Origin of the sequence: Streptomyces sp. ATexAB-D23 (genome assembly GCF_000373645.1) — a bacterium.
Taxonomy (GTDB): domain Bacteria; phylum Actinomycetota; class Actinomycetes; order Streptomycetales; family Streptomycetaceae; genus Streptomyces; species Streptomyces castrisilvae.
The window spans coordinates 1-56609 of record NZ_KB892023.1; the positions used below are offsets into that span (position 1 = coordinate 1).

51 protein-coding genes, 1 tRNA gene, 1 pseudogene and 1 riboswitch (1 of these 54 running past the window's edge) are annotated in these 56609 nt (G+C 71.6%); of the genes and pseudogenes, 21 read left to right on the forward strand and 32 right to left on the reverse strand.

The window, feature by feature from the left end; all coding sequences use genetic code 11:
* Nucleotides 1-416 (forward strand): annotated as a pseudogene (locus B082_RS39950) (hypothetical protein); the annotation flags it as partial.
* A gap of 35 nt (nt 417-451) precedes the next feature.
* On the opposite strand, the gene B082_RS0120200 reads toward B082_RS39950, so the two are convergent.
* From B082_RS0120200 to B082_RS0120220, 5 genes are all read right to left on the reverse strand, one after another.
* Nucleotides 452-1177: a PaeR7I family type II restriction endonuclease gene (locus tag B082_RS0120200; protein ID WP_018553632.1), complete on the reverse strand. Its 726-nt coding sequence runs from the start codon at nt 1175-1177 to the stop codon at nt 452-454.
* Between the two features lie 12 nt (nt 1178-1189).
* A complete protein-coding gene (locus tag B082_RS0120205) occupies nt 1190-2866 on the reverse strand; it encodes an Eco57I restriction-modification methylase domain-containing protein (protein ID WP_018553633.1) in 1677 nt (558 codons plus the stop codon).
* Between the two features lie 153 nt (nt 2867-3019).
* On the reverse strand, nt 3020-3652 hold the full coding sequence (locus B082_RS0120210) for a maltokinase N-terminal cap-like domain-containing protein (protein ID WP_018553634.1): 633 nt from the start codon (nt 3650-3652) through the stop codon (nt 3020-3022).
* 131 nt (nt 3653-3783) lie between these two features.
* The gene (locus tag B082_RS0120215; RefSeq protein WP_420707690.1) at nt 3784-5826 is read right to left on the reverse strand and encodes a glycosyl hydrolase family 28-related protein; all 2043 of its coding nucleotides are present in this window, start codon (nt 5824-5826) and stop codon (nt 3784-3786) included.
* Between the two features lie 200 nt (nt 5827-6026).
* Entirely contained in the window at nt 6027-7691 is a 1665-nt protein-coding gene (locus tag B082_RS0120220) for a CocE/NonD family hydrolase (RefSeq protein WP_026249990.1), read from the reverse strand.
* Between the two features lie 111 nt (nt 7692-7802).
* Here B082_RS0120220 and B082_RS0120225 point away from each other — a divergent pair, with 111 nt between their 5' ends.
* The 3 genes from B082_RS0120225 (at nt 7803) to B082_RS0120235 (ending at nt 11009) form a co-directional block, all read left to right on the forward strand.
* Nucleotides 7803-8519, forward strand: coding sequence for a TetR/AcrR family transcriptional regulator (locus tag B082_RS0120225; protein ID WP_018553637.1), 717 nt, complete (start codon nt 7803-7805; stop codon nt 8517-8519).
* Nucleotides 8520-8782: 263 nt separating this feature from the next.
* The gene (locus B082_RS0120230) at nt 8783-9559 is read left to right on the forward strand and encodes a hypothetical protein (protein ID WP_018553638.1); all 777 of its coding nucleotides are present in this window, start codon (nt 8783-8785) and stop codon (nt 9557-9559) included.
* A 151-nt stretch (nt 9560-9710) separates the two neighbouring features.
* Nucleotides 9711-11009: an alpha/beta hydrolase family protein gene (locus tag B082_RS0120235; protein WP_018553639.1), complete on the forward strand. Its 1299-nt coding sequence runs from the start codon at nt 9711-9713 to the stop codon at nt 11007-11009.
* A 104-nt stretch (nt 11010-11113) separates the two neighbouring features.
* Here the strand turns inward: B082_RS0120235 and groL are convergent, their stop codons facing one another.
* From groL to thrC, 4 genes are all read right to left on the reverse strand, one after another.
* Nucleotides 11114-12739: a chaperonin GroEL gene (gene groL, locus B082_RS0120240; protein ID WP_018553640.1), complete on the reverse strand. Its 1626-nt coding sequence runs from the start codon at nt 12737-12739 to the stop codon at nt 11114-11116.
* Between the two features lie 317 nt (nt 12740-13056).
* Complete coding sequence (locus B082_RS0120245) at nt 13057-13263, reverse strand: cold-shock protein (RefSeq protein WP_003967346.1); 207 nt, start codon at nt 13261-13263, stop codon at nt 13057-13059.
* A 439-nt stretch (nt 13264-13702) separates the two neighbouring features.
* Nucleotides 13703-13981, reverse strand: a complete 279-nt coding sequence (locus B082_RS0120250; protein ID WP_018553641.1) for a MoaD/ThiS family protein — start codon at nt 13979-13981, stop codon at nt 13703-13705.
* A gap of 43 nt (nt 13982-14024) precedes the next feature.
* On the reverse strand, nt 14025-15317 hold the full coding sequence (gene thrC, locus B082_RS0120255; protein WP_026249991.1) for a threonine synthase: 1293 nt from the start codon (nt 15315-15317) through the stop codon (nt 14025-14027).
* A 17-nt stretch (nt 15318-15334) separates the two neighbouring features.
* Nucleotides 15335-15461: riboswitch (SAM riboswitch) on the reverse strand.
* A 153-nt stretch (nt 15462-15614) separates the two neighbouring features.
* Between thrC and B082_RS0120260 the strand changes: the two genes are divergently transcribed.
* On the forward strand, nt 15615-16562 hold the full coding sequence (locus tag B082_RS0120260; protein ID WP_018553643.1) for a glucosyl-3-phosphoglycerate synthase: 948 nt from the start codon (nt 15615-15617) through the stop codon (nt 16560-16562).
* A gap of 64 nt (nt 16563-16626) precedes the next feature.
* A complete protein-coding gene (locus tag B082_RS0120265; RefSeq protein WP_018553644.1) occupies nt 16627-18018 on the forward strand; it encodes an alpha,alpha-trehalose-phosphate synthase (UDP-forming) in 1392 nt (463 codons plus the stop codon).
* A gap of 1 nt (nt 18019) precedes the next feature.
* On the opposite strand, the gene otsB is transcribed toward B082_RS0120265, so the two are convergent.
* The 3 genes from otsB to B082_RS0120280 all read right to left on the reverse strand — a co-directional run bounded on the left by otsB (nt 18020) and on the right by B082_RS0120280 (nt 20572).
* A complete protein-coding gene (gene otsB, locus B082_RS0120270; protein WP_018553645.1) occupies nt 18020-18883 on the reverse strand; it encodes a trehalose-phosphatase in 864 nt (287 codons plus the stop codon).
* Nucleotides 18884-18992: 109 nt separating this feature from the next.
* Nucleotides 18993-19262 (reverse strand): DUF3263 domain-containing protein, encoded by a 270-nt coding sequence (locus B082_RS0120275; RefSeq protein WP_018553646.1) that lies wholly within the window; start codon nt 19260-19262, stop codon nt 18993-18995.
* A 92-nt stretch (nt 19263-19354) separates the two neighbouring features.
* Nucleotides 19355-20572, reverse strand: coding sequence for an extracellular solute-binding protein (locus B082_RS0120280; protein WP_051094650.1), 1218 nt, complete (start codon nt 20570-20572; stop codon nt 19355-19357).
* Nucleotides 20573-20897: 325 nt separating this feature from the next.
* Here B082_RS0120280 and B082_RS0120285 point away from each other — a divergent pair, with 325 nt between their 5' ends.
* The 5 genes from B082_RS0120285 (at nt 20898) to B082_RS0120305 (ending at nt 26094) form a co-directional block, all read left to right on the forward strand.
* Nucleotides 20898-21806 carry an SIS domain-containing protein gene (locus B082_RS0120285; RefSeq protein ID WP_018553648.1) on the forward strand — a complete coding sequence of 303 codons (909 nt, stop codon included), beginning with the start codon at nt 20898-20900 and terminating at the stop codon, nt 21804-21806.
* 143 nt (nt 21807-21949) lie between these two features.
* Nucleotides 21950-22882: an ROK family protein gene (locus B082_RS0120290; RefSeq protein WP_018553649.1), complete on the forward strand. Its 933-nt coding sequence runs from the start codon at nt 21950-21952 to the stop codon at nt 22880-22882.
* A complete protein-coding gene (gene nagA, locus B082_RS0120295; protein ID WP_018553650.1) occupies nt 22882-24042 on the forward strand; it encodes an N-acetylglucosamine-6-phosphate deacetylase in 1161 nt (386 codons plus the stop codon). The genes B082_RS0120290 and nagA overlap by 1 nt, the downstream gene beginning before the upstream one ends.
* Nucleotides 24043-24234: 192 nt before the next feature.
* Complete coding sequence (locus B082_RS0120300) at nt 24235-25179, forward strand: 1-phosphofructokinase family hexose kinase (RefSeq protein WP_018553651.1); 945 nt, start codon at nt 24235-24237, stop codon at nt 25177-25179.
* A gap of 63 nt (nt 25180-25242) precedes the next feature.
* The gene (locus B082_RS0120305; protein WP_018553652.1) at nt 25243-26094 is read left to right on the forward strand and encodes a class II fructose-bisphosphate aldolase; all 852 of its coding nucleotides are present in this window, start codon (nt 25243-25245) and stop codon (nt 26092-26094) included.
* Between the two features lie 65 nt (nt 26095-26159).
* Here the strand turns inward: B082_RS0120305 and B082_RS0120310 are convergent, their stop codons facing one another.
* Both B082_RS0120310 and cdgB read right to left on the reverse strand, forming a co-directional pair.
* A complete protein-coding gene (locus B082_RS0120310) occupies nt 26160-27152 on the reverse strand; it encodes a hypothetical protein (RefSeq protein ID WP_018553653.1) in 993 nt (330 codons plus the stop codon).
* A 142-nt stretch (nt 27153-27294) separates the two neighbouring features.
* Entirely contained in the window at nt 27295-28932 is a 1638-nt protein-coding gene (gene cdgB, locus B082_RS0120315; protein WP_018553654.1) for a diguanylate cyclase CdgB, read from the reverse strand.
* A gap of 327 nt (nt 28933-29259) precedes the next feature.
* On the opposite strand from cdgB, the gene B082_RS0120320 reads away from it, so the two are divergent.
* A complete protein-coding gene (locus B082_RS0120320) occupies nt 29260-29766 on the forward strand; it encodes a flavin reductase family protein (protein ID WP_018553655.1) in 507 nt (168 codons plus the stop codon).
* A 218-nt stretch (nt 29767-29984) separates the two neighbouring features.
* Here the strand turns inward: B082_RS0120320 and arfB are convergent, their stop codons facing one another.
* On the reverse strand, nt 29985-30410 hold the full coding sequence (gene arfB, locus B082_RS0120325) for an alternative ribosome rescue aminoacyl-tRNA hydrolase ArfB (protein WP_026249992.1): 426 nt from the start codon (nt 30408-30410) through the stop codon (nt 29985-29987).
* Between the two features lie 181 nt (nt 30411-30591).
* Between arfB and B082_RS0120330 the strand changes: the two genes are divergently transcribed.
* Nucleotides 30592-31167: a TerD family protein gene (locus tag B082_RS0120330; RefSeq protein WP_018553657.1), complete on the forward strand. Its 576-nt coding sequence runs from the start codon at nt 30592-30594 to the stop codon at nt 31165-31167.
* Between the two features lie 240 nt (nt 31168-31407).
* Nucleotides 31408-32988, forward strand: a complete 1581-nt coding sequence (locus B082_RS0120335; RefSeq protein ID WP_018553658.1) for a M4 family metallopeptidase — start codon at nt 31408-31410, stop codon at nt 32986-32988.
* Between the two features lie 25 nt (nt 32989-33013).
* On the opposite strand, the gene B082_RS0120340 is transcribed toward B082_RS0120335, so the two are convergent.
* Nucleotides 33014-34438, reverse strand: a complete 1425-nt coding sequence (locus B082_RS0120340; protein ID WP_026249993.1) for a M1 family metallopeptidase — start codon at nt 34436-34438, stop codon at nt 33014-33016.
* 167 nt (nt 34439-34605) lie between these two features.
* On the opposite strand from B082_RS0120340, the gene B082_RS0120345 reads away from it, so the two are divergent.
* Nucleotides 34606-35103 (forward strand): hypothetical protein, encoded by a 498-nt coding sequence (locus B082_RS0120345; RefSeq protein ID WP_018553660.1) that lies wholly within the window; start codon nt 34606-34608, stop codon nt 35101-35103.
* 18 nt (nt 35104-35121) lie between these two features.
* Here the strand turns inward: B082_RS0120345 and B082_RS0120350 are convergent, their stop codons facing one another.
* Entirely contained in the window at nt 35122-35802 is a 681-nt protein-coding gene (locus B082_RS0120350) for a pentapeptide repeat-containing protein (protein ID WP_202453557.1), read from the reverse strand.
* A 113-nt stretch (nt 35803-35915) separates the two neighbouring features.
* Here B082_RS0120350 and B082_RS0120355 point away from each other — a divergent pair, with 113 nt between their 5' ends.
* Nucleotides 35916-36902, forward strand: a complete 987-nt coding sequence (locus B082_RS0120355; RefSeq protein WP_018553662.1) for a zinc-binding dehydrogenase — start codon at nt 35916-35918, stop codon at nt 36900-36902.
* Nucleotides 36903-36922: 20 nt separating this feature from the next.
* On the opposite strand, the gene B082_RS0120360 is transcribed toward B082_RS0120355, so the two are convergent.
* Both B082_RS0120360 and B082_RS0120365 read right to left on the reverse strand, forming a co-directional pair.
* Nucleotides 36923-37405, reverse strand: coding sequence for a GNAT family N-acetyltransferase (locus B082_RS0120360; RefSeq protein ID WP_026249995.1), 483 nt, complete (start codon nt 37403-37405; stop codon nt 36923-36925).
* A gap of 41 nt (nt 37406-37446) precedes the next feature.
* Entirely contained in the window at nt 37447-38352 is a 906-nt protein-coding gene (locus B082_RS0120365) for an aminoglycoside phosphotransferase family protein (protein ID WP_018553664.1), read from the reverse strand.
* Nucleotides 38353-38385: 33 nt separating this feature from the next.
* Between B082_RS0120365 and B082_RS0120370 the strand changes: the two genes are divergently transcribed.
* The gene (locus tag B082_RS0120370) at nt 38386-39036 is read left to right on the forward strand and encodes a rhomboid-like protein (RefSeq protein ID WP_018553665.1); all 651 of its coding nucleotides are present in this window, start codon (nt 38386-38388) and stop codon (nt 39034-39036) included.
* A 34-nt stretch (nt 39037-39070) separates the two neighbouring features.
* Here B082_RS0120370 and B082_RS0120375 read toward each other — a convergent pair.
* Nucleotides 39071-39147, reverse strand: a tRNA-Thr gene (locus B082_RS0120375).
* 180 nt (nt 39148-39327) lie between these two features.
* Between B082_RS0120375 and B082_RS0120380 the strand changes: the two genes are divergently transcribed.
* The 3 genes from B082_RS0120380 (at nt 39328) to B082_RS0120390 (ending at nt 41856) form a co-directional block, all read left to right on the forward strand.
* Entirely contained in the window at nt 39328-40464 is a 1137-nt protein-coding gene (locus tag B082_RS0120380) for an ABC transporter ATP-binding protein (RefSeq protein ID WP_018553666.1), read from the forward strand.
* 217 nt (nt 40465-40681) lie between these two features.
* Nucleotides 40682-41110: a hypothetical protein gene (locus B082_RS0120385; RefSeq protein WP_026249996.1), complete on the forward strand. Its 429-nt coding sequence runs from the start codon at nt 40682-40684 to the stop codon at nt 41108-41110.
* A gap of 35 nt (nt 41111-41145) precedes the next feature.
* Nucleotides 41146-41856: a nucleotidyltransferase family protein gene (locus tag B082_RS0120390; RefSeq protein WP_018553668.1), complete on the forward strand. Its 711-nt coding sequence runs from the start codon at nt 41146-41148 to the stop codon at nt 41854-41856.
* Nucleotides 41857-41933: 77 nt separating this feature from the next.
* Here the strand turns inward: B082_RS0120390 and B082_RS0120395 are convergent, their stop codons facing one another.
* The 10 genes from B082_RS0120395 to B082_RS0120440 form a co-directional block, all read right to left on the reverse strand.
* Nucleotides 41934-43604, reverse strand: a complete 1671-nt coding sequence (locus B082_RS0120395; RefSeq protein WP_234018192.1) for a DoxX family membrane protein — start codon at nt 43602-43604, stop codon at nt 41934-41936.
* A 139-nt stretch (nt 43605-43743) separates the two neighbouring features.
* The gene (rlmB, locus tag B082_RS0120400; protein WP_018553670.1) at nt 43744-44700 is read right to left on the reverse strand and encodes a 23S rRNA (guanosine(2251)-2'-O)-methyltransferase RlmB; all 957 of its coding nucleotides are present in this window, start codon (nt 44698-44700) and stop codon (nt 43744-43746) included.
* An 83-nt stretch (nt 44701-44783) separates the two neighbouring features.
* Entirely contained in the window at nt 44784-46187 is a 1404-nt protein-coding gene (cysS, locus tag B082_RS0120405) for a cysteine--tRNA ligase (RefSeq protein WP_018553671.1), read from the reverse strand.
* The gene (locus B082_RS0120410) at nt 46144-47466 is read right to left on the reverse strand and encodes an MFS transporter (protein WP_018553672.1); all 1323 of its coding nucleotides are present in this window, start codon (nt 47464-47466) and stop codon (nt 46144-46146) included. Before B082_RS0120410 ends, cysS begins: the two co-directional genes overlap by 44 nt.
* Complete coding sequence (locus B082_RS0120415) at nt 47463-49259, reverse strand: ABC transporter permease subunit (RefSeq protein WP_018553673.1); 1797 nt, start codon at nt 49257-49259, stop codon at nt 47463-47465. Before B082_RS0120415 ends, B082_RS0120410 begins: the two co-directional genes overlap by 4 nt.
* Before the next feature lie 4 nt (nt 49260-49263).
* A complete protein-coding gene (locus B082_RS0120420; protein WP_018553674.1) occupies nt 49264-50778 on the reverse strand; it encodes an ABC transporter substrate-binding protein in 1515 nt (504 codons plus the stop codon).
* A gap of 31 nt (nt 50779-50809) precedes the next feature.
* Entirely contained in the window at nt 50810-51421 is a 612-nt protein-coding gene (locus B082_RS0120425; protein WP_026249997.1) for a GNAT family N-acetyltransferase, read from the reverse strand.
* Nucleotides 51422-51789: 368 nt separating this feature from the next.
* Nucleotides 51790-52308, reverse strand: coding sequence for a 2-C-methyl-D-erythritol 2,4-cyclodiphosphate synthase (ispF, locus tag B082_RS0120430; protein ID WP_018553676.1), 519 nt, complete (start codon nt 52306-52308; stop codon nt 51790-51792).
* Complete coding sequence (ispD, locus tag B082_RS0120435) at nt 52298-53044, reverse strand: 2-C-methyl-D-erythritol 4-phosphate cytidylyltransferase (protein ID WP_018553677.1); 747 nt, start codon at nt 53042-53044, stop codon at nt 52298-52300. The genes ispF and ispD overlap by 11 nt, the downstream gene beginning before the upstream one ends.
* Before the next feature lie 493 nt (nt 53045-53537).
* Complete coding sequence (locus B082_RS0120440; RefSeq protein WP_006380568.1) at nt 53538-54020, reverse strand: CarD family transcriptional regulator; 483 nt, start codon at nt 54018-54020, stop codon at nt 53538-53540.
* A 610-nt stretch (nt 54021-54630) separates the two neighbouring features.
* Here B082_RS0120440 and B082_RS0120445 point away from each other — a divergent pair.
* Nucleotides 54631-55284: a hypothetical protein gene (locus tag B082_RS0120445; RefSeq protein ID WP_018553678.1), complete on the forward strand. Its 654-nt coding sequence runs from the start codon at nt 54631-54633 to the stop codon at nt 55282-55284.
* Nucleotides 55285-55368: 84 nt separating this feature from the next.
* On the opposite strand, the gene B082_RS0120450 is transcribed toward B082_RS0120445, so the two are convergent.
* Nucleotides 55369-56049, reverse strand: a complete 681-nt coding sequence (locus B082_RS0120450) for a response regulator transcription factor (protein ID WP_018553679.1) — start codon at nt 56047-56049, stop codon at nt 55369-55371.
* Nucleotides 56046-56609 carry the 3' portion of a sensor histidine kinase gene (locus B082_RS0120455; protein ID WP_018553680.1) on the reverse strand. 711 nt of this gene lie beyond the right edge of the window, so the window shows 564 of its 1275 coding nt (coding positions 712-1275); its start codon lies beyond the right edge, outside the window; its stop codon occupies nt 56046-56048. Before B082_RS0120455 ends, B082_RS0120450 begins: the two co-directional genes overlap by 4 nt.

Consider the following 56609-nt stretch of genomic DNA (forward strand, 5'->3'; position numbering starts at 1 on the left):
TCCTGCTCGCCGCCCTCGGCCGCACCGCCCCCGCCCTCTCACTCTCCCAACGGGACTGCGTAACCCTGGAACCCCAGATGACGGAATGGCTGACCCGAGGCGCCACCGAAGCCGAGATCATCCACGCCCTCACCGCAGGCCTCCCCGACCGCATCCACCACCCGGCCGCCCTCGTCGCCACACGCCTCCAGACCAAACTNCCNCCCGCCCGCGAACCACACACCGTCCTGCGCTCCCTGGAATGCAGCGAATGCCGAGCCCCCGGCACCCCCGAAGCCCTACCGGGCGGGAAGTGCGGCCCCTGCCGGGGCAAACCCACCCACCAGGAACCCACCCTCCCCGCCCAAAAGGTCCGNGCCCAAGCCCGAGCCGTACGAGCGGGCCTCATCCCCAAATCAGACCGCCCCAAGCACTGACGCACCAGGCAGACGCAAGGAGCCTCTGCCCGCAGCTACCCGGGGAAGCCGAGGTCCTTGAGGTAAGAGAGTCGCGCGTTTATGGCCGCGGAGAAGTGGCGCCAGTCGAGCTTGTCGACAGGCTCTCGCGGCCACGGATCAAAGGCCGAAGAGGTGATGTAGCAGGCGGCGTCGTAGAGGCGCTCGGACATGAGGCGCTGGCAGAAGACACCGAAGCGCTCCTGGTAGGACATGCCATGCCAGATGTCGTCCACAGGCAATGCGCCCATGGCCGGCCTGACCGGCCTACAGGAGCCCTCCTCGTCCTGCATGATGAAGAAATAGCCGAGCCAAGGATCCTCTCCCGGGTACAGCCCAGCCAAATTCGCATGCCGTAGGTCAACGGCACTGCCAAGCGCTTCCTCAACCCGGTTGTTGTAGTTGTTGCCGAACGACGGGCCGCCGAGGGCCTTCATCTCGAAGGCCGCCACGAGGGTGTCCCTATGGACAACGACCAAGTCCCACTGCTTCTGCGGCCGGAAATAGCCGGGCAGTTCGAGCCCCTGTGACCTGGTGACACGGATGCTCTCCGGCGGGTACCCGGCATCGAGGAAGAACTTCGACAGCAGAATGGTGATGGAGTCGAAATGCTTGCCGCCACGTACAGAGCCAGCCGTACCCGCTCCCACGGCAGCCTTGATCGCCGACTGCTCACCCTGGAGTTCTTTCGCGCCCCAGTACGCTGCGACAGCGTCCTCGAAGTCTTGGCGGGTGACCGACAAGATCCGTTCCTCCTAGTCAGGCAGCTCGGTGAGTCCGTAGACGCGCAAAGCGGCCTCGGTCGCAGCATCCGTGTCTCGCTTGTCGAAGGCTTCGGCGAGAGCGACCCGGTCGTCCTCGCCGATCGCCGACGGGTCCGGGACACGGATCTTGCGAAGGTACTGCGCCTGGAAGCGGAGAGTGCCGCCTCGCATCCTGACCGCGTACGCCTCCACGAATGCCTCCGCGACCTTGGACAGCAACAAGCCACCGAGCACGCGCATGTCCCAGACGTCCGAGACGATGAAATACAGGTTGTGGTGAGGGTACAGGCCACCCTCATCGAGAACCGGATGAATCCTGAGCTTCATGTCCGGAAACAGCAGTTTCTGACGCCGGGTGAGCTGGTGGTCGACCTTGTCAATGGTCTTGTACCAGCGCTGCGGCTGCCTTTCCGCCACGTAGCGCTTGCGCAGCGCCTCACTGTGCTTCTCGAAGTAGGCAGCGAGACGCGGAAACGCATTCAGATCGACCAGATCACCGCTCGCCGCCCAAGGGTTGACCAGATAGGTCCCATCCCAATCGATCCTTCCACTGGTGGTGTCGCGGACCATAGCCATGGGGAGCAAACGCCCTTCCTCGACCAGGTCCTTGTCCTTGGTGAGGAAAATCCTGTCGGCCCCTGTGGCGACGCCGATGCCGACCCTCGTTCCAGTCGCGGTGTTCTCCAAAGGCCGGAAACGCTCCGTAAGGTCCTCAAGGACCGCGAGCCTCGCGGGCGAGCCCGTAGGCCAGGAATCCTCCTCCGGGAACCAGTGGGGCATGCGAGCGGCCTGATACGAGTCCGTGGCAACCGTCGGCGACTCAGCCCCGAGGTACCAGTCAACGAAGTCCTTTGCCTGTTCCGCACCGAAGGACCGATTCGTGTCGGCGGCAACGGCTGCGCCCTGGACGTCGTTCGAGATGAGAGTAATGGCAGGGTAGGCGGCAACCTGATCATCGAAAGCGTCGACATCATGCATCACCAGCGCGAGGTCCATGCTGAAGTCCTTGGTCACCAGTTGCCTCAACCGACGGCCGTACTGGTTTCGCATCCAGCGGTCCGCGCAGATGAACCCCAGTCGGCCGCCTCGGTTCAGGCTGCGCAGAGCCACCTCGTAGAAACCGACATAGATGTCGGCCCGGCCCCCCATCGTGAAACAAGCCCGGCGGTAAGCGGCCATCCGGTCGCCGGGAACGTCTTCGAGCCGTATATACGGAGGGTTACCGACGACATAGTCGGCACGACGCTCGTCGCCCGACTGCAGTAGGTAGTCACCCTGCCTCACCCACGCTGCGGCAACCTCCCTCGCGTCCTCCGGATCCCATCCGTCTTTCCGCAACGTTTCCACTATCAGCGCCCGGCTCTGCTCCACGTTGCGGCCCAACAGGTCGAAGGCGCGGACAGCATCGACCGCGTCGGTGACGGGGCGCTGGTGCGCGAGACATGACGTACTGATCCGGGACGCGACGACGGTCAGGAACGCACCGCCGCCGCATGCCGGCTCCACGAGCCGCAGACCGCAGAGGTCCTTGTCCGGCGTATAGCCGAGAAGGTCCAAAACGAGCCCGACAACCCAGGCGCGCGTGAACACCTCACCGTGTTCCACGGCCTTTTTCAGAGACTCGGGAATGGATAGGTCTTCCGTATCGAACAACGCGATAGTTGCCACGCAAGGACAGTACCGCCGAACCTCCTCGAAGCCCGATCCTCATCCACAGAGAGTAGTGATTCAATAACAGAATCAGAGGATCGCCGCCCGCGCCGACACGGATGAACACTCGCTGTGCCCAAAGAGGGCAGGCCTCCCGGGGCAGGCCCGCCCCTACGCCCCCCGCACCACCGCGAACACTCCCCGTACCTCCGTGTCCTCCGGCGTGCGCCAGGGCCCCGAGACGTGGCCCGTCGCGTTCTCCGGCAGGGCGTCGGCGGGGCGCAGGACCCGGTTCAGGTGGAGGGTCGCGCCCTTGGCGGCGATGTCCGTGCCCTCGTCGTCGTCGGTGGTCGCGAAGGGGCCGGACAAGGCGTTCGGGAGGGTGCGGGAGTGGGTGATCGTCGGGTCCGGAGTGTCGGTCTCGCTCTGGGCCTGGGGCTCCGCGCGGCCGGCGAGGAGGGCGAAGAGCTGCTCGGCCAGGACCGGGTCGTGGCAGCCGTCGTACACCCAGCGCTTCCCCAGTACGCCGTGCTCCGTGGTGCCGACCAACGCGTCCTCCGCGCCGTCGAGCGGTGCGCCCCGGTAGGTGAGGGGCACGAAGTACGCCACCGGCTCGGCGCCCGAGGTGTCGGTGGCGACCATGAGTTCCATGCCCACCTCGCCCTGGGGGTCGTCCAGCCGGAAGCCGCCCGACCTCGACAGGACCGGGTGCGTGTGGCCCGCGTACCAGGGGCGGGTCGGGAGCCAGGGGGTGAGCAGTTCGAGCTTGGTCGGCGACAGAGTGGTGCGGTGGATGACGGCCATACCGGAGGTCTCTCCCGTGCGTCGAGTGGGCGGCTGGTTTGCCTGGTGCGCGGGGCCGTCGCCGGACCCGCGCGCTGTGTCGAGCGTATGCAACCAGCCGCCCTCTCGGTCTCCGGGCCGTCAGGAAACGGTCACCACGCGCCCGGTGCCGGAGGCGGTACCACCTCCGGGCGGTCGTCGCAGGTGATCGTGTTGGGCAGCAGCCAGGGGGCGAGCCAGTCGCCGTCGTTGCCGCCCAGGTCCGTGAGGGTGAACTCCGAACCGGTGGCGGGGAAGTTGAACGAGCCGCAGTTGTTGACGCCCACCGCGCCGACGTTGCGCGCGTCCACGTTCTCGAAGGTCGCGCCGCCCGCCGCGCGGGCGCTCAGCACCGAGGTGCCGGTGCCGTCCACCCGGATGTCCTTGAAGTGGATGTTCTCGATGACGTACTGGTCCTTCACCGCCCAGTCCGAGACCAGCATGACCGCGTTGTAGGTGCTGTCGAGGAAGTCGTTGCCGGTGACCCGGATGTCGGCTCCGTCGATGCTGCGGTCCAGGGCGAAGACCCACAGCGCGCCGAGGCCGATGTTCCAGTTGAGTTCGTACGTACCGGCGCGGACCGTCGTGTTGCCCGTGACGTCCAGCTTCCCGGCGAAGGGTTCGGCGCCGAAGCGGGCGCCGATGTGCAGGGCGCTGCCCTCGCGGACCGGGTCGGCGACGAGGTTGTCCGAGACGGTGGTGTCGGTGCCGCCGTAGATCGCGATGCCGTTGGCCAGGACCGGGGTCTGGACGGTGTTGTGGGAGAAGGTGTTGCGGGCGTTCGTCGTCTTCTCGGCCCACATCGCGAGGCCGTCGTCGCCGGAGTTGCGTACGAAGGTGTCCGTGACGCTCGAATCGGTCACGCCCGTGTGGAAGTTGATGGCGTCGGCGATCTGGTCGACGATGATGGTGTCGGAGATCCGCAGGTTCTTCATCGGGCCGTCGAACCACATGCCGACCTTGGTGTGGCTGATGTGCAGGCCCTTGATGGTGGAGTCGCTCATCGCGCCGCCGATGGCGTTGACCTGGTCGGTGTCGACGCGTTCGCGTACGTCGCCCTCGATGGCGAAGCCGGACAGGTGGACGTTGCGGCTGCCGCCCTCGGCCGCGGACTTCCCGTAGAAGCCGACGCCCGTGTGCACCGAGCCGTCGGCGGCGGGCTTGTCGAGCGCGACCTCGCGGCCCTTGATCTTCGTGTACCAGTTGCCCGCGCCGACGATGGTGACGTCGTCCACGACGATGTGACGGTCGACCCGGTACGTCCCCGGCGGGATGTACACCTTCAGGTGCGTGCGCCGGGCGAACGCGATGGCCTTGTCGATCGCGTCCGCCGCGTCCCGCCGGCCGGTCGGATCGGCCCCGAACGCCCATACGTTGGCGGCGAGCAGCTCCACGTGCGGGAGGCCGACCTGCTCCGAGTCGAGCAGGTCGATGACCGTCGACCCGGCCCGGCTGCCGGCCGGCACGGTCAGCCGTACGGTGTCGCCCGCGCGGTAGGTCCGGCCGAGCAGGAGGCGCTGCTCGTCGTAGAAGTGGCTGGGCCGGTACGGCTTGTCGATGACCGGGGCGGGGGTCGTCTCGGCGGGCACGCAGGAGCACTCGGTGATCCACCAGCCCGGGTGGAGGAGCCCGGCGCCGGGGTCGTTGGAGAACGGGTACTGGTTGTACAGCCAGGAGTACTGCGAGGTCAGCGTCATGGTGGAGCGCTTCGTACCGTTCACCGCGACGTCCAGCGGGGCGGTGATCCCGCCGCCGCCCGGCGCGTCCGGGATGCTGTAGCGCACGGTGATCGCGTTGGCCGGGGCGGGCAGCGTGAACTCGACGTGCTGCCCCGGCGCCAGGCTCACCGCCTTACGGCCCGACGCCTCCGAGGGCAGCGTGTACGCGTCGCGGTCGGGGCCGATGACCGTGCCGTTGGTCACCGCGTTCTCGGCCTCCTGCTCGGCGAAGGCCACCTTGGCGCCCTTCCCCGCGACCAGCGCCGGATCGAGCGCGGCCCGGGTGACGACCGGGGCGGCGCTGCGCGGGCCGGCGAGCGCGGGCGTACCGGCCAGCACCCCGAGCCCCACGGCCGCCGCGGTCACCGAGGCGACGGCGGTCGCGTACAGCCCTGTCCTGCGCGGTCTTCGCGCCCTCACCGAAGCGTCGGTGGTCATCCGTGACATCGCGTGCCCGTTTCTCTCGGGGGGTCAACGGCCGTGCGCGCGTGGGGGAGTCGCCGCCGTCATGAGTGAGGTGACAGTAGGGCGCCCAGCTCCCCGTTCACAAGACTCCTGCGATTGGTTTTCAACTTCCTGGCGTAGTAGTGCGCTGGTTCGTCATTTTTTTGCGTAACCTCGCGCAAGGCAGGACGATCTCACTCCGCCGGAAGCATCAGCTCCGAGTCCACGTGGACCGTGACGCGTACCGGTACGTACTCCGTGGCGTCGGTCCGGGACGCACCCGTGCCCGGGTTGGGCGCGAAGCGCGGGTGGGCGCCGCCGCTGATCTGCCAGCGGACGCGGTGGCCGACGCCGAAGCGGTGGGCGGTGTGGCCCATCGGGACGGTCACGCGGACCGGGTCCGGGCCCGTGGTGCGCAGCTGGGCGAGGCCGTCGCAGACGTTCGTGGAGCGCCCCTCGGGGTCCACGTCGCACAGCCGGGTGAACACGTCCCCGTGGCCGGTGTCCGTGGACGCGCTGATCCGGGCGGAGACCGGGCCGAGGACGGTGAGGGGTTCGGTGAGGACCGGCCCGGTGAACGTCAGGACGTCCTCGCGGGCCTCAAGCGTGCCGTTGTCGCGCGCTCCGGCGGTACGGGAGAGGAGGGGGCCGCCCACGGAAGGCGTCGGGTCGGCCGGGTCGTGGCGGAAGGACGCCAGGGGCGCCGCGTCCGTGGGCGGCTCGGCGGTGAGGTGGCCGCCGGGGGCCGGGAACCACGAGGCGGTGGCCGCCCCGGCCGGTGGCCACGCCTCGAGGTCCCGTACGACCTGCTCCGTACCGCCCAGGTGTACGCGTACGGGGGTGGGGCGCAGGCCGGAGGGGTCGGCGCACAGGTGGGCGCGGAGCCAGGCGAGGGATTCGGCGAACACCTCGGACCAGCCCTTCTGGAGCGCCGAGGTGTGGGTCCACGGGCCGACGAGCAGCGTGGCGTCGGCGCCCGCCCGGCGCAGCCGGCCGTACTGCTCGAAGGTCTGGCCCGCGAGGACGTCGTGCCATCCGGTGATCAGCGCGGTGGGGACGGCCGCCCGGTCCGCCGCGCCGGCGAGGGACGCGCCGCCCCAGTGCGGGTCGTCGGGGTCGGGATGGTCCATCACCCCGTCCAGCCACGGCACTTCGCCGCCGAGCGCGTCCGCGTACGCCCCGCGCAACGGGCGCGCGGTGACGACGGAGCGCATCCGGCGCTGGAGGCGCAGGGTCGCCCGGAGGAACGGGCCCATGCCCCGGTGCTGGTACGTCATGCCCGAGCCCACGGCGAGCGCGGTCTCCAGGTGGAGGACGCCGTCGGTGTGGAAGAGGGCGTACGGGTCGTGCAGCCCCACCTGGACCACCATGGCCTTCAGCTCCGGCGGCGGTTCGAGGGCCAGAGCCCACTGGACGTAGCCGAGGTAGCTGGGGCCGACCGTGCCCAGGTTCCCGTCGAACCAGGGCTGTTCGCGCAGCCAGTCGACGGTGGCCCGGCCGTCGGGGGCCTCGTTGCGCCAGAGGTGGAAGTCGCCGCCCGAGCCGCCGGTGCCCCGGCAGCTCTGGAGGACGACGTGGAAGCCCTGTTCGGCGAAGAGCATCCCGTACTGCGGGGACCACGGCACGCCCCGTCCGTAGGGCGAGCGCACCAGGAGGGTGGGGAAGTCGCCCTCGGCGCGCGGGAAGTAGTGGTCCGTGACCAGCGGGCTGCCGTCGGCGGCGGGGACGGTCAGACCCCGCTCGAACCCCACCGCGTGGCGGGCGGCCGGCAGGCCGCGCCAGGTGGACCGCATCAGCCGGGAGGCGAGCGGCGGCTTCCGGACGGGCCTCGGGCGGGCTTCGGGCGTGGGTCGTGTCATCGTGCGCCTCCCTCGGGCATCATGCTCGGGCGAGCATTCTCGTACACAGTACGAGAATAGTGGATGCTTGGATGAGACGGTGGAGCAACCCAGGTGAGAGGGGATGGGACCGTGACCCGCACCGACGGGCCCGGCGCGGGCGGCGTCGACCCGCGCGAACTGTGGCCGGCGCCGGACCGGCCCCGCCGGGGGCGCAGGCCCGCCTTCAGCCGCGAGGCGATCACGGCGGCGGCGGTCGCCGTCGCGGACGCCGAGGGGCTCGACGCGGTCACCATGCGCCGGGTCGCCGCCGAGGTGGGCGCGGGCGTCATGTCGCTGTACAGCTACGCCCCCGACAAGGAGACGCTGCTCGACCTGATGATCGACCGCGTCTCCGGCGAGCTGCCCACCAGCGACCCGCTCACCGGCGACTGGCGCACCGACCTCAAGACCATCGGCCGCCTCCAGCGCGCCCACATGCTCCGCCACCCCTGGCTGCCCGCCGCCGTACAGGAACGCCGCACCCTCGGCCCCCACACCCTCGCCTTCCTCGAACACGCCCTGACCGCCCTGCGCCCCAGCGGGCTCGACGGGGCCGCCCGGCTGGAGGTCTTCGCCCAGCTCACCGCGTTCGTGGCGGGCCACACGGCGTACGAGGTGAGCCGGGCCAGAGCGGAGCAGACGCCCGGCCGCGCCGCCGCCGAGGCGCTCTACCTCGCCGAGGTCGCCGCCGACGGCCACCACCCGGAGCTGGCCCGCGCCCTCGCGTCGGCCGGACGGCCCAGCACCCCCGACGCCACGTTCGAACGCTTCCTGAGCCGCCTCGTCGACGGCCTCGACGCGGGCTGACCGGGCGCCGCAAACCGCCCCGGCCCCGGCCCGCCGGGCCGGACGAGCCCCCTTCCGGCCCGGCGGCCAGGCGGGAAACCCCCGTCCGGCCCGGCGGCCGGACAGGAAACCCCCATCCGGCCCGGCGGCCGGACAGGAAACCCCCGCCACCCGCCCTCCGGCCGCACACGGAACAGGCGGGCCGAACCACCTCGGACCCCACCCTCCGGCCGCACGGAAAACGCCCTCGCGCCCCGCCCGACGCCTGTGGAACAGTCCGGATCATGGACCCCACCGCACACGACGACGCCATCCTGATCACCCCGCTCTCCGAACGGCCCGCCCTGGTCACCCGGATCTACGAGATCGACAACACCTGGCCGCCCTTCGTCCCGCACGACCTGGTCGGCAACGCTCTGGTGGGCCGGGTGCCGGATGAGTTTCCCGCGTACTGCGTGGTGGCGACCGACGCCGGCCGGGTGGTGGCGCGCGGGCTCGCCGTGCCCTTCGACGCCACGGCCGAGGGTCGCGAGACGACGCCCGACCAGGGCTGGGACCGGGTGCTGAGCTGGGCGTTCCAGGACCGCTGGGGCGGACGGGCGGTGTCGGCGGCGAGCGCGCTGGAGATCGTCGTGGACCGGGAATACCTCGGACGCGGCCTCTCGTACCGGATGCTGGAGGCGCTGCGGAACGCCGCCGCCCAGCAGGGACATGACGCACTGTTCGCTCCGGTCCGCCCCACGGCCAAGCATCTGCACCCGCACCTCCCGATGGCCGCGTACATCGGCCGCCGGCGCGACGACGGGCTGCCGGAGGACCCATGGCTGAGGGCGCACGTCAGGGTCGGCGGCACGATCGAGAAGGTCGCCCCGGCGTCGATGACGGTCACCGGTTCGCTCACGCAGTGGCGGGAGTGGACGGGCCTGCCCTTCGACCGCGACGGCGACACCGAGGTACCGGGCGCCCTCGCCCCGGTACGGTGCGAACTCGCGCACGACGTGGCGGTCTACGTCGAGCCGAACGTCTGGATACGGCACCGGACGGGCCGACAGCTCCCCTGAGCGGCCCCGCATGTCATACCCAGGTGCCAGGACCCGCCCGGCACGATGAGCACCCCGGTATCACGCGCCCTCCGGCACCGGGCGGGCATCGTGAGGGCCGTCCGCCGCACACGCCGTCGTGTGCGATGCCGCCCGAACCGGGGAGTTCCAGGTGACCGCAGTCCCGCGCACGCGTACCCACGACCGCCGGCAGGTGCTCGTCACCGGGCTCGCCGCCTCCGCCCTGCTGGCCACCTCCGCCGTACCGTCGGCGGCGGCCGGCCGCCGGGGCGCGGGCGCCACGTCCGCGAAGGGCGCGCCCACCGCCCGGCTGCCGCGCCCCACCGGCCCGTTCGACGTCGGGTGCACCGCCCTCCGGCTCGTCGACCGCACCCGGCCCGAGCCGTGGGCGCCGGACGCGTCGCCGTACCGGGAGCTCATGATCAGCGTCCACTACCCCGCCGCCCCCGGCCGGGCCGGGCGCCGGGTGCCCCACATGACCGCCGCGGCGGCGGCCCACTTCGGGGGCCCGGAGGGGGCCGCCGCGATGAACCTGGGCATGGCCCCCGGGTCGGCCGACTGGGCGGCCACGGCCGGCCATGCCCGCCGGGACGCGCCCGTGGACCCGCGCGCCGGGCGGCTGCCCGTCGTCCTGTACTCCGCCGGGCTCGGCGACCCCCGCACCTGGAACACGGCACTGGTGGACGACCTCGCCAGCCACGGGTACGCGGTCGTCACCGTAGACCACACCTATGAGGCCACCGAGGTGGAGTTCCCCGGCGGCCGTCTCGCCACCATGCGGATCTTCGACGGCGCCCCGCCCACCGACCCGGAAGCGGTCAGCGCCCTGCTGCGCAAGGTCGTGGCCGTACGGGTCGCCGACACCCGGTTCGTGCTCGACCGGCTGCCGGGGCTGAACCGGACGCTGTTCGGAGACGTACTCGATCCGGGCCGGACCGGGATGTTCGGCCACTCCGCGGGCGGCTTCACCGCGGCCCAGACGATGCACGACGACCCGCGCGTCCTGGCCGGCGTCAACATGGACGGGCAGATGGACTACGTCGGCGGGGAGCCGGACGGCAGCCTGCTGAGCACGGTGGCGCGGGACGGTCTCGACCGGCCGCTGCTGCTCATGGGCACGGACGGCGAGGGCTCGGGCGACTACCGGAAGCAGCCGTCCTGGGCTGCGTTCTGGCGCAACACCCGCGGCTGGAAGGCGAACGTCACGCTGACCGGATCACGCCACGCCTCATACACGGACGCGCAGTTGCTGCTGCCGCAGCTGGCCCGCCAAGGCGCGGAGCCGGCCGGTGGACTGGCGGAGGCCGTCGGGACGGTACGGCCGGACCGGGCGGCGGCTGCGAGCCGGGCGTATGTGACGTCGTTCTTCGACCGCCGGCTGCGCGGCCACGACGACGGGCTGCTGGACGGCCCGTCCGACCGGTTCCCGGAGATGGTCTTCACCCGGTGACGGACGCGGGGCGTGTGAGGACGGGCAGACGGCACCGGCCCCCGGGGATCTCTCCCCGGGGGCCGGTGCCGTTCAGCTGAACAGGAACTGCCGATCCGTCAGGATCAGAAGTCCATGTCACCGCCCGGCATGCCGCCCGGGGCGCCCGCCGGAGCGGCCTTCTCCGGCTTGTCGGCGATGACGGCCTCGGTGGTGAGGAACAGCGCGGCGATCGACGCGGCGTTCTGGAGGGCGGAGCGCGTGACCTTCGCCGGGTCGAGGATGCCCTCGGCGATCATGTCGACGTACTCGCCGGTCGCGGCGTTCAGACCGTGGCCGACGGCCAGGTTGCGCACCTTCTCCACGACGACGCCACCTTCGAGACCACCGTTGACGGCGATCTGCTTCAGCGGGGCCTCAAGGGCGAGCTTCACGGCGTTGGCACCGGTCGCCTCGTCACCCGAGAGCTCCAGCTTCTCGAAGACGGCCGAGGCCTGGAGCAGAGCCACGCCACCACCGGCGACGATGCCCTCCTCGACGGCGGCCTTGGCGTTGCGCACCGCGTCCTCGATGCGGTGCTTGCGCTCCTTGAGCTCGACCTCGGTCGCGGCACCGGCCTTGATGACGGCCACGCCGCCGGCCAGCTTCGCCAGGCGCTCCTGGAGCTTCTCGCGGTCGTAGTCCGAGTCGGAGTTCTCGATCTCGGCACGGATCTGGTTGACGCGGCCCTGGACCTGGTCGCTGTCACCGGCACCGTCGACGATCGTCGTCTCGTCCTTGGTGATGACGACCTTGCGGGCGCGGCCGAGCAGGTCGAGCCCGGCGTTCTCCAGCTTGAGGCCGACCTCCTCGGAGATGACCGTGCCACCGGTGAGGATGGCGATGTCGCCGAGCATGGCCTTGCGGCGGTCGCCGAAGCCCGGGGCCTTGACGGCGACGGACTTGAAGGTGCCGCGGATCTTGTTGACGACCAGGGTCGACAGGGCCTCGCCCTCGACGTCCTCGGCGATGATCAGCAGCGGCTTGCCGGACTGCATGACCTTCTCCAGCAGCGGAAGGAGGTCCTTCACGTTGCTGACCTTCGAGTTCACGATCAGGATGTACGGGTCGTCGAGGGACGACTCCATGCGCTCCATGTCGGTGGCGAAGTACGCCGAGATGTAGCCCTTGTCGAAGCGCATACCCTCGGTGAGCTCCAGCTCCAGACCGAAGGTCTGGGACTCCTCGACGGTGATGACGCCTTCCTTGCCGACCTTGTCCATGGCCTCGGCGATGAGCTCGCCGATCTGGGTGTCGGCGGCGGAGATGGAGGCGGTCGAAGCGATCTGCTCCTTGGTCTCCACGTCCTTGGCCTGCTCCAGGAGGGCGGCGGAGACGGCCTCGACGGCCTTCTCGATGCCCCGCTTGAGAGCCATCGGGTTCGCACCCGCGGCCACGTTGCGCAGACCCTCGCGGACGAGCGCCTGGGCGAGAACGGTGGCGGTGGTCGTACCGTCGCCGGCGACGTCGTCCGTCTTCTTGGCGACCTCCTTGACCAGCTCCGCACCGATCTTCTCGTACGGGTCCTCCAGCTCGATCTCCTTGGCGATGGAAACACCATCGTTGGTGATCGTGGGGGCGCCCCACTTCTTCTCAAGGACGACGTTGCGGCCCTTGGGGCCGAGGGTGACCTTGACGGCGTCGGCGAGCTGGTTCATGCCGCGCTCAAGACCGCGCCGGGCCTCCTCGTCGAACGCGATGATCTTGGCCATGTGAAGTGGTCCTCCCGGACAGGGGTGGATTGCTCCGGACCGAGTGGCGCCCGCGACGGACGGCCTGCGTGCCTGGCGGTTCCTTGCCCCACCACGCGTGCGGGCCTCACCGGCCCGGTCCAAATTCTGTCACTCTCACCTGGAGAGTGCTAAGCCAATGATTAGCACTCGACCCCCGAGAGTGCAAGCGTCACCCGTCGGCATGTGGACAGGTCCGGGGACGGACAGGCCGGACGCGCGAAGGGTCCGTACCTCTCGGTACGGACCCTTCGCGCGTGCCTGGTGTCGTGGCCGACTGTGTCGTGGCCGTGCCGGGCTCAGCCGACGGCGAGCTTGACCATGTCCGCCTGCGGCCCCTTCTGGCCCTGCGAGATCTCGAATTCAACTCGCTGACCCTCTTCGAGGGTGCGGTACCCGTCCATCTGGATCGCGCTGTAGTGGACGAAAACATCCGCACCACCGTCGACCGCGATGAAGCCGTACCCCTTCTCCGCGTTGAACCACTTGACGGTGCCCTGAGCCATGCCTAACTCCCCTATTACTGGCCCTTGCACAGGCCCACACTTCGCGGACCCGGGTCAGAACCCACCCTCCGACAGGAGAGAGTGTGTGCGCTGGAGCGCGCCGACCGCGGCTGAATGTATCTGTCCAACTGCCCTCTGCAACAGGTCAATCGGACGACAATTCTGCGCGGCACCGATCGCCCGAATACGGGGAACTCACGAGATTGCGGGGCAAGTCGGGCCCGGCAAAGGCGACTTATGGCGCAAGGGGGCCAGGCACTTTGGCTGCTTCTAGTCGTGGCGCGGCGCATTCTCATATGCGAGTGGCACGGGCAGCGAAGGGGACTTCCCACACTCTACCCCGCTCAACCATGCAGAATTGCCCCCTCCGCTTCTCGTGCGGAGGGGGCAATTCCGTTAATGCGTCGGAGTCGGGGCCGATCTTGAAAGGCCCCCGGCGTCAGCAGCCGCCGGCGACCGCGGGAATGATCGAGATACCGGCGCCGTCCGGGGTCACCGCGTCCAGGCCGCCCTCGAACCGGACGTCGTCGTCGTTGACGTACACGTTCACGAAGCGGCGCAGCTTGCCCTGGTCGTCCAGCACGCGGGCGGCGATGCCCGGGTGGTCCTTCTCCAGCGAGGCGATGACCTCGGAGAGGGTCGCGCCCTCGGCCGGGACCTCGGCCTGGCCGCCCGTGTAGGTGCGGAGGATGGTGGGGATGCGGACCTTGACGCTCATGTTCGGGTGCCCTTCCTGGAGACTGGAGTGGGTCGGAGGCTGCTCAGCTGGTGGCGAGTCCGGCCGCGCGGAAGGCGTCCAGGCTCGGGCGGATCGTCGCGGTGGCCTGCGAGGTGGCGGCGACCGCGTCCAGCGTCTTGAGGCCGTCCCCGGTGTTCAGGACGACGGTGGTGAGCGACGGGTCGAGCAGACCGGCCTCGATCAGCTTCTTCGTCACGCCGACCGTCACCCCGCCCGCCGTCTCGGCGAAGATGCCCTCGGTGCGGGCCAGCAGCTTGATCGCGTCGACGACCTGCTCGTCGTTGACGTCCTCGACGGCGCCGCCGGTGCGGCGGGCGATGTCCAGGACGTACGGGCCGTCGGCCGGGTTGCCGATCGCCAGGGACTTGGCGATCGTGTTCGGCTTCTGCGGGCGGACCACGTCGTGGCCGGCCTTGAAGGCGGCGGAGACCGGGGAGCAGCCCTCCGCCTGGGCGCCGAAGATCTTGTACGGCTTGTCCTCGACCAGACCGAGCTTGATCAGCTCGCGCAGCCCCTTGTCGATCTTCGTCAGCTGAGAGCCGGACGCGATCGGGATGACGATCTGGTCGGGCAGCCGCCAGCCGAGCTGCTCGCAGATCTCGTACGCCAGGGTCTTGGAGCCCTCGCCGTAGTACGGGCGGAGGTTGACGTTGACGAAGCCCCAGCCCTCGCCGAGCGGGTCGCCGATGAGCTCCGAGCAGAACCGGTTGACGTCGTCGTAGTTGCCCTCGATGCCGACCAGCTCACCGCCGTACACCGCGGCCATGACGACCTTGCCCTGCTCCAGGTCGTGCGGGATGAACACGCAGGACCGCAGCCCCGCGCGGGCGGCGGCGGCGCCGACCGCTCCGGCGAGGTTGCCGGTGGAGGAGCAGGACAGGGTGGTGAAGCCGAAGGCGCGGGCGGCCTCGACGGCGATCGCGACGACGCGGTCCTTGAAGGAGTGCGTCGGGTTGCCGGAGTCGTCCTTGACGTACAGGCCGCCGGTCACACCCAGCTCGCGGGCGAGGTTGTCGGCCTTGACCAGCTTGGTGAAGCCGGGGTTGATGTTGGGCTTGTCGGCGACGTCGGAGGGGACCGGCAGCAGCGGCGCATAGCGCCAGATGTTGTTGGGTCCGGCCTCGATGCGCTTCTTCAGCTCTTCGGGGGAGCCGCTCGGCAGGTCGTACGCCACTTCGAGCGGCCCGAAACAGGACGCGCAGGCGAAGATCGGGCCGAGTGCGAACCGCTCGCCGCACTCGCGGCAGGAAAGCGCCGCGGCGGGACCCAGGTCCACAGTGGATTCGGTGTGTGCTGCGACAGTCTCAACAGCCATGATGGCGAGGCCCTTTCTCCTCATCTTCCTTGTGACGCGTTTCGCCACAAGACGGAATTGGCACCTTCCCCACCGAACCTCGCGGTCGGCAGGAGGGTTGCCGGGACTTCAACGGGCCGTTCCCTCTGTCCCTCTGGATGAGCGCTGTGGCACTGGACCATGGATCCAGGCGTTTGTCGGCGTACGGACCCCGGCATGCGACGGTCGTACGCGTTGTTCAAGACTGTAACCGAAGCATCGGACTGTTGAGATAGTCGTCCGAACCGCGAGATGGATCACATACAGGGAGTATCGACCGTGCTCGAAGAGGTCGAACGCTGGCTGGCCAGGCGTTCCTGGTCGGCGGCCGACCGCCCGCAGGCGAGTGCGCAGGCCGTCGTGAAGGGTACGCACGGTCCGGGCGTGAGCGTCGTTCTACCCGCTCTCAACGAAGCCGAGACCGTCGGGGACATCGTCGCCACCATCCGGCGCGAGCTCATGGAGAAGGTCCGGCTGGTCGACGAGCTCGTGGTGATCGACTCCGGCTCCACGGACGCCACCGCCGAGGTCGCCCGCCGCGCCGGGGCCCGGGTGGTCCACCGCGACGCGATCCTGCCCCGCCTCCCGGCCGTCCCCGGCAAGGGCGAGGTGCTGTGGCGCTCGCTCCTGGTGACCAGCGGCGACATCCTGTGCTTCATCGACGCGGACCTGAAGGACTTCTCCGCGGACTTCGTCTCCGGCATCGTCGGCCCGCTGCTGACCGAACCCGATGTGCAGTTCGTCAAGGCCATGTACGACCGGCCGCTCGGCGAGGTGGCGGGCCAGGGCGGCCGCGTCACCGAGCTGGTGGCCCGGCCGCTGCTCAATCTGCACTGGCCGCTGCTGGCCGGCTTCGTCCAGCCGCTGGGCGGCGAGTACGCCGTACGCCGCTCGCTCCTGGAGCGGCTGCCGTTCCCGGTCGGTTACGGGGTGGAGCTGGGCCTGCTCGTCGACGCCCTGCACACCGTCGGCCTGGACGCCCTCGCCCAGGTCGACGTCGGCGTCCGCGTCCACCGCCACCAGGACGGCCAGGCGCTCGGCCGGATGGCGGCCGCCATCTACCGCACCGCGCAGGTGCGGCTCTCCCGCGGCCATCTGGTCCGCCCCTCGCTCACCCAGTTCGAGCGCGGACCGCGCGGATTCGTCCCGCGCACCCACCCGGTCGACACGCAGGAGAGGCCGCCGATGCGGGAGATCGAGGAGTACGCGGCCCGCCGCGCGGCCTGATCACACCCCGTCCCCGTCCGACTTCGTACGTTTGGGCGGTTGTGGATCGGGCTAGATTCCGGCCATGGTCTCCGAGCACGCCCCCCAGCCCGCTGCCCAGGTCCTCGTCGCGTCCAACCGCGGCCCCGTGTCGTACGCGGTGCGCGAGGACGGCTCACTCGAAGCGAAACGGGGCGGGGGCGGGCTCGTCTCCGGCCTGAGCGCCGTCGACGACAAGATGTGGGTCTGCGCCGCCCTCGGCGACGGCGACCGCGAGGCGGTGCGCCGCGGGGTCGGCGAGCCGGGCGTCCGGATGCTCGACATCGACGCCGGCACGCACGCCGACGCGTACAACGGCATCGCGAACTCGGTGCTGTGGTTCGTCCACCACATGCTCTACCAGACCCCCGTCGAGCCCGTCTTCGACGCCGAGTTCCGCAGGCAGTGGGCCTCCTTCGAGGCGTACAACCGGTCCTTCGCCGAAGCGCTCGCCGAGGAGGCGGGCCGGGGCGCTGCCGTCCTGGTGCAGGACTACCACCTGTCCCTGGTCCCCGGCATGCTCCGCGAACTGCGCCCCGACCTGCGCATCGGCCACTTCTCGCACACCCCGTGGGCGCCCGTCGACTACTTCCGGCTGCTCCCCGACGACATCGCCGAACAGCTGCTGCGCGGCATCCTGGGCGCCGACCGGGCCGCCTTCCTGACCCGCCGCTGGGCGGACGCCTTCATCGGCTGCTGCACGGAGATCCTGGGCGGCACCGGCCGGACCAGGATCGGGGTGCACGGGCTCGGCGCCGACGCCGCCTTCCTGCGCCGCCGCGCCCACGAGGCGGACGTGGACGAACGGATGGCCGCCCTGCGCGAGCAGGTGGGCCCCGGCCGCAGGACCGTCGTCCGGGTCGACCGCACGGAGCTGTCCAAGAACATCGTGCGCGGCCTGCACGCCTACCGCGCCCTCCTGGACGAACACCCCGAGTGGCGCGAGCGCGTCGTGCACGTCGCGTTCGCCTACCCCTCGCGCCAGGACCTCGCCGTCTACCGCGCCTACACCGCCGAGGTCCAGCGCGTCGCCGACGGCATCAACAAAACGTACGGCACGGCGGACTGGACGCCGGTCGTCCTCCACGTCAAGGACGACTTCGCCCGCTCCCTCGCCGCGTACCGCCTGGCCGACGTGGCCCTCGTCAACCCGATCCGGGACGGCATGAACCTGGTCGCCAAGGAGGTCCCGGTCGTCTCCGACGAGGGCTGCGCCCTGGTCCTGTCCCGGGAGGCCGGCGCCTACGAGGAGCTGGGCGAGCACGCGATCACGGTGAACCCGTACGACGTCTCCGCCACCGCCGAAGCGCTCCACGAGGCGCTGACGCTGCCGGACGACGTCCGCGCCGCCCGCTCGCAGCGCCTGGCCGAAGCGGCCACCGCGCTGCCGCCGCAGCAGTGGTTCCTGGACCAGCTGGAGGCGCTGCGGCGGGGGTAGGTCAGCCGGTGCGGTCCGCCAGCCGGTCCGCGAGCGCTCGCAGGAACGCCACAACACCCTCCGGCCCCGGGACCAGCAGATCGGCGCGGTCGGCCAGTTCGGGCACTTCGCCGCTGCCGCTGCAGAGCAGGAGCCCCGGGACCGGGTCGGCCTCGTCGGTGCGCAGCTTCTCCACGGCGGCGTACGCGGCGAGGTCGCCCAGGTCGTCGCCCGCGTAGAGCACGGAACGGGCGCCGGTCTCGCGCACGTACTCGGTGAGGGCCACGCCCTTGTCCATGCCGGGCGGGCGCAGCTCCAGGACCATGCGGCCCGGTTCGACGATCAGCCCGTGGCGGGCGGCCAGCTCGCCGAGGGGGCCGCGCAGCGCGTCGAACGCGCCCTGCGGGTCGGCCGCGCGGCGGGTGTGCACGGCGAGCGCCCGGCCCTTGTCCTCCGTCCAGACGCCCTCCCAGGAGTCGAACCGGTCCAGTACGCCGGGGAGTTCGGCCCGTGCGGCGGCGACCCCGGGGGGCGGGTCGGGGGTCTGTACGGTTCCGGTCGCGGCGTCCCAGCGCTCGGCGCCGTAGTGGCCGAGGACGACGAGGTGGTCCAGGCCGGCGACCCCGGCGAAGCCGCTGTACCGCACCGCGACGTCGGCGGGCCGGCCCGTGATCACGGCGACCGACGCCACCTGCGGGGCGAGTTCGGCCAGCGCCTCGACGGCCCCGGGGTGGGCGCGGGCCTGGTCCGGGTCCGGGACGATGTCGGCGAGCGTTCCGTCGAAGTCGAGCGCGATCAGGGCCTCGGCCGGGCGGGCGAGGATGGCGGCGAGGCCGTCCCGGCCGGCGGGGGTGGTCGGGGTGGGAGTGTGCGGATGGCTGCCCATGCGCCGAGCGTAGCGGCGCGGCGCGCCGGATGCGGGCCCAACGCCTTCGGGGGCGCTGCCCCCGTACCCCCGCTCCTCAATCGCCGGAGGGGCTTGGTTTCCCCCGGCCCTACCGCCGGCCCCGGCGGGCCTCCCGCACGCGGCGTAGGCGGTTGACCGTCACCGGGTCCTCCTCCAGCGCCCGTCGGTCGTCGAGCAGCGCGTTCAGGAGCTGGTAGTAGCGGGTGGGAGAGATCCCCAGCCCTTCCCGGATCGCCCGTTCCTTGGCGCCCGGACCCGCCCACGACTGCCGCTCCACCGCCAGGACCGCGCGGTCGCGGTCGGACAGGGGGGCGGGCTCATCGGGGCCGGTGGGGCCGTTCGGGGGGAGGGCGGTCATATCAGCCAATATATGGCGCGGACTCTCCCCACGAAACGGGGAGCCACCGCCGCTCCCACGAAACGGGGGCCGCCGCCGCGCGGGCGCTCCGGCTACTCCGCCGCCTCGGCCGCGGTCGCTTCGCGCGCTATCTTCGCGAGCACGGTCTCCGGGTTCGCTCCCGGCTCCACCGCCTTGCCGATGTTCTCCTTGATCGACTCGCTGGCCTGCGCCCAGGACGTCTTGCCGAAGGGGTAGAACTCCGCCTCCGGCAGCGTGGTGAGGAACTGGTGCAACGCCTTGAAGTCGGGGTTGTCCTCCATCGACGCCGACGCGCTGTCCGTGACCGGCAGCATGTCGTACGTGTCGGCGAACTCGATCACGTTCTTGTCGCTGAACATGAAGTCGAAGAACTTGCCGATCTCGGCCCGGTGGCCGTTCTCCTTGAACCCCATGATCCAGTCGGCGACGCCCATCGAGCCCTCCGTGGGGCCCGTCTCGCCGGGCAGCGGGACCATGCCGACGTCGATGCCCTTGCGCTCGGCCTCCTCCATCAGCGTGGGGTGGCCGTTGAGCATGCCGACCTGCCCCTTGGTGAACGCCTCGAAGGCCTTCGCGCGGTTGAGCTTGCCGGGGGCGACGGGGCCGACGAGACCCTTGTCGACGAGGTTCGACTTCAGCCAGGTGAACGTCTTGACGTTCTCCTCCGAGTCGATGTCGTACGAGCCGACGTCGTCGGTGTAGGAGCCGCCGCCGCTGAGCATCCACATCAGGGTCTCGGCCTGGGACTCCTCCTGTCCGAGCGGCAGTGCGAAGGGGTACATCACCCCGCGCTGCTTGAGCGCCGCGGCGTCACCGGCGATGTCGCTCCAGGTCTGCGGGGCCGGGAGGCCGGCCTGGCCGAACAGCTTCTTGTTGTAGAAGAGCAGCCGGGTGCTGGCGACGAAGGGCAGCCCGTACTGGATGCGGTCGACGCGGCCGGCGTCGGCGAGCTTGGGCAGGAAGTTCGCCTGGACGGGGATGCTGAGCATCTGGTCGGCGGAGTAGAGCTTCCCGGCCTTGGCGTAGTCCGCGTAGGCGCCGATCTGCGCGATGTCGGGCGCATCGCCCGCCTTCACCATCTCGGCGACCTTGCGGTCCACGTCCGTCCAGGGGTAGACGGTGACGTCGACCTTGATGCCGGGGTGGGACGCCTCGAAGCTGCGGGCGACTCCGTCCCAGTACTTGTCGGACTTGTTCGCGTCGCTCGTGCCGTAGTCGGCGGCGACCAGCTTCAGCGTGACGTCGCCCGAGCCGCCGCTGCCTCCGCAGCCCGCCAGCGTGACCGTCATCCCCAGTGCGGCGACAGCCGCCGTCAGTCCCAAGTAACGCCGCTGCACAGCCTGTCCGTCCTCGTCGTTTACGCCTCCCGCGGTCCCCGCATCCGCACGAGGCCCTTCGGGTGGGCTGCGATTTTCTCCGCCATCGACGCAAAGGTCTACACCACGGAGCCATCGCCTCCACAACGCAGCAGCATTGCACGGGACGTGCGGCGGCTGCTAAGTAGGTCTCGACGTAAGGGCCTTATTGGTCCAGACCTTTAACTCCGGCGCCGCCGGTATCGCCGAGCCGTTCCTCCCGCAGCCCCACCCGCCCAGCCGCAAGGAGCCGTCCCGCATGTCCCGTACCGCATCTGAAATTGCCACCCAGCCCAGCTGCTGGCGGCGTGCCGCGCAGGCGGGCGCGGAGTTCGACGGACTGCCGCGGCCCGGTGAGCGGGTCGCCGTCACCGGGTGCGGCACCTCCTGGTTCATGGCCATCGCCTACGCGGCGCTGCGGGAGGCCGCCGGGCAGGGCGAGACGGACGCGTACGCCTCGTCGGAGTTCCCCGTCGGGCGGCCGTACGACCGGGTGGTCGCGATCACCCGGTCCGGTACGACGAGCGAGGTGCTGGCACTCCTGGGCGAGCTGCGCGGGAGGACGGCCACCGTCGCACTGACCGCCGACCCGAAGACGCCCGTCATGGAGGCGGCCGACGCGGTGGCCGTGCTGGACTGGGCCGACGAGGAATCGGTGGTCCAGACCCGGTTCGCCACCACCGCGCTCGCCTTCCTGCGGGCGGGCCTGGAGGCGGCGGGGCCGCTCCCGGCGGGCGTGAAGACGGTCACCGAGGCGGCCGTGGACGCGGAGCTGGCGGTGACCGAGCCGCCGGACGAGGCCGTGGTCGCGGCCGAGCAGTGGACGTTCCTGGGGCGCGGCTGGACGTACGGCCTGGCCCAGGAGGCCGGGCTGAAGATGCGCGAGGCGGCGGGTGCCTGGACCGAGTCGTACCCGGCGATGGAGTACCGCCACGGCCCCATCTCGATCACCGGGCCGAACCGGGTGGCCTGGGTCTTCGGCGCCCTGCCCGAGGGTCTGGCGGGCGAGGTGGCCGCGGTCGGCGGGACGCTGGTCGCCCACCGCTCGGCGGACCCGATGGCCGACCTGATCCGGGCACAGCGGCTCGCGGTGGTGCTGGCCGAGGCGAAGGGGTACGACCCGGACCATCCGCGCAATCTGTCGCGCAGCGTCATCCTGCCGGGGTGAACCGGGCCCCCGGCCGGACCGGGGGCCGTTCTCGACAATCCGGGCCGATCCCCGTAACCGGTACCGGGGATTTTGTATGGATGCGCAACAAACAGGGATAGTGGACTAGACCTTTTGGGGTCCGTCGGGCGAAACTGTTTCCCGTGAAACACGTCATCGCCCTCGATGTGGGCGGCACCGGAATGAAGGCCGCACTGGTCGGGGCCGACGGCGCCCTGCTCCACGAGGCACGGCGCGCGACGGGCAGAGAGCGCGGCCCCGACGCCGTCGTGGAGTCGATCCTCACCTTCGCCGCCGACCTGCGCGCGCACGGCGAGAAGCACTTCGGGCAGAGCGCCCTGGCCGCGGGCGTCGCCGTCCCCGGCATCGTCGACGCCGAGAACGGGATCGCCGTCTACGCCACCAACCTCGGCTGGCGCGACGTACCCATGCGCCGGCTGCTCGGCGACCGGCTCGGCGGGGTGCCGGTGGCGCTCGGCCACGACGTGCGCACCGGAGGGCTCGCCGAGGGCCGGATCGGCGCCGGCAGGGGCGCGGACCGCTTCCTGTTCGTCCCGCTCGGCACCGGCATCGCCGGAGCCATCGGCATCGGGGACGCGATCGAGGAGGGCGCCCACGGCTACGCGGGCGAGATCGGCCACATCGTGGTCCGGCCGGACGGCCCGGACTGCGGCTGCGGCCAGCGCGGCTGCCTGGAGACCCTGGCCTCCGCATCCGCCGTCAGCCGCGCCTGGGCGGCGGCTTCCGGCGACCCGGAGGCGGACGCCGCCGACTGCGCCAAGGCCGTCGAGTCGGGCGACCCGAAGGCCGCCGCCGTCTGGCGCGACGCCGTCGACGCGCTCGCCGCCGGCCTCGTCACCGCGCTCACCCTGCTGGACCCGCGCACGATCATCATCGGTGGCGGTCTCGCCGAGGCCGGGGAAACCTTGTTCACACCACTCCGTGCGGCCGTCGAGGAACGCGTCACGTTCCAGAAGCTGCCCCACATCGTCCCGGCGGCCCTCGGGGACACCGCCGGATGCCTGGGCGCAGGGCTGCTCGCCTGGGATCTTCTCTCCACGGAGGTATCCGCCTGATGGCCGGACGCGCAGACAGCACCGTTCTCGCAGGGGCCCGGGTGGTACTGCCCACCGGAACCGTCGAGGACGGGCGGGTGATCGTAGAAGGCACCCGGATCTCCGGCAGCCGGAACGAGGACGCCCGCACCCTGGACCTCTCCGGCCACTGGATCGTCCCCGGCTTCGTGGACATGCACAACCACGGCGGCGGTGGCGGCTCCTTCACCTCCGGCACCGTCGAGGACGTCCTCACCGGCGTCCGCACCCACCGCGAGCACGGCACCACCACCCTGGTCGCCTCCACCGTCACCGGCGAGATGGACTTCCTCGCCGAACGCGCCGGAATCCTCTCCGAACTGGTCGAGCAGGGCGACCTCGCCGGAATCCACTTCGAGGGCCCCTTCATCTCCCCCTGCCGCAAGGGCGCCCACAGCGAGGACCTGCTTCGCGACCCGGACCCGGCCGAGGTCCGCAAGCTGATGGACGCCGCACGCGGCACCGCGAAGATGTTCACGCTCGCCACCGAACTGCCCGGCGGCATCGAGTCCGTACGGCTGCTCGCCGAGCACGGCGTCATCGCGGCCATCGGCCACACCGACGCCACGTACGAGCAGACCGTCGAGGCCATCGACGCCGGCGCCACCGTCGCCACGCACCTCTACAACGCGATGCCCGGCCTCGGCCACCGCGTGCCCGGCCCGATCGCCGCCCTCCTGGAGGACGAGCGGATCACCGTCGAGCTGATCAACGACGGCACGCACCTGCACCCCGCCGCGCTCCAGCTCGCCTACCACCACGCGGGCGCCCACCGCGTCGCCCTGATCACCGACGCCATGGACGCGGCCGGCTTCGGCGACGGCCGCTACCAGCTCGGCCCGCTCGCCGTGAACGTCGAGAACGGCGTCGCCCGGCTCGTCGAGGGCAACTCCATCGCCGGCTCCACCCTCACCCTGGACACCGCCTTCCACCGGGCCGTGACCATCGACCGCATCCCGGTCGATGACGTGGTGCAGTCCATCTCCGCCAACCCCGCCCGGCTCCTCGGCGTGTACGACAAGGTCGGCTCGCTGGAGCCCGGCAAGGACGCCGACCTTGTCGTCCTGGACGAGGACTTCCGCCTCCGGGGCGTCATGCGCAAGGGCGAGTGGATCATCCGGCCCGAAGCCGTTCCCGCGTGAGCCGAGTACGCGACTCCGCGTGAGCCGAGTACGCCACTCCACGTGAGCCGAGTACGTAACGAAGAGACGGCGGTTGGCCCGGAGGCCTGGGCCGACCGCCTCCCTCTTTGGCATGATCACCCGGGAAACCAGCACAGAAAGCGCGTTCCGGCAAGGAATCAGCGCTCAGCACGGAGCGAAGGGGCGGCCGAGGTGATCCTCACGGTCACGCTGAACACGGCACTCGACCTGACCTACGGCGTCCCCGCCCTCGTACCGCACTCCAGCCACCGCGTCACCGACCTCTCCGAGCGCCCCGGCGGCAAGGGCCTCAACGTCGCCCGCGTCCTCACCTCCCTCGGCCACGACACCGTCGTCACCGGCTTCGCCGGAGGCGCCACCGGAACGGTTCTGCGCGACCTGCTCGCCGCGCTCCCCCAGCAGGGCGCCACCCTCACCGACGCGCTCGTCCCCGTCTTCGGCGACACCCGCCGCACCCTCGCGGTCGTGGACGGCACCACCGGCGACACCACCCAGTTCAACGAACCCGGACCGCACGTCACCGCCGAGGAGTGGACCGCCTTCCTCGGCACGTACACCCGGCTGCTGGACACCGCCGACGCCGTCGCCCTGTGCGGCAGCCTGCCGCCCGGCATCCACGTCGGCGCCTACGCCGAACTCGTCCGGCTCGCCCGCACCGCCGGCGTCCCCGTCCTCCTGGACACCAGCGGCGAACCACTGCGCCGGGGCATCGCCGCCCGCCCCGACCTGATCAAGCCGAACGCCGACGAGCTCGCCCAGCTCACCGGCTCCCGCGAGCCCCTGCGCGCCACCCGTGACGCCCGCCGCCGCGGCGCCCACGGAGTCATCGCCTCGCTGGGTCCGGACGGCATGCTGGCGGTCACCCCGGACGGCGTCTGGCGGGCCTCGCCGCCCGCCCCCGTCAAGGGCAACCCGACCGGAGCGGGCGACTCCGCGGTGGCCGGGCTGCTGTCCGGCCTCGTGGAGTCCCTGAGCTGGCCGGACCGGCTGCGACGGGCGGTGGCACTGTCGACGGCGACCGTGCTGGCCCCCACCGCGGGCGACTTCGACCGCGCGGCGTACGAGGAGCTGCTGCCGCGCGTCGCCATCGAGGAACACGCAGCGGGCACGGCCTGACGCCGCGCCCCCGCACCGCACCGGGCCCGCCCGCCGGACCCGGGGAAACCACAGAGGTCAGCAATGCCGCTCGTCAGCACCGGTGAACTCGTCTCCGCCGCCCAGGCACGGGGACACGGGGTCGCCGCCTTCAACGTCATCACGCTGGAACACGCGGAGGCCATCGCCACCGGCGCCGAGCGCGCCGGAGCCCCCGCCATCCTCCAGGTCTCCGAGAACGCCGTGAAGTTCCACGGCGGCCGGCTCACCGCCATCGCCGCGGCCGCCGCCGCCGTCGCCCGCACCTCCAGCGCCCCGCTCGCCCTCCACCTCGACCACGTCGAGTCCGTGGACCTGCTGCACCGCGCCCACGACGAGGGCTTCGGCTCGGTGATGTTCGACGCCTCCAAGCTCACTTACGAGGACAACGTCCGGGCCACCGCCGAAGCCGTGGCCTGGGGCCACGAGCGCGGCATCTGGATCGAGGCCGAACTCGGCAAGGTCGGCGGCAAGGAGGGCGAGGCCCCGCTCGACGCCCACGCCCCCGGCGTCCGCACCGACCCGGCCGAGGCCGCCGCGTACGTCGCCGCGACCGGCGTGGACGCCCTGGCCGTCGCGGTCGGCTCCTCGCACGCCATGACCGAGCGCACCGCCGCCCTGGACCACGAGCTGATCGGCCGGCTGCGCGACGCCGTCCCCGTCCCGCTCGTCCTGCACGGCTCCAGCGGCGTCCCGGACGACGAGATCCGCCGGGCCGTCGCCTCCTCCGGCATGGTCAAGATCAACGTCGGCACCGCCCTGAACACCGCGTTCACCGGAGCCGTACGCGCCCACCTGGCCGAGAACACCACGGGCGTCGACCCCCGCAAGTACATCGCACCCGGCCGCGAGGCCATGGCCGCGACGGTGGCCGGCTTCCTCGCGCTGATGGGCTGAGCCGGAGACGCCGCGGCCCCCTCACCCGGAGGCGAGGGGGCCGCGGCGCACGGTGCCGGGACGGATCAGCTGGTCTGGTGACCGGCCTTCAGCGACAGCTGGTCGAGGTTGGCGTCGCACTCGTCGCCCTCGTTGCACGAGATCATCAGCGTGTTCTCGCCCTTGACGAGGTTCACGTAGGCGAAGGTGCGGGTCCAGCCCTTCTCCAGGTCGCCCTCGGGGGCGTTGGCGTAGTTCTTCATGTTGATGCCGCGCGGGTCCTCGGAGTTGACCGTCAGGGACGTCTTCGCGTCCTTGCCCGGCACGCCGTACGTCACGAACAGCGTGTACTCACCGGCCTCCGGCACCTCCACCGACCAGGTCGCCGACCGGCCGACCTCGTTGAGGTTGATGTACTGCCCGCTGGCGCTCTTGGCACCCTTCACGGAGTTGTCCAGCTGCGCCGTGCCGCCCAGCTTCAGCGACGCCGCGTCCTGCTTCGGCAGCTCGACCGGGGCCGAGGAGGACGGGGAGGGCTCCGGCGTCGGCGACTGCTCGACCTCCGCGCCGGGACCCGCCGACGAGGTCGCCTCGTCCTTCTTCTTGTCCTTGTCGCCGTCGTCCGTCATCAGCGCCGCACCGATACCGATGAGCACCACCGCGACCACCGCGACCGCGGCGATCAGCAGGCCCTTGGTGTTCGGACCGCCCTTGCCCGAGCCGCCGGAGCCGCCGCGTCCGCCCTGCTGCGGCACCTGAGCGGTGGCCGCGCCGCCGGGATACGTCTCCGGGGCCGCGTACTGCGCGTTCTGCTGGCCGTACTGGCCATTCGGCTGGCCGTAGGGCGCCTGCGGCTGCCCGTACGGCTGCTGGTGGGGGACCTGCTGCCCGTACTGGCGCTCGCCGACGGTCCGCACCTGGTTGTACGAGGTCCGGGGCACACCTGGCTGAGCGGCTGGACCCGGGTAGCCGTAACCGCCCTGCCCCGGAGGCTGCGCACCGGCCGCCTGCCCGTCCTCGTAGAGGTAGCCGAACGGATCGTCGTCCTCGGGTGTGCTCGCGCCGTTGTTCCCGGCCATCCCTGGGTCACTCCTCACCATGTCGCCAGCCGTCGCCGAATATCGCCAGCCGTCGCCGACCGGCCGAGCCTACCCCGAATGGACCACGCCAAGAATTGCCGCAGGTCGCGGCGGGAACCCGGACGGGTAGCCGCGGCGAACGTCAGCCGGCTCTGCGGTGAACCTTCGCACGCGACCGCTTCTCGATGTACATCCGCTGGTCGGCGGAGCGCAGCACCTCTTCGGCCGTCATCCCGCAGGCCGCCCAGCCGATGCCGAAGCTCGCCCCGACCCGCACCGCCCGCCCGTCGACCCGGATGGGCGGAATGATGGCGTTTCGCAGGCGTACCGCCAGGTCCGCGGCGTCCGCCGCGCCCAGGCCGTCCGCGAGGACGACGAATTCGTCACCCCCGAGCCGGGCGACCGTGTCCCCGTCCCGTACGCACGTGGTGAGCCGGCGGGCCACCTCGATGAGAACCGCGTCACCCGTGTGGTGGCCGAAGCGGTCGTTGATCGACTTGAAGCCGTCCAGGTCGCAGAAGAGGACCGCGAGCCCCTTCGAACCGTCGTCGTGCTCCGCGTCCGGCGCGACCGCGTGCACATGGTGGTCGAACGCGGTCGCGCCCGGACCGCCCGGCGTGAAGCCCTGCGCCCGCACGTCGTCCGCGTCGCCGTACGCCGCGTCCAGCGCCTCCACGTCGGTGGTGGCCGCCGCGTCCGGGCGGTTGCACAGCCGGGAGCCGAGCCGGGAGCGCAGCTCCGCGCTGTTGGGCAGCCCGGTCAGCGCGTCGTGCGAGGCGCGGTGGGCGAGGTTCAGCTCGTGGCGCTTGCGCTCCTCTATGTCCTCGACATGCGTCAGCAGGAAGCGCGGCCCGTCCGCGGTGTCCGCGACGACGGAGTTGCGCAGCGAGACCCAGAGATAGGTGCCGTCCCGGCGGCCGAGCCGCAGCTCGGCGCGGCCACCCTCGGCGGAGGTACGGAGCAGGGTGCCGATGTCCTCGGGGTGGACCAGGTCGGCGAAGGAGTAGCGGCGCAGCACCGACGCGGGTCGGCCCAGCAGCCGGCACAGCGCGTCGTTGGTCCGCAGCAGCCGCCCGTGCTGGTCGCCGCCCACCTCGGCGATGGCCATGCCGCTGGGGGCGTACTCGAAGGCCTGGCGGAAGGACTCCTCGCTGGCCCGCAGCGCCTGCTGCTCGCGCTCCAGGCGGACCAGGGCCCGCTGCATGTTGGCCCGGAGCCTCGCGTTGCTGATCGCGATGGCGGACTGCGAGGCGTACATCTGAAGGGCCTCGCGCCCCCAGGCACCCGGGCGGCGGCCGTTGCGGGGCCGGTCGACGGATATGACGCCCAGGAGGTCGGAGCCGCCGCCGGAGGCGTACATCGGGGCGTAGAGCCGGTCCTGCGGGTGCCACTCGTCCTCGAAGCGGGGCTCGGGGCCCTCGGTGTGCCACTGCGGTACGTCGTCGTCGAGGAGTATCCAGCCGTCGGTGTGCGGTATGAAGCGCAGCTCGTCCCATATCTCACCCATGGCGAGCCGCCGCTCCCAGGAGGAGCGGGAGCCGACCCGGCCGGTGATCAGGGCCTCGGCGGCGTGGTTGCCGGCGAAGGCGGCGACGACGAGATCGCCGTCCGGGCGGACGAGGTTGACGCAGGCCAGCTCGTAACCGAGACCGGCGACGATCCCGTCGGCCACGGTCTGCAGTGTGTCGGCCAGGCTCCGCGCCGTGTTGAGATCGGCCACGGCCTGGTGCAGCTGCCGCATCGTCGCAAGACGGACGTACGGCTCCGACTCGGCCTCCATTGCTCGCACTCCCCGAGACCTCGACAGCACTCCAGATTTCATATCGACGTACGTGACGTACTTACTGCAGTGTCACGGCCACTGAATCACAGCGAGCTGTGCACCCGGTACACAGGGTCAACAAATATTGCACTCTGTGACTCAAGTCACAAGATTCGGCAAAGGGGTTATGGAGAAGCCCGTCGGCGGGAAGTCGGCGACAGGTCCTAGGACCCGGCTGGTCCCCTGGCCCGATGCGGGGGCATACCGGGCACGGCTAGCGTTCCCGGTGTGTTGCAGACGAAGCCCCCCACCCCGCGTACCGAGCCCGTCCCCCATGCTGAGGGGGTGAGCAACGAAGAGTTCCGCGGTGCCCTCGCCCGGCTGGCCGCCGGCGTGGTGCTGATCACCGCCCAGGAGCCGCCGCTCGACGAAGACGGGCGCGGCGAGGACGTCGGCATGACCGCGACCGCCTTCATGTCGGTGTCGCTCGACCCGCCGCTGGTGATGGTGAGCCTGCGCAACGACTCCCGGATGGACGACCTGCTGGCGGAGCAGCCGCTGTGGGCGGTCTCGGTGCTGGCGGAGAGTCAGCGGCACGTCGCGGGGCGGTTCGCGATGAAGGGCCGGATCAGCGACCGGCTGCTGTTCGAGGACATCCCGTACGCGCGCGGCGAGATCACCGGGGCCCCGCTGGTCGGCGGGGCGCTCGCGACGCTGGAGTGCCGGACGGAGCAGCGGGTGCCCGCGGGCGACCACACGCTGGTGATCGGGCGGGTGCTCGGCGCACGGGTGCCGAGCGGTGAGAGCGGCCCGCTGACGTATTTCCGCGGGCGTTACCGGCAGTTGGGCTGAGGCGGCGGGCCGGAGTCCGGCGGGCTGCGGGCCGGGGGCCGGGGCGGCGGGTCGGGGGTCCCGGCCGGCAGCGGCTCGGGGGCCGGGCAGGCGACGGTTCCGGACGGGCTGCGGGCCGGGGGGCCGGGTCGGCGGGTCGGTCCCGCGCGCGCCTCGGGGCCAGACGACGGTTCCGGACCGGCGGTTCCGGGCGGCGGGGCCGGACGTGACCGCTCCGGTTACCAGTCGCGGCCCGAGCGGCCGCGCTTCGTGTCGCCGCGCTGTTTCTTCTCGCGCAGCCGGCGCTCGTTGATGCCGCGGGGCACCTTGCGCTTCACGCGCGGCCTGGGGGGCGGGGCGGTGGCCTCGGCCAGCAGGGAGGTGAGCCGGACGGCGGCCGTCTCGCGGTTGCGCCACTGAGAGCGGTGCTCCGAGGCGCGGACGGAGATCACGCCGTCGGTCAGCCGGCTCGCGAGCCGTTCGAGGGCGCGTTCCTTCCACACCTCGGGCAGTGCCTCGGTGGCCGCGAGGTCGAAGCGCAGCTCCACCTGTGTGTCGCTGGTGTTGACGTGCTGCCCGCCGGGCCCGGAGGACCGCGAGAAACGCCACATCAGCTCGGCCTCCGGCAGGGAGACCGAACCGCGGATGACATAGGGCCCGGACATGACACCCATGTTCCCTGCCCCGGCGGGTGTTCGTCACCTCCTTTTGAGATGCCCCGAACACCCTTTCGGCAAAGAAAGTAAAGGCGGACGGAACCTCCCGGTCCCCTGTCGGCGTTATGAACGGTGACGGTAGCTTCGTGATGGCACGAAGCCCGTACCCGACAGATGAAAGGGACTTCCCATGGCAGTAAGCCTGTCCAAGGGCGGCAACGTCTCCCTCACCAAGGAGGCCCCCGGCCTCACCGCCGTCACGGTCGGCCTCGGCTGGGACGTCCGTACCACCACCGGCACCGACTTCGACCTCGACGCCTCGGCGATCGCGGTCAACGCGGAGGGCAAGGTCTACTCGGACGCCCACTTCGTCTTCTTCAACAACAAGTCGACGCCGGACCAGACCATCGTGCACACCGGTGACAACGTCACGGGTGAGGGCGAGGGCGACGACGAGCAGATCAACGTCAACCTGGCGGCCCTGCCGGCCGACGTCGACAAGATCGTCTTCCCGGTCTCCATCTACGACGCCGAGACCCGCAGCCAGAACTTCGGCCAGGTGCGCAACGCCTACATCCGCATCCTGAACCAGGCCGGCGGCGCGGAGATCGCGCGCTACGACCTGAGCGAGGACGCCGCCACCGAGACCGCCATGGTCTTCGGCGAGCTGTACCGCAACGGCGCCGAGTGGAAGTTCCGCGCCGTGGGCCAGGGTTACGCCTCCGGCCTGCGCGGCATCGCGCAGGACTTCGGCGTCACCCTCTGACGCTCCGTACGTCCGCTTCACAGAGCCCCCGGCCGAACGTCCTGCGGCCGGGGGCTCCCGCGTGTCCGCTCCCGGACTCAACTCGCCCCAAGTCCGCCGGATAACGGACACGAACGCACCTCAGTCGGACAAGAACTGGTCAAAGAAATGTGAGGTATTTGTTAGTACACCGTCAATAGCGGTCATTCGGTGGCACGCTCTCGGCTCGTAACCCCCCACGGAACGAGCAACGGAGCACGTATGACCCCCCACATGAACACCCGTCGTGCCGCAGCCCTGGCCGCCGTGGCCGCGATGGTCGTCGTCGGGATGCAGACCGGTGCGGCGAACGCCCACCCGAACACCCCGGGCGACTCCCCCTCCGTCTCCCCCGTCTCCACCCCGGCCTTCAGCAGCGCGTCGGCCCGCACCGCCGCCATCAAGTCCGCCCAGACCGACGCCTCTTCGACCGCGAGCACGCTGAAGCTCGGCGGCAAGGAGAAGCTGATCGTCCGTGACGTGATCAAGGACGCCAACGGCACGGTCCACACCCGATACGAGCGCACCTACGACGGCCTGCCCGTCCTCGGCGGCGACCTCGTCACGCACACCGCCGCGAACGGCAAGCTCAAGAGCGTCACCAAGGCCACCACCGCACGCATATCCGTGCCGTCCACGACGGCGAAGATCAAGACCGCGGCGAGCGCCCGCAAGGTGATCTGGGCGGGCAGCGGCACCCCCGTCCTCGCCCTGGAGTCGGTGAAGACCGGCGTGCAGAAGGACGGCACCCCCAGCCGCAAGCGCGTCATCACCGACGCCACCACCGGCAAGGTCCTCCAGAGCTACGAGGAGATCGAGACCGCCGGCGTCGGCAACAGCCAGTACAGCGGCAAGGTCGACCTCTCCACCACCGCGTCCGGCTCCGGCTTCGAACTGACCGACGGCGACCGCGGCGGCCACAAGACGTACGACCTGAACCAGGGCTCCAGCGGCACCGGCTCCCTCGTCACCGACGACGACGACACCTGGGGCGACGGCACCGGCGACGACCGCCAGACCGCCGCCGTCGACGCCCACTACGGCGCCGCCCTGACCTGGGACTTCTACAAGTCCGCGTTCGGCCGCGACGGCATCGCGGGCGACGGCAAGGCCGCCTACTCCCGCGTCCACTACGGCAACGCGTACGTCAACGCCTTCTGGGACGACAGCTGCTTCTGCATGACCTACGGCGACGGCGCCGACAACAAGAGCGCCCTCACCGCGGTCGACGTCGCGGGCCACGAGATGAGCCACGGCCTCACCGCCTCCACCGCCGACCTCAACTACTCGGGCGAGTCCGGCGGGCTCAACGAGGCCACCAGCGACATCTTCGGCACCGCCGTCGAGTTCTTCGCCGACAACACCACCGACGCCGGCGACTACCTCATCGGCGAGAAGATCGACATCAACGGCGACGGCAGCCCGCTGCGCTACATGGACGAGCCCAGCAAGGACGGCGGCTCCGCCGACTACTGGGACAGCAGCGTCGGCAACCTCGACGTCCACTACTCCTCCGGCGTCGCCAACCACTTCTTCTACCTGCTCGCCGAGGGCAGCGGCGCCAAGACCATCAACGGCGTCGACTACGACTCCCCCACCGCCGACGGCTCCACCGTCACCGGCATCGGCCGGGACAAGGCCGTCCAGATCTGGTACAAGGCCCTCTCCGAGTACATGACCTCCACCACCGACTACGCGGACGCCCGCACCGCCACCGAGCAGGCCGCGACCGACCTGTACGGCGCCGACAGCGCCGAGCTCGAAGCCGTCGACGCCGCCTGGAACGGCGTCAACGTCAAGTAACCCCGCCGCCTCGGCCAGGAGCCGGTCAGCCGTCCGCGGCGGGCCGGCTCCTGCCGTACAGCCACGCCTTCCACAGCCCCGACAGATCCTGCCCGGTCTCCTCCTCCACGTACGCGGTGAAGTCCGCCGTCGACGCGTTGCCGTGCCGGTGCGCCTTCGTCCAGCCCTTCAGCAGCGCGAAGAACTCCTCGTCATCGTCCACCGCCTCACGGATCTTGTGGATGACCATCGCCCCGCGCCCGTACACCGGGGCGTCGGAGACGGCCGCCGCCGACGGCGGATCGGCGGGCGGGAAAGCCCAGTTGTCCTCGTCCTCGTAGGCGTCCTCGAACGACTCCTCGGCCGGGGTGCCGTTCTTCTCCTCCTCCCACAGCCACTCCGCGTACGTCGCCGGCCCCTCGTTCAGCCACATATCGCGCCAGCTCTTCGGCGTGACCGAGTCGCCGAACCACTGGTGCGCCATCTCGTGGACGAGCAGCCCGACGCTCGGAGGGCCCGGGAAGAACGGCCGGTTCTGCGTCTCCAGCGCGTACCCGGAGTCGTCCTCGCGGTCCACGATCGCGCCGGTCGCCGAGAACGGGTACGGCCCGAAGTGCTCCGCCTCCCACGCCACCACCTCCGGCACCCGGGCCACCGTCCGCGCGCTCGCCTTCGCCACCTCGGGGTCCACGGCGGTGAACACCGTGATCCCGCCCGCCATGGTCGACGTCTTCGTCTCGAACCGCCCGACCGCCAGCGTCGCGAGATAGCTCGCCATCGGCTCCGCGGTGTGCCAGCGGAACGTGGTGCGGCCCTTCTCCGTCGTCGGCGGACCGGCAAGCACCCCGTTGGAGACCGCCGTCAGCCCCTTGGGGACGGTGACCGTCAGGTCGTACGCGGCCTTGTCGCTCGGGTGGTGGTTGCCCGGGAACCAGGCCATCGAACCGGTCGGCTCACCGAGCGCGACCACCCCGTCGTCGGTCGGCAGCCAGCCCTCCTCGGACCCGTCCGGATCGGTGATCGTCTTCGGCGAGCCCGAGTAGCGCACGACCACCCGGAACGTCTCGCCCCGGCGCAGCCGGTCCTCGGCCTTCGCGTCCGCACGCAGCGTCAGCTCGTCGCCCGCCCGGTTGACGGCGGCCGGACGCCCCTCCACCGTCGCCGAGTCCACGGTCAGCCCGGCCAGGTCCAGGTTGAACGAACTGAGGTCCTGAGTGGCCCGCGCCGTGATCTCGACACTCCCGCGCAGCCGCTGCTCGTCCGGGTCCACGTCCAGCGTGATGGCGTAGTGCGACACGTCGTAGCCGCCGTTGCCCAGCTTCGGGAAGTACGGATCGCGCACCCCGGACGCGCCCGGCTTGCCCTCCACCCCGCCGGAACAGGCGGGCGCGAGGAGCGCGAGGACGAGCAACGGGAGAGCGGTCCGGGCCGCCCTGGGGACTGCGCCGCGTACCGGGGTTCGATGATCCACGCCGATGATCCTATGTGCGGAATGTCGGACTCCGGGGGTGGTGCGCCGGCTTCGGAGCACCACGGTGCCCAACGGCCGCTCGCCCGCCGCCGGCCGGCCCGGAGGCGTTCCCCCGCCCCCGGGCCGCTGGTGCGAGGCCGACACGCCGGGCATGACACCATCGAACCGTGCTCGACATCGGCTACTCCCTCTCCCGCCGCTTCCCCGACCCCCCGCAGACCGACTACCGCCGGGCGGACGTCCGCGCCCTGCGCCACGATCTGTTCTCCGGGGACGTCTACCTCGCGGACACCAAGGAGGACCGCGAAGTATCCACAGCCTGGGGATGGGTGCCGGTGCTCGACTTCGCCTGGGCCCTCTGCGACATCGTCGAACAAATCGACCAGGACCCCCGCGGCAGCCGCTCGCACCGCCGCCAGTACGCCGAACTCGACTTCACCGAGTCCTCCGACCGCATGCTCTTCGAACGCCGCTTCGGCTGGGTCGACATCGAGGCCGACTGGATGGACCCCGAGGAACCGCCCCTCACCTTCGGCCACTCCCTCCTGCGCCGCGAGGCCCGCGACTTCCTGCACGACCTGATCGCCGACCTCGCCGACATGCACGAGGGCCTCGCCGACAACCCCGCCGTCTGGGACCTCCAGGCCCGCTTCCCCCGCCTCTGACCGGCCCCGGAGACCGCCTCACACCTCCACGCGCACCCCGATCTGCGCCGCGAACGCCGGAGCCAGCTCCATCAGCTGCGCCGGGCTGATCACCGCACCCGCCAGCCGCTCCACACCCCGCGCGATGTCCAGCTCCGCGACCGACCGCAGATCCACCGCCTCCATCCGCACCGCGCTGAAGTCCACCCGCTTCAGCACACAGTCCCGGAACTCCACCCGGGTCAGCTGCGCGCCCCCGAAATCCGGCTCCGCCAGCACACAGCCCTCGAAGACCACGTCCTTCAGCCGGGCCTTGCGCAGATTCAGGTAATCGATCTTCCCGCCCCGCACCAGCACCCGCTCCAGCACCGCCCCGTGCAACTGCACCCCGCCCAGGCGCGCGTCCACCACCTCCACGTCCCGCAGCGACGCCGACGAGAGATCCGTGCCCACCCCCCGTACCCCCGTCAGCACCGAGTCGATGAACCGCGCCCGGCTCAGCTCCGTACGGTCCAGGGCGCAGCCCTCCAGCGCACAGTCCATGAACCGGGCCCCCCGGCCCGACCCGTCCGCCAGATCCACGGACCCGAACCGCACCCCGTCGTAATCCCCGTCGGCCTCCAGCCCGCCCCCCTCGAAATCCGTCAGCGGCGGCAACCGCACCTCCGGGCGCCGCGCCGCCGCGATCCCGCCACCACTCCGACCACCACTGCGCACCATGCCCCCATCGTGACGCACACCACTGACAACGCCCCGCCACCCCTTGACCTCAACCATGCTTGAGGTCGGAGGGTGGGCCCGACGAAACCCACACCACCCCGGGGGAGCCCGCCATGCACGCCGTACGCCTCCACGCCTTCGGCCCCGCCGAGAACCTCTGCTACGAACGGACCGAGGACCCCGAGCCCGGCCCCGGCCAGGTCCGCATCGCCGTCCGCGCCGCCGGCGTACACCTCCTCGACACCACCCTGCGCCAGGGCCACACCGGCCCCTTCCCCGCCCCCACCCCGCTCCCCACCGTCCCGGGCCGCGAAGTCGCCGGCACCGTCGACGCGCTCGGCGAAGGCACCGACCCCGGCCGGCTCGGCCAGGACGTCGTCGCCCACCTCGGCACCGGCCCCGGCGGCTACGCCGAACTCGCCGTCACCGACGCCGAACGACTCCACCGCATACCCGAAGGACTGGGCCACGCCGAGGCCGTCGCCATGATCGGCACCGGCCGCACCGCCCTCGGCATCCTCGCCTTCACCCCGCTCGGCCCCGACTCCGTCGCACTCGTCACCGCCGCCGCCGGAGGCATCGGCACCCTGCTCGTCCAGCACGCCAGGAACGCCGGGGCCACCGTCATCGGCCTCGCCGGCGGCCCCGCCAAGACCGCCCTCGTCCGGGACAACGGCGCCGACCTCGCCGTCGACTACACCCGCCCCGACTGGCCCCGCCACGTCCGCACCCACCTCGACGCCCTCGGCCGCCGCGCCACCGTCGTCTACGACTGCGTCGGCTCCACCACCGCCCGCGCCGCCGTCGACCTCCTCGGCAAGGGCGGACAGCACATCGTCCACGGCTGGGCGGGCGGCCGCCCCCTCACCCTGACCGACGAGGAACTCGCCGCACGCGGCATCACCTCCGAGCACGTCCTCGGCCCCGCCATGCTCAGCAGGGGCGGCGGCCTGCGCACCCTCGAAACCCGCGCCCTCGCCGAAGCCGCCGCGGGCCGCCTGCGCCCCGCGATCCGGAGCTACCCGCTCGCCCGTGCCGCCGACGCCCACCGCGACCTGGAAACCCGCGGCACCACCGGCAAGGTCGTCCTCATCCCCTGAACCCCCGGGCCCGGGGACCGTCAGGCCCCCGCCCCGCCCAGCTCCGCCAGCGCCCCGTCCGTCAGCCGGTACACCGTCCACTCGTCCTGCGGACGCGCCCCCAGCGCCTCGTAGAACGCGATCGACGGAGCGTTCCAGTTCAGCACCGACCACTCCAGGCGCTCGTAACCCCGCTCCACACAGATCCGCGCCAACTCCGTCAGCAGCGCCTTCCCGTGCCCGCCGCCACGCCGCTCGGGACGTACGTACAAGTCCTCCAGGTAGATCCCGTGCGTCCCGCGCCACGTGGAGAAGTTCAGGAACCACAGCCCGAAGCCCACCACCGAGCCGTCCTCGTCCGACTCCGCGATGTGCGCGAACGCGGCCGGCCGCTCCCCGAACAGCGCCTCCCGCAACTGCTCCTCGGTGACACGCACCTCGTGCAGCGACTTCTCGTAATCGGCCAGCTCACGCACCATCGCGTGCAGCTCGGGAACATCGGCGGCAGTAGCAGTACGAATCATGGGGGCAGCGTAAACAGCGCCCGCCGGCCGCCCGCCGCCGCCTACCCCCGGCCCAGCAGCACCCGGGCGATGTGCGCCTGCTCCGGCGCCAGCCGCCCCTCACCGCCGTCCCCGACGCTCCAGCACGCGTTCTGCAGCACCCGCCCCAGCGTCCAGGCCACCGCCCGCCCCCGGTCCAGGCCCAGCACCCCGGTCAGCACGTCGAACCGCCGCCCCACCGCGTCCGCTTCGAACCGGTTCCACAACGCGGGCAGCAGCTCGAAACCCGGGTCCCCCACCAGCGGCTTCGGATCGATCGCCACCCACCGCCCGTCCGGACCCGCCAGCACGTTCCCGAAGTGCAGATCCCAGTGCAGCAGCCGGTCACCCGGCTCCCCCGCCACCTCACGCACCGCCGCCGCGCAGTCCCGTACCAACCCCCGCTCCCCCTCGTCCACCAGGCCCGCCACGACCCCCGGCGCACCGGCCACCATCCGCTCGGCCGCCTCCCCCAGCCCCCGCAGCCCGCACCCGGCCGGCGGCCGCACCGCAGTCAGCCCCGCCAGCAACCCGGCGATCACCCCCACCGCCCGGCCCGCGTCCGCCGTCCCGTCGAGCGAACGCCGCCCGTCCAGCCGCTCCAGCAGCATCGCCCCCGTCGCCGGATCGTGCTCCAGCAGCCCCACCGCCCCGGCCGACGCCTCCTCCCACAACCGCAGCGCGACCGGCTCCCCCACCGTCTCCTCATCCACCAACTGCAACTTCAGCACCGCCGGGCGCCCGTCCCCCACCCGCACCACCGGCAGGACCAGCGCACACACCCCGTGCATCGCCGCACCGTCCCGCCGCAGCCCCCACCGCTCCAGGAACTCCGCCGCCATCCCCGGCAACCCGGCGACGAACGCCCGCCCGGCTTCCCCGTTGCAGGCGTTCTGAGCAGCGACCAGCGCATCCGGAATGTCGATCACGCCCCCGATCGTAGGAGCGTGCGTCAATCGGCTATGCCCACCGGCCACCCAGCCCCGCCCACCCGGCCCCGCACCACCCCCGCCGCCCGGCTCCGCGCCACCGGCTCATGGATCCGCAGCGCCCCCGGCACCTACATCTGGCTGACCGCCCTCTTCATCACCACGGTCATCGTCCACCAGATGTCACCGGCCTTCGAGGAGGAGTTCCTCCGCCAGCGCTCCACCAACATCCACGAGCTGTCCCGCAACCCCGTCCGCGTCCTCATCAGCAGCGCCTTCTGGATCGACAGCGGCCAATGGCTCCCCTACGCCGTCCTCTACACCGTCTTCCACGCCCCCGCCGAACGCCGCCTCGGCACCCTGCGCTGGCTCACCGTCGCCGCCGCCGCCCACGTGCTGGCCACCCTCGTCAGCGAGGGCGTACTCGCCTGGGCCATCCACCACGGCCACGCCCCGCCCTCCGCCGCCAACACCCTCGACATCGGCGTCAGCTACGCCCTCGCCGGCGTGGTCGCGGTCCTCACCTACTACGTCCCCCGCCCCTGGCGCCCCGCCTACCTCTTCGCGGTCCTGGTCATCTACACCGTCCCCCTCATCACCCGCCCCACCTTCACGGACATCGGCCATCTGACAGCGGCACTGATCGGATTGGCGTGCTACCCGCTGACGCGGCGCGGGACATAAAAAAACCAGGCCGGCGGGGCGCCGACCTGGTCGATGGAGCCCCCTGTCGGATTCGAACCGACGACCTACGCATTACAAGTGCGTTGCTCTGGCCAGCTGAGCTAAGGAGGCGTGCCGGAGCAGTCTAACCAACACCGCAGCCGGCGCAGTGCAGAAATCTCACACCCCAGGAACTGCTGACAGATCCGAAACCGCCAGGTAGCGTCCTTTCAGGTTCACTCCGATGGACCAGACCACTCCCTTACAACGGATCGTCCGGCACGTACCTGCCGGTGGAGGAGAAGCATCAGCATGGCCAGTGTCACGTTCGACAAGGCGTCCCGTGTCTACCCCGGCTCCACGAAGCCCGCGGTCGACCAGCTTGAGATCGACATCGCGGACGGTGAGTTCCTCGTCCTCGTCGGTCCCTCCGGTTGTGGCAAGTCCACCTCCCTGCGCATGCTCGCGGGTCTTGAGGACGTCAACGGCGGTGCGATCCGCATCGGTGACCGTGACGTCACGCACCTGCCGCCGAAGGACCGGGACATCGCCATGGTGTTCCAGAACTACGCGCTCTACCCGCACATGACCGTGGCGGACAACATGGGCTTCGCGCTCAAGATCGCCGGTGTGAACAAGACCGACATCCGGGCGAAGGTCGAAGAGGCCGCCAAGATGCTGGACCTCAGCGAATACCTGGACCGGAAGCCGAAGGCGCTCTCCGGTGGTCAGCGTCAGCGTGTGGCGATGGGCCGCGCGATCGTGCGTGAGCCGCAGGTCTTCCTCATGGACGAGCCGCTGTCGAACCTCGACGCCAAGCTCCGCGTCTCCACCCGTACGCAGATCGCCTCGCTCCAGCGCCGGCTGGGCATCACGACCGTGTACGTCACGCACGACCAGGTCGAGGCCCTGACCATGGGCGACCGGGTCGCGGTCCTCAAGGACGGTCTGCTCCAGCAGGTCGACTCGCCGCGCAACATGTACGACAAGCCGGCGAACCTCTTCGTGGCCGGCTTCATCGGCTCGCCCGCGATGAACCTGGTCGAGGTCCCGATCACCGACGGTGGCGTGAAGTTCGGCAACAGCGTCGTCCCGGTCTCGCGTGAGGCGCTGACCGCCGCCGCCGACCGCGGCGACACGACCGTGACGGTCGGTATCCGCCCCGAGCACTTCGACATCGTCGAGCACGGTGGCGCCGCCGCGAAGACCCTCACCAAGGACTCCTCGGAGGCCCCGGCCGGCCTGGCCGTCTCGGTCAACGTGGTCGAGGAGCTCGGCGCCGACGGCTTCGTCTACGGTGCCGCCGAGGTCGGTGGCGAGCACAAGGACCTCGTGGTCCGCGTCGGCGGCCGCGCCGTCCCGGAGAAGGGCACCAAGCTGCACGTCGTGCCGCGCCCGGACGAGCTGCACGTCTTCGCCACGTCGACGGGCGAGCGTCTCACCGCCTGATCCGGCAAGCGCTGTACGGTGGCCCCGCACGATCTTCGTGCGGGGCCACCGCGCGTCGGTGCCGGTTGAGGGGTTTGAACAGCCGAGGGCAGAATCCCCGGCACAACGGTCATTTCACTCCGACTCGTCAACACGCGATTCGAAAAGCCCACTCGAACCATCCCTCGCGAGGGTGACGTAATGTCGCCATGTCATCACCGACCGCTACGCTCACTGCGTGACCCACTCCGTGCGCCGTATCGGCCGAACTCTCGCTCTCGTACTGCCCGTCGTCATGGTTCTGTCCGGGACCCTCGCGGTCACCGCCGTGCCGTGGGCAGCCAGCAACTCCGACTCGCAGCTGCTCGCCGCGTCGGCTCGTACCGTCTCCGACGCCAAGGGCGCCAAGGAGGTCAAGGAACGTGCCCCGCAGGACATCCTGCGCGACCGGCTCCTCGTGGAGCTCCGGGAGGAGGACCCCGGTGTCGCCCTGACGGAACTCCAGCGTGCCGTCGAGGGGCGGCCGTCGCTCGCCCGGCACTGCATGTCGATCGCGAAGGCGCTCGGGAAGGCGGCCGTCGCGCAGTACGGCCCGACGCGGGCGCACCGTTTCTCCCGCCCCGTCTGTGACACGTCGTTCGCCTCGGGTGTCGCCCAGTTCAGCTGACCGACCGAAGCCGGGCACGGCATATCGTGCCTGGCATGCATACGTTTCCGACGCAGGCCGTGATCCTGGCGGGTGGCCAGGGGTCACGGCTGCGCCCGTATACCGATGACCGCCCCAAGCCGATGGTCGAGATCCCGGGTACCGGGACCCCGATCATCGGCCATCAGCTTTCCTGGCTGGCCGCCGAGGGCGTGACCGATGCCGTGGTCTCGTGCGGGCATCTCGCCGAGGTGTTGCAGGAGTGGCTGTCCGACGCGGTGCTGCCGTTGCGCGTGACGACGGTGGTGGAGTCCGAGCCGCTGGGGCGCGGGGGCGGGCTGAAGTACGCGGCGGCCCGGTTGCCGGCGCCGGACGAGCCCTGGTATGCGACCAACGGGGACATCTGGACGCGGTTCTCGTTGCGTGAGATGGCGGCGTTCCACGCGGAACGGGACGCGACCGCGACGCTGGCGCTGGCCCGTCCGAGGATTCCGTGGGGGGCGGTGGAGACGGACGCGTTCGGGCACATCACGGACTTCATCGAGGCGCCGCCGTCGCCGTATCTGATCAATGCCGGGGTGTACGTGTTCTCTCCGGCGTTCACCGCGCTGCTGCCGGACCGGGGGGACCATGAGCGTACGACGTTCCCGCGGCTGGCCAGGGAGCGGCGGCTGGCGGGGTATCCGTTGCCGCACGGGGCGTACTGGCGGGCCATCGACACGGCGAAGGACCTGACCGAGGCCGCCAAGGAGCTGGACGGGCGGTAACCGGTACGGGGTACGGAGAAGGGGCGGGGCCGGAGGTTTTCCTTCGGCCCCGCCCCTTCTCGTCGTGTGCCTCCGGGTCAGCCGAGGAGGCCGCCGATGGGGTTGCGGCCGCTGGTGTCGCCGCTGCCGCCGGTGGAGCCGGTGGCGGGGTCGGGGTCGGTGCCGCCGGTGGTGGAGCCGCCGCCGTCGCCGGTGGAGCCGGAGGAGCTGGGGCCCGCGCTGGTGGTGGGCGGCTGCTGGGGGGTGGTCTGCTGCGGGGGCTGCTGGCCGGTGCCCTGGGTCTCGCTGGGCTGTCCGGCGCCCGCGCCCGCCGCCTGGCCCGTTTCGCGGACGTTGTCCGTGGTGGGGGTGGAGGCGTCGGCGGAGGGGGTGTGGGGGGCGGTGCTGTGGGACGGGGTGGGCTCGTGGCCGGTGGGGCTCTTGGAGGGCTTGCCGCCGCGGGACTTGTCGGGGAGCGGGGAGCCGGGGAGCTGGTTGGTGGGGACGCCGTGGGGGCCGGGGACGGTGACGACCTCGGTGGAGCGGACGGCGCCGCCGAGGATGGAGCCGATGAGGAGGGTGAGCCCGACGACGATGCTGGCGACGACACCGCCGCGGCGCAGGACCCGGCGGCGCAGGTCCCAGATCTCGGAGCGGGGGCCGAGCTTGCGCCAGGCCTCTCCGGCGAGGCGTCCGTCGAGGGAGTAGACGGGGGCGCCCGCGATGATCAGGGGGCTCCAGGCGGCCAGGAAGATGATGTCGGGCGCGTCGTAGGCGGCGACGGTGCGCCAGCTGACGGTGACCAGGAGGGCGGCGGACAGCAGCGCGCCGACGGTGGCGGCGACGCGCTGCCAGAGGCCGAGGACGGTGAGGACGCCGACGACGACCTGGAGGAAGGCGATGGAGAGGCCGGCTCCGACCGGGTGGGACAGGGCGAAGTCGCGCAGCGGTTCGGCGAGGGCCCAGGGGTGGAGGGAGTTCAGCCACTTGACCATGGAGCCGCGTTCGCCGCCGTCGAAGTAGACGGGGTCGCAGAGTTTGCCCATGCCGGCGTAGATGGAGATGAAGCCGAGGAGGACCCGCATGGGCAGGAGGACGACGCCGAGGTTCATGCGGCGGCCGGGGTAGTACGCGTGCCGGACGTCGTCGGCGCCGTTCTGGCGCCGGCCCCGGGTGCCGTTGTCCTCGTCGGTGAGGTCGACGGCGGGGTCGTCGTCGTAGTGGTCCGGGTCGTGGTGGAGGTCCGGGTGGTACGGCCCGGGGTCGACGGGGTCGTAGGCGCCGACGGCCCGGCGCATGGGCGGGAGCAGGGGGCCGCCGGGGCGGGGTGCGCCGATGACGGGGTTGGGCTGGGTCTCGTCGAGGGGCAGGTCGTCGAGGCGCGGGATGACCTGGGTGCCGACGCCGTGTCCGCGGTCGGACTCGTAGGGGACGTACGGCTCGTAGGGGTCGTACGCGGTGTCGGGGCGGCCCGCGGTGGAGTTCCGTACGGCCTGGAGAAGCCCGGTGGCGCCGGGGTCGCCCGGGGCGGACCTGCCGCTCCAGACGACGGGGGCGCGTCGGCCGCGACCGGCTCCGGCACCGCTCATGGCGGGGATCCTGGGCGGGCCGACGGGGCTCACACCGCGCAGCCGTGCGCGCTGGCCGGGGGCGAGCTGTACCCGGAAGCTGGCGTGGTTGACGATGACCTGCGCGGGGTCGCAGTCCACCTTGGTCATGCTCAGGGCGGGTAGTTCGTCGAACCGAGGCGTTCTGGTGTCCACACTCATCTAACCGAGTGATGTGTGATTAGGACACTGCCTTGACGGTGTCGAAGTGTCCGAGACCCGTCAACAGGTGGTGGGGGGTCGCGCGGGGGCGCGCGCACGTGCGCTCGCGCCCCCGCGGGGCCCCTCCGGGCCGGGGTGGTCAGGCGCGGCGGCGGGCGACCTCGTACATGACGATTCCGGCGGCGACACCGGCGTTGAGGGATTCGGCGCCGCCGGGCATGGAGATGCGGACGCGGTAGTCGCAGGTCTCGCCGACGAGCCGGCCGAGGCCCTTGCCCTCGCTGCCGATGACGATGACGACGGGGCCGCCGAGGGCTTCGAGGTCCTCGACGGTGTGCTCGCCGTCGGCGGCGAGGCCGACGACCGCGATGCCTTCCTTCTTGTACGCCTCCAGCGCGCGGGTCAGGTTGGTGACCCGGGAGACGGGCGTACGAGCGGCGGTGCCGGCGGAGGACTTCCAGGCTCCGGCGGTCATGCCGGCCGCGCGGCGCTCGGGCACGACGACGCCGTGGCCGCCGAAGGCGGAGACGGAGCGGACGATCGCGCCGAGGTTGCGGGGGTCGGTGACGCCGTCGAGGGCGACGATGAGGGGGTCCTCGCCGTTGTCGTACGCGGCGGCGGTGAGGTCCTGCGGGTCGGCGTACTCGTAGGGCGGGACCTGGAGCACGAGGCCCTGGTGGTTGAGCCCGTTCGTCATGCGGTCGAGCTCGGGGCGCGGGGCTTCCATCAGGTTGATGTTGCCGCGCTCGCCGGCGAGCTGGAGGGCTTCGCGGACGCGCTCGTCGTTGTCGATGTACTGCTGGACGTAGAGGGTGGTGGCGGGGACGCCGTCGCGCAGGGCCTCGTAGACGGGGTTGCGGCCGACGACCATCTCGGAGGTGCCCTTGACGCCGCCGCGGCGGGGGGCGGGGCGGCGGGCGGCGGCCTGCTTGGCCTGGGCGTTGGCGACGCGGTTCTTCTTGTGTCCCTTGCGGGCGGAGGCGGGCGGCGTCGGTCCCTTGCCTTCGAGACCACGGCGTCGCTGGCCACCGCTGCCGACCTGCATGCCCTTCTTGTTGGACGTGCGGCGGTTCCTGCGCTGGCTGTTCCCGGCCATGACCTACCTGTTTCGTTGCTTCAGACGTGCATACGTATAAGTGAGAGTGTGCCGCCCGGCGGGCCGGGCGGCACATGCAGGGACTACTGGCGGGGGCCGAGTGTCCACCGGGGTCCGGCCGGGCTGTCCTCGATGACGAGGCCGGACTGGTTGAGCTGGTCGCGGATGGCGTCGGCGGCGGCCCAGTCCTTGCGGGCGCGGGCGGACTGGCGCTGGTCGAGGACGAGGCGGACGAGGGTGTCGACGACGCCGTGGAGGTCGTCGCCCCGGTCGCTCTCGCCGGCCCAGTGGTCGTCCAGTGGGTCGAGGCCGAGGACACCGAGCATGGCACGGACCTCGGCGAGCCGTGCGACGGCCGCTTCCTTGTCGTCGGCGGCGAGGGCGGAGTTGCCCTGGCGGACCGTGGTGTGGACGATCGCGAGGGCCTGCGGGACGCCGAGGTCGTCGTCCATGGCTTCGGCGAAGGCGGGCGGCACCTCGGCGGCGGGCGCGACGGTCTCGCCCGCCTTCTCGGTGACGCGCTGGACGAAGCCCTCGATCCGCGCGAACGCGGACTCGGCCTCGCGCAGGGCCTCCTCGCTGTACTCGATCATCGACCGGTAGTGCGGGGTGCCGAGGTAGTAGCGCAGGACGATCGGGCGCCACGCCTTGACCATCTCGCTGACGAGCACGGAGTTGCCCAGCGACTTCGACATCTTCTCGCCGGACATGGTGACCCAGCCGTTGTGCACCCAGTACTTCGCGAACTCGTCACCGAAGGCCTTGGCCTGGGCGATCTCGTTCTCGTGGTGCGGGAAGATCAGGTCGATGCCGCCGCCGTGGATGTCGAAGGCGGTGCCGAGGTACTTGTGCGCCATGGCGGAGCACTCCAGGTGCCAGCCCGGACGGCCGCGGCCCCAGGGCGTCTCCCAGCTCGGCTCACCGGGCTTGGACGCCTTCCACATGGCGAAGTCGCGCTTGTCGCGCTTGCCGGTCTCGTTGTCGCCGGAGGGCTGGCGCAGGTCGTCCAGGTCCTGGTTGGAGAGCTCCAGGTAGCCGGGGAACGAGCGCACGTCGAAGTAGACGTTGCCGTCGGCGGCGTAGGCGTGGCCCCGTTCGATGAGGCCGCGCATCATCTCGATCATCTCGGGGACGTGGCCGGTGGCGCGGGGCTCGTAGGTGGGCGGGAGGCAGCCGAGCGCGTCGTAGCCCGCGTTGAACGCGCGCTCGTTCTCGTAGCCGATCGCCCACCACGGCCGGCCCTGTTCGGCGGACTTGGTGATGATCTTGTCGTCGATGTCGGTGACGTTCCGGACGAACGTCACGTCGTAGCCGCGGTAGGCGAACCAGCGGCGCATGATGTCGAAGTTCAGTCCGGACCTGATGTGCCCGATGTGCGGGGCGGCCTGGACGGTAGCGCCACAGAGGTAGATCGAGACACAGCCCGCTGCGAGCGGGACGAAGTCACGGATCTGCCGGGCGCTGGTGTCGTACAGGCGAATAGTCACCCCTCAAGGGTAGTAGGCCCGCACCAGTGCCCCGAGCCCCTTCCGGGGATTGCGTGACACTTGTTATGGCCTCGGGGATTTTCTCCCGCTTCGCGGGCGCTCCCGGGGGCAGGGCCAGGGCGAGGACGGCGCCGGTGAGGGGGACCGCGGCGAGTGCGGCCCAGCGCAGCGGCGCGGGTGCGTCGAGCAGGGCGCCGGTGGCGGCGCTGCCGCCGAGTACGGCAAGTCCGGACACGGAGGAGAGCGCTCCGGTGGCGAGGCCGAGGTGCCGGTCCTCGACCAGGTCGGGTACGAGCCCCCGGGCGGCGGGCACCAGGAGCATCTGGCCGAGTGTGAGCAGCACGACGAGCGAGGTGGCGGGCAGCAGCCCGGCGGGGCCGGCCGGGGTGAGGGGTACGGCGGCGAATCCGGCGGCGACCGTGGCGAGTCCCGTGACGAGCGCGGTGCGGGGCGTGACGCGGTCGGCGGACCAGCGGGTGAGGGGCAGCTGTACGCAGACGACCAGGAGGGAGGAGAGGGCGAAGAGCCGGCCGAGCGCGGTCTGCGATCCGGTGGCGGCTTCCACTTCGGCGGGCAGCGACAGGTAGAGCTGGTTGTAGGCGATGAGGTAGCCGCTGTACACGAGGCAGAGCAGCAGGAACGGCCGGCGGCTGAGGACCTGGCGCAGCGAGCCGCGTGCTGCCGTTCGGTGGACGGGTGCGCGGCGCGGCATGAGCAGGGCGTGTCCGGCGAGGACCGCGGTGAAGACGAGGACTCCGGCGAGGCAGGCGGCGCGGAATCCGTCGTCGAGGAGCAGGAGCAGTGATCCGAGGAGCGGGCCGAGGAAGGCGCCGGCCTGTCCGGCGGCCGAGAAGCGGGCGAGGACGCGGGCGCGCGGGGTGCCGGTGAGCTGTTCGTGGCGGACGGCTTCGCGGGCGGTCTCGGACTCGACGGCGGGTGAGAAGAGGGCGGCGGCGAATCCGGTGAGGACGACGGCGCCGATGACGGTCGCGGTGGAGCCGGCGACGGCCAGCCAGCCGAATCCCGCGATCCGCAGGGCGCAGCCGGCGAGGACGACGGGCCGGGGGCCGTACCGGTCGGTGAGTGCGCCGCCGATGACGAAGAGGCCCTGCTGGCTGAAGGTGCGCAGGCCGAGGACGAGTCCGATGAGCCAGCCGGTCATGCCGAGGCCGGTGCCCAGGTGGGTGGCGAGGTAGGGCAGGACGGCGTAGAAGCCGATGTTGAAGGCGAGCTGGGTGGTGGTGAGGAGGCGGAGGTAGGGGGTGGTGGCGGCGTTCATGCGGCGGCGTTCCGGGCGGTGTGTCCCTTTACGGGGGCGGTGGTGTCCGGGGCGGTGGGTCCTTCTGCGGCGGCCGTGGTGTTCCGGCCGGTGCGTCCCCGTACGGCCGCCGTGGTGAGGACGGTGAGGGCGCCGAGGACGGCGAGGGCGGCGGCGGGGGCGAGGACGGACCAGGGGGCGCGTTCGGCGTACGGGAGGTTCTCGGAGAGCATGCGGCCCCACTCGGGTGAGGGGGGCGCCGTGCCGAGGCCGAGGAAGCCGAGGGAGGCGAGGGCCAGGGCGAGGGCGGGGACGCGCAGGGCGGCGTGCCGGGCGACGGGGGGCACGACGCCGGGCAGGAGGTGGCGGCGCAGCAGGTGCAGTCGTCCGGCGCCGAGGGCGCGGGCGGCGGTGAGGTGCGGGGCGGCGCGTTCCTGGGCGCGCAGCGCGCTGGTGTGGGCGGCGAGCGGGGCCCAGGCGACGGCGGTGACGGCGGCCGCCGCGCTCCAGGGTCCCGGGCCCGCGATGCCGGCGACGACGAGGCCGGTGAGGATCGCGGGCAGGGCGTTGGCGGTCTCGGTGAGGGCCGTGGCGCGTAGGGCTCCGACGGCGAGGCCGATGAGCAGGGTGGCGGCGGAGACGGCGAGGGCGGTCAGGACGGTGCGGGCGGCTCCGTGTCCGAGGCGGGCGAGGATGTCGCGGCCGAGGGAGTCCGTGCCCAGGGGGTGGGCGGCGGAGGGGCCGGCGAGGCGCGCGGCGGCGTCGATGTGGAGCGGGTCGCGCAGGAGTCCGGCGAGGGTGACGGCGGCGAAGAGGGCGGCGAGGAGCAGTGCGGCGGCGAGGAGGGCGGGGCGGGCGCGGGCCGCGGGCGGGACGAGTGCGGGCAGGGCGCCTTCGTCGAGGGCGGGGCCGAGCAGGGTGCGGGAGGCGAGGCGGGCGGCGAGTCCGGCGGCCGTACCGAGGAGCAGCAGGATGAGGACGCAGGCCTGGAGGACGGGGAGGTCCTGGGCGAGTGCGGCGGCCAGCGCGGTGGATCCGAGGCCGGGGATGGCGTAGAGGGTTTCGACGGCGACGGCTCCGCCGGTGAGGCCGACGACGATCAGGCCGAGCTGGGGCAGCAGGCCGGGCAGGGTGCGGCGCAGGGCGTGGCGGGCGGCGCGGTGGGCGGGCAGGCCGTGGGCGGTGGCGGCGCGGGCCCAGGGTTCGGCGAAGGCGGCGGGCAGGGCGTCGTCGAGGAGCCGGCCGAGGAGGGCGCCCGCCGGTATGCCCATGGCGAGGGCGGGCAGCACGGTGTGCTGGGGGGTGCCCCAGCCGAGCGCGGGGAGCCAGTCGAGCCGGACGGCGACGATCGCGGCGAGTACGGCGGCGATGAGGAATTCGGGGAGTGCGGCGAGGACGGCGGCCGTGGTCCCGGCCCGTGCGGTGGCGGAGCGGTGGAGGGCTCCGCGGCGCAGGGTGCGGGCGGTGAGGGCGGCGGCGGTGAGGAGGGCGACGGCGAGCGAGGCACCCATGAGGGCGAGGGAGACGCCGAGGGCGGACATCGCGTCGGGGGCGACGGGCTGTCCGGAGACCCAGGAGGTGCCGAGGTCGCCGTGGAGGAGTCCGGTGAGCCAGTCGCCGAGGAGGCGGAGGGGCCCGCCGTCGAGGCCGGTCTCGGCGCGGATGGCGTCGAGGGTCTCGGCGGTGGGGGGCCGGTCGGCGTAGCGGGCGTGCAGGATCGTGAGGGCGGGGTCGGTGCGGGTGAGGCGGGGCAGCAGCCCGATGACGGCGAGGACCGCGAGGAGGGCGGCGGCCCGTCCGGCGAGGTGTCTCACCCGGTCACCCGACGTGGGTGTCGGCGGTGATGAGGGTGCGTTCCAGGGGGTCGAGGGAGACGCCGTGGACGCGGGTGTCGTCGTAGCCCTGGACGAAGCGCTCGTGGACGAGCGGTACGAGGGCGTCGGTGGCGAGGATGCGGGCTTCGGCAGCCGCGGCGGCGGTGTGGCGGGCGTCGGTCGGCGCGGTGCCGGCGGCCTCGGCGACGGCGGTGTCGACGTCTTCGTCGCAGAGCTGGGAGATGTTGAAGCTGCCGTCGCAGGTGAAGTCGGAGGCGAGGTAGGAGACCGGGTCGGCGGTGTCCAGGAGGGTGTTGCGGGCCTGGATGAAGGCGTCGTACTTCCCGGCGAGGGCGTCGGCCTCCATCTGGGCGTAGTCGCGGACGACCTGCTTGACGGTGAAGCCGCGCTTCTGGAGCTGCTGCTGGACGACGGTGGCGGCCTCGGGGAGTTCGGGCCGGTTGGTGTAGGTGGCGAGGACGATCTGCCCGGTCTTCGCCACCTGCGCCTTGCCGGCGGCCTTCGCCCGGCCGGCCGGGGCCGTGCGGGCGTCGGCGGCCCAGCTGACACCCGGCCCGAGAAGTCCTCGCGCGGTGTCGGCACGGCCTTCGTAGACGGCCTTGACGAGGGCCGGGGAGTCGATGGCCTCGCGGGCGGCCGCGCGCATGGCGGGGTCGGCGAAGACGCCGCGCGCGGTGTTGAGGGAGAGGCCGTTGGTGCGGGCGGAGGAGAACGCGTGGACGAGTCCGTCGCCGAGGAGGGATGCCTGGGAGACCGGCACGTATTCGGCGACGTCGACGGCCTTGGTACGCAGGGCGTTGGCGCGGGCGGTGCCGTCGGCCACGAAGGTCACGTCGGCGCCGGGGGCCTTGGCCTTGCCGCCCCAGTAGGTGTCGTTGCGTTCCAGGGTCGCGCTGACGGCGCCCTTGACGGAGGCCAGCGTGAAGGGGCCGGTGGCGTGGCCCGCGGGGTCGACCCTGCCGTTGGCGTAGGCGGCCGCGGACAGGATGGCGAGGGAGGGGTTGGCGAGGCGCTGGGGCAGCAGCGGGTCGGCTTCCCCGGTGACGATCCGTACGGCGTCGGCGCCCCGGGCGGTGGCGGTGATGCCGGTGTCGGAGAGGACGCGGGGGCCGGGTGAGGCCTTGTCGGCGGCGTTCAGCGAGCGGACGACGGCGGCCGGGTCCACGTCGCTGCCGTCCTGGAAGACCGCCTTGCGGAGGGTGAAGGTCCAGGTGGTGGGGTTGTCGCGCTTCCAGGACGTGGCGAGCGCGGGCTCGGCCGCGCCCTCGCCGTTCAGGGTGGTGAGGCCCTCGATGACGGCGAGGCGGCTGAGGGTGACGGCGTCGTCCCCGTAGGGGGACATGGCCTGGGCGGGCGGGAAGGCCATGACGACGCGGAGGCGTTGCCCGCCGTCGGTGTCGGACGCGCCGCCGGAGCAGGCGGTGGCGAGCGGGACGAGGAGGGCGGTCGCGGACAGGGTCAGCGGCAGCGCGGAGCGACGGCGGCGGGGAGCGGGCATGGCAACGACCTTATATGAAAACGATTGTCATCTAAGCTGTGGGGTACGGGGCGCCCGGAGCCCCCGCGCGGGCCCCGGACTCCGGCAGCGGCAGTTCGAAGTGGACGATGCCCTGACCGCCGCCCGGCAGCGCGCGCTCGTCGCACACCTCCCGCGCGAGGGACCGCCAGAACGGCTCGGCGCCCGGTACGGCCGGGTCGGTGTGCAGGTAGACCGCGTCGTAACCGCCGGCCCGCGCGACGAAGGCGCACAGCTCGCGCACCATGCGGCGGGCCAGCCCGTGCCTGCGGTGCTCCGGCCGCACGTAGATCCGGCACAGCTGCGCCGTGGTGCCGGACGGGAAGCGGTCGGCCACCCACCGCGGATTGGGCGGCGCCTGCGGCCCCCGGTCGCGCACGGCGCCCGTGGCGACGATCTCGCCCGCCCACTCGGCCACCAGCAGCGTGCAGCGGGCCGGGCGCAGGTAGGCGGCCTCGGGGTCGATGATGTCGGCGTGCCAGCGCGGTACGTAACCGGAGCGCAGGTCGCGGTAGACGGTGTCGAGCATCACGGCCCGCGCCCCGCCGATGTCCTGCGGCCCGGCGGTGCGCAGTACGTAGCCCCCGGCGCCGGCCGGGATCACGGCCGTCGTCGCAGTAGTCATCCCGGAACTCCACCGTCCTCGCGCACCCGTCCTTGCCGTACCAGCGTACGTGCGAGTGATGTGCAACAACGGTGGGGGGCCGGGGACCCCCGGGCCGGCCCGCGTCACAACGAACGACCGGACGCGGGGCGGCAGCCCGCCGGCACAGCGGGGGCGGCCGGGGCGGCCGGCACGGCGGGGGTCCGGCGGAGGCGGCCGGCACGGCGGGGGGTGGCCGGCACGGCGGGGGGTGGCCGGCACGGCGGCGGTCCAGCGGGGGTGGTCGGTCCGACGGCGGAGGCGGAGGCGGAGGCGGTAGTCCAGCCGGTACGGCCGGTCAGCCGGTACGGCTGCGGAGGCGGAGGCAGCGGTCCAGCCGGTACGGCCGCTCAGTCGGTGCGGTACACCAGTGCGGTCGCGAGGCCCGCGATACCCTCGCCGCGGCCGGTGAAGCCGAGCCCGTCGGAGGTCGCGGCGGACAGCGAGACGGGGGCGCCCACTGCGGCGGACAGCACCCGCTGCGCCTCGTCGCGCCGCTTGCCGATCTTGGGGCGTACGCCGACGACCTGGACGGCCACGTTGCCGATCTCGAAGCCCGCCGCGCGGACGATGCGGGCGGCCTCGGTGAGCAGGGTGACGCCCGCGGCGCCGGACCACTCGGGGCGCCCGGTGCCGAAGTGCTGCCCGAGGTCGCCGAGGCCGGCCGCGGAGAAGAGCGCGTTGCAGGCGGCGTGCGCGACGACGTCGGCGTCGGAGTGTCCGGCGAGACCGGGACCCTCACCGTCCCAGCGCAGGCCCGCGCACCACAGCTCGCGGCCCTCCTCGAAGGCGTGGATGTCGGTGCCGATGCCGACGAGCGGGATGACCGGCGCGGGGTTCCGGCCCGGTCCGGGGGTCTCAGAAGCCATCGTTGGCCCTCCTGCGTGCGAGTACCGCTTCGGCCAGGACGAGGTCCAGCGGCCGGGTCACCTTGAACGCCTCTTCGTGTCCGGGTACGACGACGACGGGCGCGCCGAGCTGCTCGACCATGCCGGCGTCGTCGGTCGCGCCCTCGCCGCTGACTGCGACCCGCTCGTGGGCGCGGACGAGGGTGTCGCGGTCGAAGCCCTGGGGGGTCTGTACGGCCCTGAGCCGGGCGCGCACCGGGGTGGAGAGCACCGGCTCGGGCGCGCCGGGGGCCCCGGGCTCGACCTCCTTGACGGTGTCGGCGAGCGGGAGGGCGGGGACGACGGCGGGGGCACCCCCCCGTACCGCGTCCACGACGGAGTCGACGGTGTCGACAGGGACGAGGGGGCGGGCCGCGTCGTGCACGAGGACGGCGGAGATGGTGTCCGGGAGTGCGTCCAGGCCCCGCTTGACCGATTCCTGACGGGTCTCGCCGCCGGGCACGACGACGAAGTCGGTGCGTTCGGGCAGGGCGTGCTCGGCGAGGAGGTTGCGGACCTCGGGGGCGCCGTCGGGCGGGGCGACGACCACGACCAGGGAGACGTGGCGGGAGGCCGCCATGGCCCGTACCGCGTGGATGAGCATGGGCGTCCCGTTGAGCGCGCGCAGTGCCTTGGGGGCGCCGGGGCCGAGCCGTACGCCGCGGCCGGCCGCGGGAATCACGGCGGCCGTGCGGTAGGGACGCGGTTGTTCAGACATCGGTTGCACTCCGAGGCTTCGGCATGTTTGTGTCCACGGCCGACGTGGGTATGGCCACAAGCGAGCCGGGCTCCGCGCCATGACTCGACCGGGACCCTTTCCGTGACCCCGGGCGCGTCGGGACACGCTCCGGCCGCTCGGGAGGCCTCACCCGCCGGTTTCAGCAAGATCGCGAGCAACGTACCAAGGACACATACCGGGGGATCATCGCCGGGCGTCCGGTTACGGCCGGGTTATGGCCGGTATCCATCCGCAAGTGGCCGGAAGTGGCTGGACCCGATAGGCGACAGGACCGGGACCGGCTGGAATTCGCCGTTCCTTCCCGCCGCCAGGAAGCCGTCCTGGAAGCCGTCTTTCCTGCCGGAAGCACCCTTCTCCGTCCGGACATGCCGCAGCGCCCGACGACACACCGTGAATACGGTTGGCCAGCGGGCACCGCGGCACATTCGCTACGACCGGCACTATCCGGTCACTGCGACCGGTGCCGTCCGGTTCAGGATGCGAGGACCTCGTCGAGGAGAGCCTCGGCCTTGTCCTCGTTGGTGTTCTCCGCGAGGGCGAGTTCACTCACCAGAATCTGCCGCGCCTTGGCGAGCATGCGCTTCTCACCGGCGGAGAGTCCGCGCTCACGCTCGCGACGCCACAGGTCACGAACCACTTCGGCGACCTTGATGACATCGCCGGAGGCGAGCTTCTCCAGATTTGCCTTGTAGCGCCGGGACCAGTTCGTCGGCTCCTCGGCATAGGGTGCGCGGAGCACCTCGAAGACTCGGTCCAGCCCTTCCTGCCCGACTACGTCGCGCACACCCACGAACTCCGCATTGTCCGCCGGTACACGCACCGTCAAGTCGCCCTGAGCGACCTTGAGCACCAAGTAGGTCTTGTCCACGCCTTTGATCTGGCGAGTTTCGATAGCCTCGATCAGCGCGGCCCCGTGATGGGGATAGACCACGGTGTCGCCAACCTTGAACGTCATGTGACAGGTACCCCTTCCGTGGCTATCAAGCGTAACACGAGAATCGCTTCTCCTGAATGGCGTTTTCGCAGGTCAGGGCATATCTCGGGGCTTGACAACTGCGACACGAACGTGCTGCGAACGGCCTTCGGAAGGAGGTATTCGCAGGTCGGAGCCGCTGCGCGGGGACGGAGAAACGCGGACGTTACACGCACTCCGACCCACTCCGAAGGAGCCGAACGTCCCGTTTTGTCGGGTTCCGCTTGCTGAAGTTTCCGTACTCCGTTCGGTGATGGATCACTCGTACGACGGTAAGGGCCGATGGTCAATGAATTTGATCAACGTGCGGCGCGGTGCGGATTATGCGCAAGGAATGCGCCACCGTCCGTGAACAGCCGCTCAAGCGGCGGGACGAACGTCGGGGCGGAATTGATCAAGCGCGTTATGTGAAGGCCCTGCGAATGTGCCCGAGCGCCCCGGCCGGTGATCCCGGGGACGGTGGGGGGCGGGTCGGGTGCGGAGCGGCGACGGGGGCTCGGTAACCTGACGGCTGACAGACCCTTAGGGCGGCTTTACCTCGCTCGCCCGACCCGTCCGTACCCATCCGCTCGTTCAAGGAGTTGCCGCCGCCGTGAGCCGCAGCCTTCGACACGGCGCCCTCGCCGCCACTGCCATCGCGTTCTCGCTCACCGCGCTCACCGCGTGCGGGGCCGGCCATAACGCGCAGACGCTCGAAGTCAGGCCGGACAACGCCGCCACCTCGTCCGGCGACATCAAGATCCAGAACGTCAACGTCATCACCCAGCCCGAGCGCGACGCCGAGGGCCCGGCGGTCGTCACCGCCACGGTGTTCAACAACGGCACCAAGGCGGAGACCCTGGACTCGATCACCCTGACGGGCGGCGGCGGCTCCGTGGCGCTGCACCCGGCCAAGGGCTCCGGCCCGGTCGTCGTCCCGGCCGGCGGCCGGGTCGTTCTCGGCGGCAAGGGCAACGCCACCGCTGTGATCGAGAGCGGCAACGAGGCCACGCAGGCCGGCAACGTGCAGCCGCTGGTCTTCACGTTCAGCCGGACCGGCGAGCTCTCCCTCGGCGCGTCCGTCGTCCCGTCGAAGGGCTACTTCAAGGACTTCGGCCCCAGCGCGCTGCCCGAGGCGCCGAAGACCCCCGACGCCTCGGCATCGGCGTCGGCGGACGGGTCCGGGGCGACCGGCGACGCGGCGGGCGACACGTCGGCCACCGCGAGCGGTTCGGCCTCGGCCGACGACTCCGAACAGAACGGCTGAGCGGCACCGCCCGTACGAGACATGGCTGAGGCGCCTCCCCCGTCGTGGGGAGGCGCCTCAGCCATGTGTCCGTCGCGGGCCGGTCTACGGCTCGAACTTGTAGCCCAGACCGCGCACCGTCACGAGGAACCTGGGGGCGCCCGGGTCCGGCTCGATCTTGGCGCGCAGGCGCTTGACGTGGACGTCGAGGGTCTTGGTGTCGCCCACGTAGTCCGCGCCCCAGACGCGGTCGATCAACTGCATCCGGGTGAGCACCCGGCCGGCGTTGCGCAGCAGCATCTCCAGGAGGTCGAACTCCTTGAGCGGCAGGTCGACCTTGGCGCCGGAGACGGTGACGACGTGCCGGTCCACGTCCATGCGGACCGGGCCGGCCTCCAGGGCGGCCGGGGCGACCTCCTCGGGCTCCCCGCGCCGGCGCAGCACCGCGCGGATGCGGGCGACGAGCTCGCGCGAGGAGAAGGGCTTGGTGACGTAGTCGTCGGCCCCTATCTCCAGGCCGACGACCTTGTCGATCTCGCTGTCCTTGGCGGTGACCATGATCACGGGGACGTTGGACCTGCTGCGCAGCTGCCGGCAGACCTCGGTGCCGGGCAGTCCCGGCAGCATCAGGTCGAGGAGCACGAGGTCGGCGCCGTTGCGCTCGAACTCGTCCAGGCCGTCGGGTCCGGTGGCCGCGATGGCGACCTCGAAGCCTTCCTTGCGGAGCATGTAGGACAGGACGTCGCTGAAGGATTCCTCATCCTCGACGACAAGCACTCGGGTCACGGAAGGGCCTCCGGGGCAGGGAATGGTTCAGAAGTGTCGGGTGCGGTGTCCGGGCCGGGCGCCTCGTCGCCGTTGACGATGAGCGGGCCGCCCGACGGGCGGTCCCGGTCCCGCGCGGAGCCCGCTTCGGGCAGCCGCAGGGTGAAGGTGGAGCCCTGTCCCTCCGAGCTCCACACGGTGACCTCCCCGCCGTGCGAGGCGGCCACGTGCTTGACGATGGCCAGGCCGAGGCCCGTGCCACCGGTGGCGCGCGAGCGGGCCGGGTCGACGCGGTAGAAGCGTTCGAAGACCCGTTCCCGGTCTGTCTCGGAGATGCCGATGCCCTGGTCGGTCACGGCGATCTCGATCTCGTCCCCGCCGGTGACGACGACCCGGCGGGCGGCGATGCCGACGCGGGTACGGGCGGGGCTGTAGTTGACGGCGTTCTCGACGAGGTTGCCGAGGGCCGCGGCGAGCTGGCCGCGGTTTCCCCATATCCGCAGGTCGGCGGCGCCGCCGGAGGCCATGGTGATCTGCTTGGAGCCGGCCTGCTGCCGGCAGCGGTCGATGGCCTCGGCGAC

Excerpts from the sequence above, each read along its gene's own strand:
- B082_RS0120210 (WP_018553634.1), bottom strand. The coding sequence starts at position 3,652 with ATGGCCGTCATCCACCGCACCACTCTGTCGCCGACCAAGCTCGAACTG.
- B082_RS0120215 (WP_420707690.1), bottom strand. The coding sequence starts at position 5,826 with ATGACCACCGACGCTTCGGTGAGGGCGCGAAGACCGCGCAGGACAGGG.
- B082_RS0120220 (WP_026249990.1), bottom strand. The coding sequence starts at position 7,691 with ATGACACGACCCACGCCCGAAGCCCGCCCGAGGCCCGTCCGGAAGCCG.
- B082_RS0120230 (WP_018553638.1), top strand. The coding sequence starts at position 8,783 with ATGGACCCCACCGCACACGACGACGCCATCCTGATCACCCCGCTCTCC.
- groL (WP_018553640.1), bottom strand. The coding sequence starts at position 12,739 with ATGGCCAAGATCATCGCGTTCGACGAGGAGGCCCGGCGCGGTCTTGAG.
- B082_RS0120245 (WP_003967346.1), bottom strand. The coding sequence starts at position 13,263 with ATGGCTCAGGGCACCGTCAAGTGGTTCAACGCGGAGAAGGGGTACGGC.
- B082_RS0120250 (WP_018553641.1), bottom strand. The coding sequence starts at position 13,981 with ATGAGCGTCAAGGTCCGCATCCCCACCATCCTCCGCACCTACACGGGC.
- thrC (WP_026249991.1), bottom strand. The coding sequence starts at position 15,317 with ATGGCTGTTGAGACTGTCGCAGCACACACCGAATCCACTGTGGACCTG.
- B082_RS0120265 (WP_018553644.1), top strand. The coding sequence starts at position 16,627 with ATGGTCTCCGAGCACGCCCCCCAGCCCGCTGCCCAGGTCCTCGTCGCG.
- otsB (WP_018553645.1), bottom strand. The coding sequence starts at position 18,883 with ATGGGCAGCCATCCGCACACTCCCACCCCGACCACCCCCGCCGGCCGG.
- B082_RS0120275 (WP_018553646.1), bottom strand. The coding sequence starts at position 19,262 with ATGACCGCCCTCCCCCCGAACGGCCCCACCGGCCCCGATGAGCCCGCC.
- B082_RS0120280 (WP_051094650.1), bottom strand. The coding sequence starts at position 20,572 with ATGACGGTCACGCTGGCGGGCTGCGGAGGCAGCGGCGGCTCGGGCGAC.
- B082_RS0120285 (WP_018553648.1), top strand. The coding sequence starts at position 20,898 with ATGTCCCGTACCGCATCTGAAATTGCCACCCAGCCCAGCTGCTGGCGG.
- nagA (WP_018553650.1), top strand. The coding sequence starts at position 22,882 with ATGGCCGGACGCGCAGACAGCACCGTTCTCGCAGGGGCCCGGGTGGTA.
- B082_RS0120305 (WP_018553652.1), top strand. The coding sequence starts at position 25,243 with ATGCCGCTCGTCAGCACCGGTGAACTCGTCTCCGCCGCCCAGGCACGG.
- B082_RS0120310 (WP_018553653.1), bottom strand. The coding sequence starts at position 27,152 with ATGGCCGGGAACAACGGCGCGAGCACACCCGAGGACGACGATCCGTTC.
- cdgB (WP_018553654.1), bottom strand. The coding sequence starts at position 28,932 with ATGGAGGCCGAGTCGGAGCCGTACGTCCGTCTTGCGACGATGCGGCAG.
- arfB (WP_026249992.1), bottom strand. The coding sequence starts at position 30,410 with ATGTCCGGGCCCTATGTCATCCGCGGTTCGGTCTCCCTGCCGGAGGCC.
- B082_RS0120330 (WP_018553657.1), top strand. The coding sequence starts at position 30,592 with ATGGCAGTAAGCCTGTCCAAGGGCGGCAACGTCTCCCTCACCAAGGAG.
- B082_RS0120335 (WP_018553658.1), top strand. The coding sequence starts at position 31,408 with ATGACCCCCCACATGAACACCCGTCGTGCCGCAGCCCTGGCCGCCGTG.
- B082_RS0120350 (WP_202453557.1), bottom strand. The coding sequence starts at position 35,802 with ATGGTGCGCAGTGGTGGTCGGAGTGGTGGCGGGATCGCGGCGGCGCGG.
- B082_RS0120355 (WP_018553662.1), top strand. The coding sequence starts at position 35,916 with ATGCACGCCGTACGCCTCCACGCCTTCGGCCCCGCCGAGAACCTCTGC.
- B082_RS0120360 (WP_026249995.1), bottom strand. The coding sequence starts at position 37,405 with ATGATTCGTACTGCTACTGCCGCCGATGTTCCCGAGCTGCACGCGATG.
- B082_RS0120370 (WP_018553665.1), top strand. The coding sequence starts at position 38,386 with ATGCCCACCGGCCACCCAGCCCCGCCCACCCGGCCCCGCACCACCCCC.
- B082_RS0120380 (WP_018553666.1), top strand. The coding sequence starts at position 39,328 with ATGGCCAGTGTCACGTTCGACAAGGCGTCCCGTGTCTACCCCGGCTCC.
- B082_RS0120390 (WP_018553668.1), top strand. The coding sequence starts at position 41,146 with ATGCATACGTTTCCGACGCAGGCCGTGATCCTGGCGGGTGGCCAGGGG.
- B082_RS0120395 (WP_234018192.1), bottom strand. The coding sequence starts at position 43,604 with ATGAGTGTGGACACCAGAACGCCTCGGTTCGACGAACTACCCGCCCTG.
- rlmB (WP_018553670.1), bottom strand. The coding sequence starts at position 44,700 with ATGGCCGGGAACAGCCAGCGCAGGAACCGCCGCACGTCCAACAAGAAG.
- B082_RS0120410 (WP_018553672.1), bottom strand. The coding sequence starts at position 47,466 with ATGAACGCCGCCACCACCCCCTACCTCCGCCTCCTCACCACCACCCAG.
- B082_RS0120420 (WP_018553674.1), bottom strand. The coding sequence starts at position 50,778 with ATGCCCGCTCCCCGCCGCCGTCGCTCCGCGCTGCCGCTGACCCTGTCC.
- B082_RS0120425 (WP_026249997.1), bottom strand. The coding sequence starts at position 51,421 with ATGACTACTGCGACGACGGCCGTGATCCCGGCCGGCGCCGGGGGCTAC.
- ispF (WP_018553676.1), bottom strand. The coding sequence starts at position 52,308 with ATGGCTTCTGAGACCCCCGGACCGGGCCGGAACCCCGCGCCGGTCATC.
- ispD (WP_018553677.1), bottom strand. The coding sequence starts at position 53,044 with ATGTCTGAACAACCGCGTCCCTACCGCACGGCCGCCGTGATTCCCGCG.
- B082_RS0120440 (WP_006380568.1), bottom strand. The coding sequence starts at position 54,020 with ATGACGTTCAAGGTTGGCGACACCGTGGTCTATCCCCATCACGGGGCC.